Genomic DNA, 48,378 nt, shown 5'->3' on the forward strand with positions numbered 1-48,378 from the left:
GGGCGCTGCTGACGCCCTCGAGGTTGCCGATGGCGGTCTGCAGCACTTGGGCCCAGCCGTTCTTGAACAGCCCTGCGGCATACCCCAGCTGCAACTGCACGCTGACCTGCCCGCCCTGGATATCGATGGCGCGCACGCAACCGGCGCTGACCGGGTCCTGGTTCAGGTAGGGGTCGGTGTACTGGCGAAGCACGCCTTCGACGGCGGCACGGGTGACGGCACTCATGGAGACTCCCATTGGCAAACTGAATGTAAAACAGGCATCTATCCTAACCCGTCAATCGTCAGCAGATGCGCATGTGGGGTGAAATATCTTCGCCAGCCCTTTATAGTGGCCGATCACCCTCATTTTTACCCCGTAGCCAGATAAGTAGCCGAGCCACCATGTCCGAGCCACGTCAGATTCTCGTCACCAGCGCCCTGCCCTATGCCAATGGATCGATCCATCTTGGCCATATGCTGGAATACATCCAGACGGACATGTGGGTGCGCTTCCAGAAGCTGCGCGGCAACCAGTGCATCTACGTCTGCGCCGACGACGCCCACGGCTCGGCCATCATGCTGCGCGCCGAGAAGGAAGGCATCACCCCGGAACAACTGATCGCCAACGTCCAGGCCGAGCACAGCAGCGACTTCGCCGACTTCCTGGTGGACTTCGACAACTTCCACTCCACCCACAGCGAAGAGAACCGCGAGCTGTCGGGCCTGATCTACACGCGCCTGCGTGAAGCCGGGCACATCGCCACCCGTTCGGTGACCCAGTACTTCGACCCGGAAAAGGGCATGTTCCTGGCCGACCGCTTTATCAAGGGCACCTGCCCCAAGTGCGCGGCCGAAGACCAGTACGGCGACAACTGCGAAAAGTGCGGCGCCACCTACGCGCCCACCGAGCTGAAGAACCCCAAGTCGGCCATCTCCGGCGCCACCCCGGTCCTGCGTGATTCCCAGCACTTCTTCTTCAAGCTGCCGGACTTCCAGGCCATGCTGCAGCAGTGGACCCGCAGCGGCACCCTGCAAGACGCGGTGGCCAACAAGCTGGCCGAATGGCTGGACTCCGGCCTGCAGGAGTGGGACATCTCCCGCGACGCACCGTACTTCGGCTTTGAAATCCCGGGCGAGCCGGGCAAGTACTTCTACGTGTGGCTGGATGCTCCGATCGGCTACATGGCCAGCTTCAAGAACCTCTGCGCCCGCCGCCCGGAGCTGGACTTCGACGCGTTCTGGAACGAAGGCTCCAAGGCCGAGCTGTATCACTTCATCGGCAAGGACATCGTCAACTTCCACGCCCTGTTCTGGCCCGCCATGCTCGAAGGCGCCGGCTTCCGCAAGCCGACCGCGGTCAACGTGCACGGCTACCTGACCGTCAACGGCGCCAAGATGTCCAAGTCGCGCGGCACCTTCATCAAGGCCCGCACCTACCTCGATCATCTGCAACCGGAATACCTGCGCTACTACTACGCAGCCAAGCTGGGCCGTGGCGTCGATGACCTGGACCTGAACCTGGAAGACTTCGTGCAGAAGGTCAACTCCGACCTGGTTGGCAAGGTGGTCAACATCGCCAGCCGCTGCGCCGGGTTCATTCACAAAGGCAACGAAGGTGTGATGGTGACTGGCGATGCCGCACCCGAGCTGACCGAGGCCTTCCTGACTGCCGCGCCGTCGATCGCCGAAGCCTACGAAGGCCGCGATTTCGGCCGCGCCATGCGCGAAATCATGGCGCTGGCCGACCGCGCCAACGCCTGGATCGCCGACAAGGCACCGTGGTCGCTGGCCAAGCAGGAAGGCAAGCAGGATGAAGTTCAGGCCATCTGCGCCCAGGGCATCAACCTGTTCCGCCAGCTGGTGATCTTCCTCAAGCCGGTGCTGCCGGTGCTGGCCGCCGACGCCGAGGCCTTCCTCAACGTTGCCCCGCTGACCTGGAACGACCACCTGTCGCGCCTGGAAAACCATCAGTTGAACCCATTCAAGGCACTGATGAGCCGCATCGAGCCAGCCAAGGTCGAGGCCATGGTCGCCGCCAGCAAGGAAGACCTGCTGGCCGCCGAAGCCAAGGCCCCGGCGGGCAACGGCGAGCTGGCCAAGGACCCGCTGTCGGCAGAAATCGAGTTCGACACCTTCGCTGCCGTCGACCTGCGCGTGGCGCTGATCGTCAAGGCCGAAGCCGTGCCGGGTGCCGACAAGCTGCTGCAACTGACCCTGGACATCGGTGACGAACGCCGCAACGTGTTCTCCGGCATCAAGTCGGCCTACCCCGACCCGTCCAAGCTGGAAGGCCGCCTGACCATGATGGTGGCCAACCTCAAGCCACGGAAGATGCGCTTTGGCGTGTCCGAAGGCATGGTCATGGCGGCGGGCCCTGGCGGTGAAGAAATCTACCTGCTCAGCCCGGACAGCGGCGCCAAGCCAGGCCAGCGCATCAAGTAACTCGTCTACTGGGGCCGCATTGCGGCCCCAGTGCCGTCACGCCAAACACCGGACAATCACCCCGATTCCCGGCTATCGTCATCTCATGAGCGACTACATCCTGGTCCTGATCAGCGCCGCGCTGGTCAATCACCTGTGCCTGCAACGACAGCCAATCCGCAGGCTGCACCTGCATGCGCTCGGCCTGGCCTGCGCACTGTGCATTACCCTGGGCGTGATTGGCGCGCAGATGTTGATGCGCGGGGTGCTTAGCCCTTTGCAGGCTCAGGACCTTGGCCTGTTCCTGTTGTTGCCCTGGTTTGCGCTGCTCGCCTGGGGCGTGCCGTGGCTACTGGCCAAGTGGCGCCCTGCCTGGCCCGTGGCGGAGCTGCCAGCACTACTGTTGAGCAATGCGACGGCGCTGGGGCTGGCCCTGCAACAGGCTAGCGACGACAGCACATGGCTTGCTGTGCTGCGGCAAGCCATGCTGGCCGGCGGCGGTTTCTGGCTGGCGCTGGTGTTGTTCGCTGACCTGCGCCAGCGCAGTGCCCATGCCGACATCCCCAACGTACTGCGTGGCCTGCCCATCGAGTTGCTCGGCGCCGGAGTGATGGCCATGGCATTCTCCGGTTTCAACGGGTTGTTCACACAATGAACGACAAGCCAGACCCCCGGCTACGCACCAGCATGGGCCTGGTACTGCTGGCCTGCGTGCCTGGCCTCTTGGTACTGTTTTGGCTGCACGGCTGGGGCTTGCTGCTGAACCTGCTGCTGTGCGCCAGTGCTGCATTGCTATGCGAGGCGCTGCTGTTGGCGCTGCGCGCGCAACCAGTGAGCTCGGCGCTAAACGACGGCAGCGCGCTGGTTACCGCCGTGCTGCTGGCCGCCGCCCTGCCCGCCTTGGCCCCGTGGTGGCTGCCGGTGGTCGCCGCAAGCGTTGCCATCGGCATCGGCAAGCAGGCTTTTGGCGGTGTCGGGCGCAACCTGTTCAACCCGGCAATGGTCGGCTATGCCTTCGTGCTGCTGAGTTTTCCACTGCATATGAACCATTGGCCAGGGCCGGCACCTGGCCTGCTCGACAGCTTGCAGCAAGTGTTCGCTGGTGGCGGGCAGATCGATGCCTGGGCCCGGCCGACATTGCTCGACGGCCTGCGCCACAACCGTAGCCTGACCATCGAAGAGCTGTTCGCCAGCCATCCAGGCTTTGGCAGTATCGGCGGGCGGGGTAGCGAATGGGCTAATCTGGCATTCCTGGTGGGCGGGCTGTTCCTGCTGCAGCGCAAGGTGATCAGCTGGCATGCGCCGCTTGGCTTGCTGGCAGGCTTGTCGCTGTTCAGCCTGCTGGGATGGAATGGCTCGGGTTCGGACTCCAACGGCTCACCGCTGCTGCACCTGTTCTCCGGCTCGACCATGATGGCTGCGTTCTTCATTGCCACCGAACCGGTATCCGGCCCCCGGCATGAGTGGGCCAGGTTGCTGTTCGGCCTGGGCGCGGGCCTGCTGATCTATCTGATCCGTACCTGGGGCAGCTACCCGGACGGCACGGCCTTCGCCATCCTGCTGATGAACCTCATGGCGCCGAGCCTCGAGCGCCTGGCCGTGCAGCGCCAGCAGGCCAGCAAATGAACCGCCTGATGCGTGATACAGGCCTGCTGCTGCTGATCGGGGTACTCGCGTTGTCGACCACCCTGGCATGGCGGCAATGGACCAGCACTGCCATCACCGACGCCGAAAAACAGCTGCAAAGCCGCCAGCGGCTGGCTGTACTACCCGAAGGCAGTTACGACAACCAGCCACTGGATAGCCCCTTGGCAAAGCCCGCGCCACAGCGGCCAAACAGCCGTATCCTGGCGGTTTACCGTGCCACGCTGGCCGGCAAACCGGCAGCCATCATTCTGCTCACCCAGGCTCAGGGCTATGCCGGGCCGATCGTGCTGAGCGTCGCCATCGCTCCAGACGGCCGCCTGATCGGCAGCCAGGTGGTCGAGCAACAGGAAAGCCCCGGGCTGGGCGCGCGCCTGGGTGACCCACAGCTGAACTGGCTAGGGCAGTTTGCCAACCGCCAGTTGGGTGACCATTGGGCTCTGAAACGGGACCAGGGTGACTTTGACCAATTGGCAGGCGCCACCGTGACCTCACGAGCAGTGATCGAAGCATTGCAGGACGCCCTGAGCTATTTCGATGAGCAGCGCAGCGTGCTGCTGGAGGGTGCCACACATGAATAGGTTCTACCTACTGGCCGCCAGCCTTGTGCCTCTGCTGGGCGCCACCCGGACACTCAGCGAAGGCGCCGCCATCGGCGTGTGCGCAGTGCTGATGTGCGCCCTTCACCAACTGTCGATGGCAGCACTGCGCCAGCGGTTGGCTACCTGGGCATACATGCTGGCCAGCATCCTGCTGCTGGCGGCCCTGAGCAGCTGCCTGCAACTGGCCCTGCGTGCCTGGCTACTGCCACTGGCGCTTGCCCTCGGCCACTATCCCGCGCTGCTGTGTCTGCAATGCCTGGCCACTGACCACCTGCTACCCAACCAAGGGCGCTGGCGCCTGCTCGCCAGGCACCTTTGCGCCCTGCTTGCCACCTGCCTGCTGCTCGGCGCCTGCCGCCAATGGCTGGCCGACGTTGCCAGCCTGCATCTGGCCAGCCTGGCCCCCGGCGCCCTGCTACTGCTCGGACTGCTGTTGGCCTTGTACAATCGCCTGCGTCCGGGCTCCACCCACCCACGTCGTCAAGGAACACACTGAGTTCATGAATGCCGCCAAACGCCTGGAAATCTTTCGCAGACTGCACGAAGACAACCCCGACCCGAAAACCGAACTGGCCTACACTACCCCGTTCGAGCTGCTGGTCGCCGTGACCCTGTCCGCGCAAGCCACCGACGTCGGCGTCAACAAGGCCACCGCCCGCCTGTTCCCCGTCGCCAATACCCCCGAGGCCATCTATGCCCTGGGCGTCGAAGGCCTGAGCGAATACATCAAGACTATCGGGCTATACAACAGCAAGGCCAAGAACGTCATCGAGGCCTGCCGACTGCTGATCGAGCGCCACGGCAGCCAGGTGCCGCAAACCCGCGAAGCCTTGGAGGCACTGCCAGGTGTCGGCCGCAAGACCGCCAACGTGGTACTCAACACAGCGTTCCGCCAGCCAACCATGGCAGTGGATACCCATATCTTCCGGGTCAGTAACCGTACGGGCATCGCCCCGGGCAAAACGGTGCTGGAAGTGGAGAAAAAACTGCTCAAGTTCGTGCCCAAGGATTACCTGCTCGACGCCCATCACTGGCTTATCCTGCACGGGCGCTATGTATGCCAGGCGCGCAAGCCCAGGTGTGGCAGCTGCCGGATCGAGGATTTGTGCGAGTACAAGCACAAGACCTCTGACGATTGAGTCCATAGGCAAAAATTACCCGCCGCGATTGAAAAAATCTTTTTTACCAGCGTCTGCTTTCTAGTTATAAGGACGGCCAATGGCCCCTTGGCTTGGAGCGACTCATGAGTACCGATAAAGACGACCTGTCGATCGAAGATGATTTTGTTGCCGCGGATGATGAAGCGGAGCCCCCGGTGGAAATCGCAAAGACCAACCTGAGCAAACGCCGCACCATCGACAACATGCTGGAAGAACGGCGCCTGCAAAAGCAACTGGCCGATTTCGACTACGACCTGTAGCCCTGGCAAAGCCTCCCGGGTGGAGGCTTTACGACCTTACGGTCAGGTCAACCCTTGGCGTTGCGCCAGCTCGATCAGGTCGACCAGCGACCGCGCATTGAGCTTGAGCAACAAGCGCGACTTGTAGGTACTGACCGTCTTGTTGCTGAGGAACATGCTGTCGGCAATTTCCTTGTTCGAACGCCCTCGCGCCAGCTGCTGCAACACTGTCATCTCGCGCGCCGAAAGGCGGTTGACCATATCCGTCTCGCTCCCCCCTCCCCGGCCACGTGACGCATGCAGGGCCTGGTTGGGGAAATAGCTGTAACCCGACAACACGGCCTTGATCGCGCTGAGCAGCTCGGTAAGCTCCTGTTGCTTGCACACGTAGCCCGCCGCCCCTGCCTGCATGCAGCGCATCGAGAAATTGCCCGGTGCCTGCGATGTCAGCACCAGCACCTTGCTGGCCGGGCTGAAGGTCGTCATACGGGCGATTACCTCCAGGCCATCCAGCTTGGGGATACCGATATCGAGCACCACGATATCCGGCATGTGTTTGCGCGTCAGTTGCAACGCAGCCACGCCATTGTCGGTTTCCGCCACGACCTCATACCCATGCCGCTCCATCAGCATGCGTACGGCCAGGCGTATGACCGGATGATCATCCACGATAAGCACTTTATTCATGCGATATCCATTCATTCATTGTTTTGCTTGGCGTGCCAAGATAACCGACAGAATGCCTGTTGGCGCGGCGTTTTGCCGACGAAATAGATGAACAGATTAACCCTACAATACTTACAGAAATTTCCTACACACAAACCCCGTAGTTGTAACAATGAGATACCCGTGCAGAAGGAAAACGCTATCACCCACGACCAAAGACATACCAGATGAAAACTGGCTATCACATGAGGAAATATTCAATACACAGCCATTGAAAAAACAAGGCAGCGACAACTTTTGGCGATAATTCCCCAACCGGGAAACCGTGCAGTCTTTAGTTGAGTACGGTTGCTGAGGTAATGATGGGCAAAACCGCTGGAGACGACCCTCATGCCCCAAGCACAACCTGTCGCCCCGCTGACGATCATTGCTATCTTCGCAGGGATCATCGAAGCCTCCGCCCTCGCGACATTGCCGTTTCTCAGCGAATCCAGCCAAAGTCTCTATACGTGGTTTCTGGTGGGTTTCCCGTTCTTTCTGACGGCACTGTTCTTCTTGACGCTCAACTTCAACTACAAGTCGTTCTATGGCCCGTCGCCAAACAAAGTGGCAGAACACGACTCACCGACACGGAACGCCGTGGCAACGCCTGCCATGGCCAGCGAAGCGTCGCATGGCGAGCCGATCACACTGGTGTTTTCCGGGCCCGACGCCTATCGCATGATGGAGCAACAACTCCTGCTTGCACTTGTACAACCGCCGCAGCCGGCGCGCACGTGGCGCTTTTGCAATCTGGATAAACGCCTATGTGCACAGCTGTCTATCAGTGCACTTGAGGATGATGTTGCGAACTAATTTTCTGCGCGCACAAAAAACCTCGGCCTGAGCCTAATGTCGGTCAGTTAAGCCATTTGGGGCCGCTGTGCGGCCCATCGCAGCGGTTCGTCGCCACGACAAGCCAGCTCCCACAGGTACCGCGCAGATCTCAAGCTTTGCGCAGTCCCTGTGGGAGCTGGCTTGCCTGCGATGGGCTGCAAAGCAGCCCCAATGGCTGCTACTAAGGCTTAACTGACTGGCATTACGCCTGAACCGAGGTTTTTGCTACACACGCCAATAATCAGAGCAGCGAACGGCCCTTGTTGGCAGCAATGCGCATGCGCAGGGCGTTGAGCTTGATGAAGCCGGCAGCGTCCTCCTGGTTGTAGGCGCCGCCATCTTCCTCGAAGGTCGCGATGTTGGCGTCGAACAGCGAGTCGTCCGACTTGCGGCCGACTACCGTGACATTGCCCTTGTACAGCTTCAGGCGCACCACGCCGTTCACGTTGACCTGCGAAGCGTCGATCATCTGCTGCAGCATCAGACGCTCCGGGCTCCACCAGTAGCCGGTGTAGATCAGGCTGGCGTACTTCGGCATCAGCTCATCTTTCAGGTGAGCGACTTCGCGGTCCAGGGTGATCGACTCGATGGCACGGTGAGCCTTGAGCATGATGGTGCCGCCAGGGGTCTCGTAGCAGCCACGCGACTTCATGCCGACGTAACGGTTCTCGACGATGTCCAGACGGCCGATGCCGTTGGCGCCACCGATACGGTTCAGGTCGGCCAGGACGGTGGCCGGGGTCTTCTCGACGCCGTCGATGGCAACGATGTCACCGTTGCGGTAGGTCAGCTCGATGTAGGTAGCCTGGTCCGGGGCGTTCTCAGGCGAGACGCTCCAGCGCCACATGTCTTCTTCGTGCTCGGTCCAGGTATCTTCCAGGACACCGCCTTCGTAGGAGATGTGCAGCAGGTTGGCGTCCATCGAGTACGGCGACTTCTTCTTGCCGTGGCGCTCGATCGGGATGCCGTGCTTCTCGGCGTAGTCCATCAACTTCTCGCGGGACAGCAGGTCCCACTCACGCCATGGCGCGATGACCTTGACGCCTGGCTTCAAGGCATAGGCACCCAGTTCGAAACGAACCTGGTCGTTGCCTTTGCCGGTGGCGCCGTGGGAAATGGCGTCGGCGCCAGTTTCGTTGGCGATTTCGATCAGGCGCTTGGCGATCAGCGGACGGGCGATGGAGGTACCCAGCAGGTACTCACCTTCGTAGACGGTGTTGGCGCGGAACATCGGGAACACGAAATCACGCACGAACTCTTCGCGCAGGTCGTCGATGTAGATCTCTTTAACGCCCATTGCCTGGGCTTTGGCACGGGCCGGCTCGACCTCTTCGCCCTGACCCAGATCAGCGGTGAAGGTCACCACTTCGCAGTTGTAGGTATCCTGCAGCCACTTGAGAATCACCGAAGTATCAAGGCCGCCGGAATACGCCAGTACGACCTTTTTTACGTCCGCCATGCCATCACTCCACGGGGTTGTACGGAAAGGGATCGATTCTAACGACGTTGCGGACAAATTTACAGTGGGGCGACAGCTTCTGACGACAAAGCGACAGGAACTGTCGGAAGGGCGACGGGCGGCTGATCGAGTGATGTCGGGTGTAGATGCTGGAGGGGTGTCGAGCCGAAGAGTGCATGCCTCAGAGTGGTATCAGAGCGCAAAAGTGCATGCCTTGAGGTGGCATCAGGGCCACAAGATGCATGCCTTAAAGTGGCATCAGGGCCACAAGATGCATGCCGTGAGTTATTCAGCGCCTGTGAGATCGAGCGCCGCCCGCGCGGCGCATCGCCGGCAAGCCGGCTCCCACATCTGTTTCGGGCCAGTCTCTCCTGTGATTTCACCGCTGCCCGCCTTGTTCGCTCCCTTCAATATTGAAGTTATCGCCTGTGCTTTTCTGCTATCTCCAGCCATGCACCCAGGGAGCGAGTGCGGAGGAGGCAGGAGTAACTGGCCCGAAACAGATGTGGGAGCCGGCTTGCCGGCGATGCGCCGCGCGGGCGGCGCTCGATCTCATAGGCGCTGAAAATATTGTGGCGGACACCTGGCAGCCTTGATGCAATCCCCTGACATGCACCAGGCAACCAACCCAACCTCAGGGCACCTTCGCCCCCGGCGCGGCAGCAGTCGAACTGGCTGGAGCCGGAGCCGGCGCCGGAGCAGCAGGCGCCGCCTGCTCAACCGGCTTCTCAACCACCGCCACCCGATCCAGCTCGATATTCACCCGCCGGTTCCGCGCCCGATTCGCCGCACTGTTGTTCTTCGCCAACGGATACCGCTCGCCATGGAAGCGCACGGTGATCTGCTCGTCCGGCACACCATGCGCCTTCAAGTAATCAGCCACCGCCAGTGCCCGACGGCGCGACAGGTCGCGGTTGGCCAGGCGGTTGCCACTGTTGTCGGAGTGGCCGTTGAGCTCGATGTGGTTCACCGTCGGGTCGGCCTTCAGGTAGTCGAGGATCACGTCCAGCCGCGCCCGGGCCGCGGGGTCCAGCTCGATACCGCCACCCGGGAAGCCCACCTGGGTCTGGCGTACCTGGTCGTAGTTCATCGGCAGCAGCTTGCCGGCACAGGCCAGGTAGTCGCTGTAGGCCTTGGCGAAACTGACCGGCAGCACGCGCACCTCTATCGGCCTGCTGGCCTCGCCGGCGTAATTGCGTACCACCGTGCTACGCCCGTCGAGCAGGCCGTTGATCAGGCGGCTGGCCTGGCCCTGGGAAGAGCTGAACAACACGCCGGTGCGGGCCATGCGTACGCTGCCCAGGTTGATATCAGCACGCCCAGGTTGCCACGGCGCCGCTGCTGCCAGCAGGCTGGCGGTACCCGCACCCAGTACGCTGCTGTCCGAACGCAGTTGGAAGACCGGCTGCTCGCCCGCCCGGCGCACGAACTCACCGCTACCGAAACCATCGATCGGCTGGATCAGGCGGCATTCGAACTGGTCGCCCTCGACCTTCCAGGCGATGTTCTCCATACGCGTCTGGAAAGTCAGCGCGCCTGCCGGCAGGCTGGCGAACAGGGTCAACAGGGCTAGGTAACGCTGGCGCACGGGCGGCTCCACAAATTCTGACGGCTTACCTGCAGGCTATCGGACGCCTGCCGGAAAACTTGATAGCCGTGCTCGCCCGGGGGTTTTCCGGTAGCATTGGGGCTTGAGTTCGACCCGCCTGGAATCCCCAATGTCCGATCGCCTGACCCTCCTGCGCCCCGACGACTGGCACATCCATCTGCGCGATGGTGCCGTCCTGCCCCACACCGTTGGCGACGTGGCGCGTACTTTCGCCCGTGCCATCATCATGCCCAACCTGGTTCCGCCGGTGCGCAATGCCGCCGAGGCCGGCGCCTACCGTGAGCGCATCCTGGCCGCCCGCCCGGCTGGCAGCCGCTTCGAGCCGCTGATGGTGCTGTACCTCACCGACCGCACCAGCCCCGAGGACATCCGCGCGGCCAAGGCCAGCGGCTTCGTGTATGCCGCCAAGCTGTACCCGGCCGGTGCCACCACCAACTCCGACTCGGGCGTGACCAGCATCGACAACATCTTCCCGGCCATCGAGGCGCTGGCAGAAGTCGGCATGCCATTGCTGGTGCACGGCGAAGTGACCCGCAGCGAGATCGACGTGTTCGACCGTGAAAAGCGCTTCATCGACGAGCACATGCGCCGTGTGGTCGAGCGTTTCCCGACGTTGAAAGTGGTGTTCGAGCACATCACCACCAGCGATGCCGCGCAGTTCGTCACCGAGGCCCCGGCCAACGTCGGCGCGACCATCACCGCGCAGCACCTGCTGTACAACCGCAACCACATGCTGGTTGGCGGCATTCGCCCGCACTTCTACTGCCTGCCGATCCTCAAGCGCAACACCCACCAGGTGGCCCTGCTGGATGCAGCCACCAGCGGCAACCCGAAGTTCTTCCTCGGCACCGACTCGGCCCCGCACGCCCGTCACGCCAAGGAAGCCGCCTGCGGTTGCGCCGGTTGCTACACCGCCTATGCGGCCATCGAGATGTACGCCGAAGCGTTCGAACAGCGTAACGCACTGGACAAGCTGGAAGGCTTTGCCAGCCTGCACGGCCCGGCCTTCTACGGCCTGCCGGCGAACACCGACAGCATCACCCTGGTCCGCGAAGAATGGACCGCACCGGACAGCCTGCCGTTTGGCGAGCAGACCGTGGTCCCGCTGCGCGCCGGCGAAAAACTGCGCTGGCGCCTGCTGGAGGAAAACGCGTGAGCGAAGACCTCTACGAAGACGAGCTGGAAACCCAAGGCAGCAGCGGTTCGCGCCACCCGATGGCCGAACGCTTCCGCGGCTACCTGCCGGTGGTGGTGGATGTGGAGACCGGCGGCTTCAACAGCGCCACCGATGCACTGCTGGAAATTGCCGCAGTCACCATCGGCATGGACGAAAAGGGTTTCCTGTTCCCCGAGCACACCTACTTCCACCGGGTGGAGCCGTTCGAGGGGGCCAACATCGAGCCGGCCGCGCTGGAGTTCACCGGCATCAAGCTGGACCACCCCCTGCGCATGGCTGTCAGCGAGGAAAGCGCGCTGACCGATATCTTCCGTGGCATACGCAAGGCACTCAAGGCCAATGGCTGCAAGCGGGCGATCCTGGTCGGCCACAACAGCAGCTTCGACCTGGGCTTCCTCAATGCGGCGGTGGCGCGCAACGACCTCAAGCGCAACCCATTCCACCCGTTCTCCAGCTTCGACACCGCCACCCTGGCAGGCCTGGCGTATGGCCAGACCGTGCTGGCGCGGGCCTGCCAGAGCGCCGACATCGACTTCGACGGGCGCGAGGCGCACTCGGCGCGTTACGACACCGAGAAAACGGCCGAGCTGTTCTGCGGCATCGTCAACCGCTGGAAAGAGATGGGCGGCTGGCGCGATTTCAACGATTGAGCTGAGATCGCATTCGCGGGCATGCCCGCTCCCACAGGTACTGCAGTGGCCTCGCCCATTGTGCGATTCCTGTGGGAGCGGGCAAGCCCGCGAAGAGGCCGGCACAGGACGGCACAAAAAAACCGGCCACAAGGGCCGGTTTTTTTGTGCCTGCAGCAATTACAGCTTGCCAGCGTTCTCGCTCAGGTAGGCAGCAACGCCTTCTGGCGAAGCGCTCATGCCTTTGTCGCCTTTTTTCCAGTTGGCAGGGCAGACTTCGCCATGCTCTTCGTGGAACTGCAGGGCGTCGACCAGGCGCAGCAGCTCGTCCATGTTACGGCCCAGTGGCAGGTCATTGACGATCTGCGAGCGGACAACACCATTGGTGTCGATCAGGAAGGCGCCACGGAAGGCCACGCCGCCTTCGGACTCGACGTCGTAGGCCTTGCAGATTTCGTGGGTCATGTCGGCAGCCAGGGTGTACTTGACCTGGCCGATGCCGCCGTTGTTGACCGGGGTGTTACGCCAGGCGTTGTGGGTGAAGTGCGAGTCGATCGACACGCCGATCACTTCCACATTGCGCGCCTGGAAGTCAGGAATGCGGTTGTCCAGGGCAATCAGCTCGGACGGGCAGACGAAGGTGAAGTCCAGCGGGTAGAAGAACACCAGGCCGTACTTGCCCTTGATGGCCGAAGCCAGGTTGAAGCTGTCGACGATCTCGCCATTGCCCAGCACGGCTGGAACGGTGAAGTCGGGGGCTTTCTTACCAACGAGTACGCTCATTGTCATCTCCTGATGAGGGTGAAAAAACGGTTTGTCGGGCGCAGACGGGAGTGCCCGACTTCCAGCAAAGGCCGACCATCATACACGGCTTCTGATGACAGGCCGACTCCAGCGACGAAGCAACCGCCGGTCGCTCAAGCATGCCCCTTTCAGAAAGTGCTTTGACAAGCATTCTCATTAACATTAAGCTCCAACCCATCGACTCAACCAGCGATGGTCAGCCTTTATGTATGTGTGTCTTTGTGTCGGCGTTACCGACGGACAGATCCGCGATGCGATCTATGAAGGATGCTGCAGTTACAAGGAAGTGCGAGCCGCAACCAGTGTTGCCAGCCAGTGTGGCAAATGCGCTTGCGTAGCCAAGCAGGTCGTCCGCGAGACCCTGACCGAGCTGCAAGTGAGCCAGGCATCCCTGCCCTACCCTGTAGAATTTACCGCAGCCTGAAAACCCAGAATTCGAAGAACCGGACCCTGCGTCCGGTTTTTTTATGCCCGAAATTCAATAAGTTAGCGCTCCAACGCGGTTCACAAACATTCTTATTCCTATTAATTTTCACTTATTATTCAACAACTTAGGTTTGACACACCTAAGTATCGGGCTCAAACTTCCCTGTATCGGCACACTTCTACAGGGCAGGAACCCAACATGAAAGGCGACGTAAGCGTCATCCAGCATCTCAACAAGATCCTCGGAAACGAGCTGGTCGCGATCAACCAGTATTTCCTGCACGCTCGCATGTACGAAGATTGGGGCCTGAACAAACTCGGCAAGCACGAGTACAAGGAATCCATCGATGAGATGAAGCACGCTGACAAACTGATCAAGCGTATTCTCTTCCTCGAAGGCATCCCCAACGTCCAGGATCTGGGCAAGCTGCTGATCGGCGAGCACACCAAGGAAATGCTCGAGTGCGACCTGAAGATCGAACAGAAAGGCCTGGTCGACCTCAAGGCAGCCATCGCCCACTGCGAAACCACTGGCGACTTCGGCTCGCGTGACATCCTCGAAGATATCCTCGAGTCCGAGGAAGAGCACATCGACTGGCTGGAAACCCAACTGGGGCTTATCGACAAGATCGGTATCGAAAACTACCTGCAGTCGCAGATGGGCGAAGAGTAAATATTCGCCACATAAAAAAACCCGCGATCCGCGGGTTTTTTTATGCTTGCCGGAAGATCAGGCTTCAGAAGCCTTGGCCTTGGCAGCCGCGTCCTTGATCAAGGTTTGCAGCTCTCCCTTCTCGAACATCTCCAGCATGATGTCGCTACCGCCAACCAGTTCACCGGCTACCCACAACTGCGGGAAGGTCGGCCAGTTGGCGTATTTGGGCAGGTTGGCACGAATTTCCGGGTTCTGCAGGATGTCGACGTAGGCGAACTTTTCGCCACAACCCATCACGGCCTGCGAAGCACGCGCAGAGAAGCCGCACTGCGGGGCATTCGGCGAGCCTTTCATGTAAAGCAGAATGGTGTTGTTGGCAATCTGCTCTTTGATCGTTTCGATGATATCCATGTAGCACCTCGGCTGAACTTTCCGACGCGGTCGTCGGCACGGTGACGCATTGTAACGGAAAGCCGAGCAGCGTGCTCGGCCTTGCCGCTCCCTACGCGGCCTCTACCTGCACCGGCACGCCATTGAGCGCGGCATTGCCGGACACCTGGTCACGCAGGCGCTCATCGGTGAGGTCGTTGGCACTCACGCCCGGTTGCGCCTGCGCGATCTGCAGGTGCACGCCCTGGCGAGTATGGCCAAAGCCATGGGGCAGGCTGACCACACCCGGCATCATGTCCTCGCAGGCCTGCACTTCGACCTCCAGGGTGCCGGTACGCGAACGGATGCGCACCCGCTGGCCGTCCTGCAGTTGCCGTTGCTGCAGGTCTTGCGGATGCATCAACAACTGATGGCGCGGCTTGCCTTTGACCAAGCGCTGGTAGTTGTGCATCCACGAGTTGTTGCTGCGCACATGGCGGCGGCCGATCAGCAGCAGTTCGCCGGATGCGGGTGGCGCTTGTCGCGCCAACCGCTGCAAGTCGTCCAGCAGTACCTGGGGCGCCGCTTCGACAGCCTTGCTGGCAGTTCCCAAGCGCGCAGCGAGGTTGCTGCGCAACGGCCCGAGGTCGAGGCCATGCGGGTGATCGTCCAGTGCCGCCAGCGAAAGCTGCCACGGCGTCGCGTCGCCATAGCGCCCCTTGCGCAGGGCCAGGTCGATCATCTGTTCTGGCGCCAAGGTCGCTTTCAATTCGAGCTGGGCGCGCTTGGCAAACGCCTGCGCCAGGCCGACGAAGATTTCCCAGTCATGCAGTGCCCCCTCCGGCTTGGCCAGGATCGCCCGGTTGAAGCGGGTGACGTTGCGCACGGCCAGCAGGTTGAACGTACTGTCGTAATGATCGTTCTCCAGCGCCGAGGTGGAGGGCAGGATCAGGTCGGCATGGCGGGTGGTTTCGTTGATGTAGAGGTCGATGCTGAGCATGAACTCAAGGCCTTGCAGCGCCGCATCCAGCTGGCGGCCGTTGGGCGTGGACAATACCGGGTTGCCGGCCACGGTCACCAGGGCACGCACCTGCCCTTCGCCAGGCGTCAGCATTTCCTCGGCCAGGGCGGCCACCGGCAGCTCGCCACCGTACTCAGGCAAACCCGACACCCGGCTCTGCCAGGCATTGAAGTGCCCGCCCGAGGTGGTCGCCACCAGGTCGACGGCAGGCTCGCTGCACAACGCGCCGCCTTCACGGTCGAGGTTGCCGGTCACCAGGTTGATCAACTGCACCAGCCAATGGCACAGGGTGCCGAAGGCTTGGGTCGAGACCCCCATGCGGCCATAGCACACCGCCTTGTCGGCCGCGGCGAAGTCGCGTGCCAGCTGGCGAATATCGGTCGCGGCAATGCCACAGTGCACGCCCATGGCCTCGGCACTGAACGGCGCGATGGCCTCACGCACCTGCTGTAGGCCGTTGACTGGCAAGTGCGAGCCACGTGCCAGGCCTTCTTCGAACAGGGTATGGAGCAGGCCGCACAAAAGGGCCGCATCGCCACCAGGACGTATGAACAGGTGGCTGTCGGCCATGGCTGCCGTTTCGCTGCGCCGCGGGTCCACTACCACCAGGCGCCCGCCTCGGGCCCGCAGGGCCTTCAAGCGTTTTTCCACATCCGGCACGGTCATGATGCTGCCATTGGAGGCCAGCGGGTTGCCACCCAGAATCAGCATGAAGTCGGTCTGGTCGATGTCCGGGATCGGCAGCAACAGGCCATGGCCATACATCAGGTGGCTGACCAGGTGTTGTGGCAGTTGGTCCACCGAAGTGGCAGAGAAGCGGTTGCGGGTTTTCAGCAGCCCCAGGAAGTAGTTGCTGTGGGTCATCAAGCCGTAGTTGTGCACACTCGGGTTGCCCTGGTAGACCGCCACGGCATTGCGCCCATGGGCCTGCTGGACCGCCCACAGTTTGTCAGCAGCCAGGGCAAAGGCCTCGTCCCAGCCGATGGCCTGCCAGCGCTCGCCCACCCGCTTGTACGGCTGGCGCAAGCGATCGGGGTCGTTCTGGATATCCTGCAGGGCCACCGCCTTGGGGCAGACATGGCCGCGGCTGAAGGGGTCCTGGGGGTCGCCTTTGATCGAGCTGATCAGCGCCCGCCCGTCGTCTTCATGGCTGACTTCGATGTTCAACCCGCAGATCGCTTCGCACAGGTGACAGGCACGGTGATGCAGGGTCTTGGTCATGGCCGCCTCTGCCTTGCTGTTGGGGAAAGTAGTCGCACATCGACTATGCGCCCAGCCCCCCTGCCCCGGCCAGCGCGCTTCGCTGCGTGAATCCAGCGACATCAGGCACACGATTTGCGACTGCCATTTGCCAAATTGCCAGCAAGCCGTGTACAACCCTCTGTAGCAAATAAAAAACAGCACTGCCCCGCGGGTAAAGACACCCTTTGCAACATCCTTTGCAACGGACCGCTGTTCCCCCTCTTGGTTTCAGGCGACATTTAATTATAGTATTGCGCCTTTCCCTATTTCGTCCGCCCCGTGCGGCTTACGCCGCAGGTCACTCCCGTTGTCAAAAAAACCATACGGTCGACCTGCATACCGTTGCAGATAAGGTAGTCAATCATGAGCGCTAGGCACTTTCTCTCCCTGCTGGATTTCACCACCGACGAATTGCTCGGTGTGATCCGCCGAGGCATCGAGCTGAAGGACCTGCGCAAGCGCGGCGTGCTGTTCGAGCCACTGAAGAGCCGCGTGCTGGGCATGATCTTCGAAAAATCCTCGACGCGTACCCGCGTGTCGTTCGAAGCCGGCATGATCCAGCTCGGCGGCCAGGCTATCTTCCTGTCCCCGCGCGACACCCAGCTGGGCCGTGGCGAACCGATCGGCGACAGCGCCATCGTGCTGTCGAGCATGCTCGACGTGGTGATGATCCGTACCCACGCCCACAGCACCCTGACCGAGTTCGCCGCCAAATCCCGCGTACCGGTGATCAATGCCCTGTCCGACGAATCGCACCCGTGCCAGTTGCTGGCCGACATGCAAACCTTCCTCGAACACCGCGGCTCGATTCAGGGCAAGACCGTGGCCTGGATCGGCGACGGCTTCAACATGTGCAACTCGTATATCGAGGCGGCCAAGCAGTTCGACTTCCAGCTGCGCATCGCCTGCCCGGAAGGTTACGAACCGGAACCGCGCTTCATGGCCATTGGCGGCGACCGCGTGCAGATCGTCCGCGACCCGAAGGAAGCCGTGCGTGGCGCCCACCTGGTGACCACGGATGTCTGGACTTCCATGGGCCAGGAAGAGGAAACTGCACGGCGCCTGGCGCATTTCGCGCCTTACCAGGTCACCCGCGAACTGCTCGACCTGGCGGCACCCGACGCCCTGTTCATGCACTGCCTGCCCGCCCATCGCGGCGAGGAAATCAGCCATGACCTGCTCGACGACCCACGTTCGGTCGCCTGGGACCAGGCTGAAAACCGCCTGCATGCACAGAAGGCCCTTCTCGAATTCCTTGTAGAACCGGCTTACCACCACGCATGAGTCAACCCCTACTGCTCAACCTGCGCAACCTCGCCTGCGGCTATGGCGACCAGCGCATCGTCCAAAACCTCAACCTGCACCTGAACGCAGGCGACATTGGTTGCCTGCTGGGTTCATCCGGTTGCGGCAAGACCACCACCCTGCGCGCCATCGCCGGTTTCGAGCCGGTACACGAAGGCGAGATCCAACTGGCCGGCGAGGTCATTTCCCGGGCCGGCTTCACCCTGGCCCCGGAAAAGCGCCGCATCGGCATGGTGTTCCAGGACTACGCCCTGTTCCCGCACCTGACCGTGGCGCAGAACATTGCCTTCGGCATCGCCAAGCACCCACGCCAGGCCGCAGTGATCGAAGAAATGCTGGAGCTGGTCAAGCTCGGTGGCCTGGGCGGGCGTTACCCGCACGAACTCTCTGGTGGCCAGCAGCAGCGGGTCGCCCTGGCCCGGGCGCTGGCGCCCGAGCCGCAGTTGCTGCTGCTCGACGAGCCGTTCTCCAACCTCGACGTGGAACTGCGCCGGCGCCTGAGCCATGAGGTTCGCGACATCCTCAAGAGCCGTGGCACCAGCGCCATCCTGGTGACCCATGACCAGGAAGAAGCCTTTGCCGTCAGCGACCAGGTCGGTGTGTTCAAGGAAGGCCGCCTGGAGCAGTGGGATACCCCCTACAACCTTTACCACGAACCGCAGACGCCGTTCGTGGCCAGCTTCATTGGCCAAGGGTATTTTATCCGTGGGCAAATGAGCAGCCATGAGGCGGTCAACACCGAGCTGGGTGAACTGCGCGGCAACCGCGCCTACATCATGGCGCCGGGCAGTTCGGTGGATGTGCTGCTGCGCCCCGACGATATCGTGCATGCGCCGGATAGCACGCTGCAGGCGAACGTCATCGGCAAGAGTTTCCTCGGGGCATCGACGCTCTACCGTTTGCAACTGCCCACCGGCAGCCAGCTGGAAGCGATCTTCCCTAGCCATAACGACCATCAGGTGGGTGAGGATGTGGGGATTGCAGTGAAGGCCGATCACCTGGTGCTGTTCCCGGTGCCGGGCAGTGTTGCGGCGCAGTTGCCGCGACCTGAAAACGGCGTTCGGCGGTACAGTTCAGCGACCTGATTTGAAATCCCGGGGGCCGCTTTGCGGCCCTTTCGCCGGCAAGCCAGCTCCCACAGGATCACCACAGGACAGGAAGATCGCGCTGTACCTGTGGGAGCAACTGTCTTGTATTGCCTGGACTGGCCTCATCGCCGGCAAGCCACATACAGACACTGCACAGGCCTTGAGGCTGATGCGGTCCATGTGGGAGCTGGCTTGCCGGCGAAAGGGCTGCAAAGCAGCCCCAACAATCTCAGCCCCTGCCGATCCCGGCAAATTTGCCCTGGGTATGTTCGGCCAGCACCACTGCGGCCAACTCCACTTCCAGCCCACGCCGCCCGGCGCTGACATGAATGGTTGCAAAACCCTGCGCCGAGTCGTCGATAAAGGTCCGCAGGCGTTTCTTCTGCCCCAGCGGGCTGATCCCGCCCACCAAGTAACCCGTAGCCCGCTGCGCCACCGCTGGGTCGGCCATCTCGCACTTCTTCACCCCGGCAGCTTGGGCCAGGGCCTTGAGGTCCAGCGTGCCTACCACAGGTACCACCGCCACCAGCAACTCCCCTTTCTCACTGCTCGCCAGCAAGGTCTTGAACACTTGCTGCGGGTCGAGCCCAAGCTTTTCCGCCGCTTCCAGGCCGTATGAGGCCGACTTGGGGTCATGTTCGTAACTGTGCACACGGTGCTCGGCGCGATGCTTCTTCAACAGGTCTAGGGCGGGGGTCATGCAAAGGCTCCGGTCTGGGACGGCTCGGCGGCTACTTTAGGACAATTCCCACATCCCAGCCAGCGCATCGCAAATGCGCCCCTCTAGGACACGGATCTGCGCCTGAAATTAGCGCCCATATCGTGACTGACCGTTCACTTTCGACCTTTGACATCAGCGTTTCTTGTCTATATTTTTTCGTTTCTGAATAAGTGATGCACTTTTAAGGTGCATTTCCTACATCTGCCCGGGGTCAATGGGGATAGACACCGGGCCTTGCTGTCGAGCGCCACGCGCCTCACAACAAAAAAAACGAGGTCATACATGACGACTGCTCTACGCCAACCCACACTGTCCAGCCAATGCCTGGCCGAGTTCCTCGGCACTGCCCTGCTCATTTTCTTCGGGACCGGCTGCGTCGCCGCGCTCAAGGTCGCGGGCGCCAGTTTCGGCCTGTGGGAAATCAGTATCATCTGGGGCGTGGGCGTCAGCATGGCGATCTACCTCACCGCCGGCATTTCCGGCGCGCACCTGAACCCGGCCGTGAGCATCGCCCTCACCCTGTTCGCCGGTTTCGACAAGCGCAAGCTGCCCTTCTACATGCTGGCCCAGGTATGCGGCGCATTCTGTGGCGCGGCACTGGTCTACACCCTATACAGCAACCTGTTCTTCGATTTCGAACAAACCCACGCCATGCTGCGCGGTAGCGAAACCAGCCTCGAGCTGGCTTCGGTGTTTTCCACCTACCCGCACCCGTCGCTGTCCACCGGCCAGGCATTCCTGGTCGAAGTGGTGATCACCGCCATCCTGATGGCCGTGATCATGGCCCTGACCGATGACAACAACGGCCTGCCACGTGGTGCCATGGCACCGCTGCTGATCGGCCTGCTGATCGCCGTGATCGGCAGCGCCATGGGCCCGCTGACCGGCTTTGCCATGAACCCGGCCCGTGATTTCGGGCCAAAACTCATGACCTTCCTGGCCGGTTGGGGCGAAATCGCTTTCACTGGTGGCCGGGACATTCCTTATTTCCTGGTTCCGGTGTTCGCACCGATCCTTGGCGCCTGCCTGGGGGCCGCGACCTATCGCGGCCTTATCGCCCGCAACCTGCCAATGGCGCCCGCCGCGAACCCTGAGACAAATGACAATCGCCAGGGCGATACTCAAGTCAATTGATGCCGGCATCATGCCCAGCCCTGACCCCCTATTCTTGCAAGGCCTACGACCATGACAGACACCCAGGATAAGAACTACATCATCGCCCTGGACCAGGGCACCACCAGTTCGCGGGCCATCATTTTCGACCGCGACGCCAACGTGGTTGGCACCTCCCAGCGCGAGTTCGCCCAGCATTACCCGCAGGCTGGCTGGGTCGAGCACGACCCGATGGAAATCTTCGCCACGCAGAGCGCGACCATGGTCGAGGCCTTGGCCCAGGCGGGCATCAGCCACGCCCAGGTCGCCGCACTGGGCATCACCAACCAGCGCGAAACCACCGTGGTGTGGGACAAGGAAAGCGGCCGACCGGTGTACAACGCCATCGTCTGGCAGTGCCGCCGCAGCACCGAGATCTGCGCCCAGCTCAAGCGCGACGGCCATGAAGACTACATTCGCGAAACCACCGGCCTGGTCACCGACCCCTATTTCTCCGGCACCAAGCTGAAGTGGATCCTTGACAACGTCGAAGGTGCCCGCGAACGCGCCGAGCGTGGCGAACTGCTCTTCGGCACCATCGATACCTGGCTGATCTGGAAATTCTCCGGTGGCAAGGTGCATGTCACCGACTACACCAACGCCTCGCGCACACTGATGTTCAACATCCACAGCCTGCAGTGGGACGACAAGCTGCTGGAAATCCTTGGCATCCCACGGCAGATGCTGCCCGAGGTGCGGCCCTCCTCCGAGGTGTACGGCCACACCAAGAGCGGCATTGCCATTGCTGGCATCGCAGGGGACCAGCAGTCGGCGCTGTTCGGCCAGATGTGCGTGGAACCGGGCCAGGCCAAGAATACCTATGGCACCGGTTGCTTCCTGCTGATGAACACCGGCGACCAGGCGGTGAAGTCGTCCCATGGCCTGCTTACCACCATCGCCTGCGGCCCGCGTGGCGAAGTGGCCTATGCGCTGGAAGGCGCGGTGTTCAACGGTGGCTCCACCGTGCAGTGGCTGCGTGACGAGCTGAAGATCGTCAACGACGCACTGGATACCGAATACTTCGCCAGCAAGGTCAAGGACAGCAATGGCGTGTACCTGGTACCGGCCTTCACCGGCCTGGGGGCCCCGTACTGGGATCCGTATGCCCGTGGCGCGTTGTTCGGCCTGACCCGTGGGGTGAAGGTGGACCACATCATCCGTGCCGCGCTGGAGTCGATCGCCTACCAGACCCGCGACGTGCTCGACGCCATGCAGCAGGACTGCGGCCAGCGCCTGTCCGAGCTGCGCGTGGACGGTGGTGCGGTGGCCAACAACTTCCTCATGCAGTTCCAGGCAGACATCCTCGGCACCTGCGTGGAGCGGCCGAAGATGCGCGAAACCACGGCCCTGGGTGCGGCCTACCTGGCGGGCCTGGCCTGTGGCTTCTGGAGCGGCCTGGACGAGCTGCGCGACAAGGCGATCATCGAGCGTGAGTTCAGCCCGCAGCTGGATGAAACGCAGAAAGAGAAGTTGTATGCCGGCTGGAAAAAGGCGGTCGACCGTACCCGTGACTGGGAAGATCACGAGGCCTGATTTTTCCTGACCTGCGGCACGCTTGTGGGAGCAACTGTCTTGTATTGCCTGGACTGGCCTCATCGCCGGCAAGCCGGCTCCCACAGGTACTGTGCAGGTTTCGGGCTCCCGCCATACCTGTGGGAGCGGGCATGCCCGCGAACACCGGCAGAGCCGGTGCCATGTACCGCGCTGGACTCTTCGCCGGCACAGGCCAGGAAACAGAGGTAAGACCGTCACTCCGCGCAGTGCCCCCGATAGTCCACTGGCCGTCATCCGCGTCCTACGGCATCATTGCAGAATTTGTCCGGCTGCCCCAAAGGACCGCCCATGAATCTGCCCCCCCGCCAACAACAAATCCTCGAACTGGTGCGCGAACGCGGCTACGTCAGTATCGAAGAAATGGCGCAGCTGTTCGTCGTCACCCCGCAAACCATCCGGCGCGACATCAACCAGCTCGCCGAGCTCAACCTGCTGCGCCGTTACCACGGTGGCGCGGCCTACGATTCGAGCGTCGAGAACACTGCCTACGCGATGCGCGCCGACCAGATGCGCGACGAAAAGCAACGCATCGCCGAAGCCGTGGCCCGGCAGATTCCCGACCATGCCTCGCTGTTCATCAACATAGGCACCACTACCGAATCCATCGCCCGGGCGTTGCTCAACCACAATCACCTGAAAGTCATCACCAACAACCTGCATGTGGCCGCGATTCTCGCTGCCAAGGATGATTTCGAGGTGCTGGTGGCAGGCGGCACGGTACGTCGCGATGGCGGCGTGGTCGGCCAGGCCAGCGTCGATTTCATCAACCAGTTCAAGGTCGATTTCGCCCTGGTGGGTATCAGCGGCATTGATGAAGACGGCAGCCTGCTCGACTTCGACTACCAGGAAGTGCGGGTATCCCAGGCCATCATCGCCAATGCCCGGCAAGTGGTCCTCGCCGCCGACTCCAGCAAGTTCGGGCGCAATGCCATGGTGCGCCTGGGCTCGATCAGCCTGGTCGACTGCCTGGTGACCGACCAGGCGCCTGCCCCTGCCCTTACCCAGTTGTTGAATCAGTACAAGATCCGGCTTGAGGTGGTGTGAGGGGCTGACAGGTGCTTGCCGCAACATTTTCAGCGCCAGTGAGATCGAGCGCCGCCCGCGCGGCGCATCGCCGGCAAGCCAGCTCCTACATCTGTTTCGGGCCAGTTACTCCTGCTTCCTCCGCACTCGCGCCGTTGTCGCATGGCTGGAGATTGATGGGGTAACGGTGGCGATACATTCGATATCGAAGGGGATGAACCAGGCGGGCAGCGGTGACCGCACAGGAGTGATTGGCCCGAAACAGATGTGGGAGCCGGCTTGCCGGCGATGCGCCGCGCGGGCGGCGCTCGATCTCCCAGGCGCCACACCTCTCAAACAGATCACCAAAAATTTTCGTAATTGTTCATTTCATTGTCATCCGATCAGTTTTTTCTATAAAGACTGACTAGCGACTGGCTTTCTGTTGCGCTAGTATTTTCGAAAACGAACACAAATGTTCATATTCGATCTGAGCAGCACCAGGAGGCCTTGCCCGTGTCCCAGCCCGTTTCGTCCCAGCCATCGCTCGCCGACTGCTATGATCTCGCCGTGATCGGCGGTGGCATCAATGGTGTGGGCATCGCTGCCGACGCCGCTGGGCGCGGCCTCAAGGTCTTGCTCTGCGAAAAGGACGACCTGGCCCAGCACACCTCGTCAGCCAGCAGCAAACTGATCCACGGCGGCCTGCGCTACCTGGAGCACTACGAATTCCGCCTGGTGCGCGAAGCGCTGGCCGAACGTGAGGTGCTGCTGGCCAAGGCGCCGCACATCGTCAAGCCGATGCGCTTCGTACTGCCGCACCGCCCGCACCTGCGCCCGGCCTGGATGATCCGCGCCGGCCTGTTCCTGTATGACCACCTGGGCAAGCGCAAGCGCCTGGGCGCCTCGCGCAGCCTGCGCTTCGGCCCGGGCTACCCGCTCAAGCCGCAGATCACCCGTGGTTTCGAATACGCCGACTGCGCCGTCGACGATGCGCGCCTGGTGGTGCTGAATGCCATGGCCGCTCGTGAACACGGCGCGCGTATCCTTACCCGCACCCGCTGCCTGCGCGCCGAGCGCGTGGATGGCCTGTGGCAAGTGGAACTGCTGCACGCCGACGGCAGCCTGCAAAGCATTCGCGCACGCGCCTTGGTCAACGCTGCCGGCCCGTGGGTCGCCAGCTTCATCAAGGACGACCTCAAGCTCGACGCCCCTTATGGCATCCGCCTGATCCAGGGCAGCCACCTCATCGTGCCGCGCCTGTACGAGGGCGAGCACGCCTATATCCTGCAGAACGAAGACCAGCGCATCGTCTTCTGCATTCCCTACCTTGACCGCTTCACCCTGATCGGCACCACCGACCGCGAATACAGTGGCGACCCGGCCCAGGTGCCGATTACCGAGGGCGAGACCGAATACCTGCTCAAGGTGGTCAACGAGCACTTCAACCATCAACTCGACCGTGCTGACATCCTGCACACCTACTCTGGCGTGCGACCACTGTGCAACGACGAGTCGGATAACCCATCGGCAGTCACCCGCGACTACACCCTGGCCCTGTCTGCCGGCGAAGGCCAGCCGCCACTGCTGTCGGTGTTCGGCGGCAAGCTCACCACTTATCGCAAGCTGGCCGAGTCGGCGATGGCCGAACTGAAGCCATTCTTCACCCAGATGCGCGGCAGTTGGACCGCCACGGCGCCACTGCCAGGCGGCGAAAACATGACAACCGTGCAAGCGCTGGTCGACGCGCTGCTGGCCCGTTGTGGCTGGTTGCCGGTGGATATCGCCAAACGCTGGGTACTGACCTATGGCAGCCGTGTGTGGCGCTTGCTCGATGGCGTGCATGGCCCGGAAGACCTTGGGCAAGCCATCGGTGGCGGGTTGTTCACCCGCGAGGTGGACTACCTGTGCAATGAAGAATGGGCAATCGGTGCCGACGATATCTTGTGGCGCCGCACCAAGCTTGGCCTGTTCACCAGCGCAACCGAGCAACAAGCCTTGCGCGACTATCTGCAGCAGGCCTCCTGCAACCGGGCTCCGGTACAAGCCGCCTGATAACCCCCTGGCCCGGCGCCCCGGGCCAGCCACCCACAGCCTCAACTGGTTCAAGCCTTCCTACTGGCCTACCGCCACAATACGCATTCGGATTTCCGAACATCAGCGCGCAATCCGTTCGGCAAACCGTCCGAAATACAGCGTCATATCTCGTACAAGAAAGATTAATCCCCAGCAATTTCGCAGCGTTATGATCAATATCAGGGCTTGGCACGACTCATGCTCTACACTTGGAAGTCGAATGCACTCCGCTTCTTGCTGTATTCGTTGAACGAAAGAGTCCGCCAACGGCTCCATAAAAAAAACAAACATGTCGAGGAAAATTTGATGCGCATCGTTCGTCATCTGTTGGGCGCCACCATCGCGGCCGCGATCATCGCTTCGCCAGCCATGGCAGAAGAACTGACCGGCACCCTGAAGAAGATCAAGGACTCGGGCACCATCACCCTGGGGCACCGCGACTCCTCCATTCCGTTTTCCTACCTGGCCGGCAAACCCGAGCCCGTGGGCTACTCGCATGACATCCAGCTGGCTGTCGTCGACGCCCTGAAGAAGCAACTGGGTACGGACATCAAGGTCCGCTACAACCTGGTCACCTCCCAGACCCGCATCCCGCTGGTGCAGAACGGCACCGTCGACCTGGAGTGCGGCTCCACCACCAACAACGTCGAGCGCCAGCAGCAAGTCGGCTTCTCGGTCGGCATCTTCGAAGTCGGTACCCGCCTGCTGACCAAGGTCAAGGACGGTCAACCTGCATACAAGGACTTCCCGGACCTGGCCGGCAAGAACGTGGTGACCACCGCCGGTACCACCTCCGAGCGTATCCTCAAGGCGATGAACGCCGACAAGCAGATGAAGATGAACGTGATTTCCGCCAAGGACCACGGTGAAGCCTTCAACATGCTCGAAAGCGGCCGCGCCGTGGCCTTCATGATGGACGACGCCCTGCTCGCCGGCGAAATGGCCAAGGCCCGCAAGCCGGCGGACTGGGTCATCACCGGCACCCCGCAATCGTACGAAATCTACGGCTGCATGGTGCGCAAGGGTGACGATGCCTTCAAGAAAGCGGTCGATGACGCCATCGTCGGCTACTTCAAGTCGGGCGAAGTCAACAAGAGCTACGACAAGTGGTTCCAGCAACCGATCCCACCAAAAGGCCTCAACCTGAACTTCCCGATGAGCGACGAGCTGAAGAAGCTGATCGCCGAGCCGACCGACAAGGCCGCGGACGAGAAGAAGTCCTGATCCCCAGATAGTGGCCTGGTGCTCAACAGCACGAATCAATTCTGCAGGCCACTCATTAGTGTCTAACCTTTCATCCGAGGGCGCCCAGCGCCCCCGGATGTTCGAAGGTGCCCGTGAAACAACCGTCTGAGGGGAAATCCCGATGAATTACAACTGGGACTGGGGCGTGTTCTTCAAGTCCACCGGCGTGGGCAGCGAGACCTATCTGGACTGGTACATCACCGGTCTGGGCTGGACCATCGCCATCGCCATCATTGCCTGGATCATCGCCTTGCTGCTGGGGTCGGTCCTCGGCGTCATGCGTACCGTGCCGAACCGCCTGGTGTCGGGCATCGCCACTGCCTACGTGGAGCTGTTCCGCAACGTGCCGCTGCTGGTGCAGCTGTTCATCTGGTACTTCCTGGTGCCAGACCTGCTGCCCGAAGGCCTGCAGGAATGGTTCAAGCAGGACCTCAACCCGACCACCTCGGCACTGATCAGCGTGGTCATCTGCCTGGGCCTGTTCACCGCCGCTCGCGTCTGCGAGCAAGTGCGCACCGGCATTCAGGCGCTGCCCCGCGGCCAGGAAGCCGCCGCCCGCGCCATGGGCTTCAGCCTGCCGCAGATCTACACCAACGTGCTGCTGCCACAGGCCTACCGGATCATCATTCCGCCGCTCACCTCCGAATTCCTCAACGTGTTCAAGAACTCTTCGGTGGCGTCGCTGATCGGCCTGATGGAGTTGCTGGCCCAGACCAAGCAGACCGCCGAGTTCTCCGCCAACCTGTTCGAGGCATTCACCCTGGCCACGCTGATCTACTTCACCCTGAACATGGGCCTGATGCTGCTGATGCGCATGGTCGAGAAGAAAGTCGCCGTGCCTGGCCTGATTTCCGTGGGAGGCAAGTAAATGGACATGGATTTCAGCGAAATCATCCCCGCCCTGCCCGCCCTCTGGGAAGGCATGCTGATGACCCTCAAGCTAATGGTCATGGGCGTGTTCGGCGGTATCGTGCTGGGCACCATCCTGGCGCTGATGCGCCTGTCTTCGAGCAAGCTGCTGTCGAATATCGCCGGTGCCTACGTCAACTACTTCCGCTCGATCCCGCTGCTGCTGGTGATCACCTGGTTCTACCTGGCGGTGCCGTTCGTGCTGCGCTGGATCACCGGCGAAGACACCCCGGTCGGGGCGTTCACCTCCTGCGTAGTGGCGTTCATGATGTTCGAGGCCGCGTACTTCTGCGAAATCGTACGTGCCGGCGTGCAGTCGATCTCCAAGGGCCAGATGGGTGCCGCCCAGGCCCTGGGCATGAACTACGGGCAGACCATGCGCCTGATCATCCTGCCCCAGGCCTTCCGCAAGATGACCCCGCTGCTGCTGCAGCAGAGCATCATCCTGTTCCAGGACACCTCGCTGGTGTACACCGTCGGCCTGGTGGACTTCCTCAACTCGGCACGTTCCAACGGCGACATCATCGGCCGCTCCCATGAGTTCCTGATCTTCGCCGGGGTCGTCTACTTCCTCATCAGCTTCTCCGCTTCGTGGCTGGTCAAGCGCCTGCAAAAAAGGATCACCGTATGATTTCCATCAAGAACGTCAACAAGTGGTACGGCGACTTCCAGGTACTGACCGACTGCAACACCGAGGTCAAGAAGGGTGAAGTGGTGGTGGTGTGCGGCCCTTCGGGCTCGGGCAAGTCCACCCTGATCAAGTGCGTCAACGCCCTGGAGCCGTTCCAGAAAGGCGACATCGTGGTCGACGGCACCTCGATTGCCGACCCGAAGACCAACCTGCCCAAGCTGCGCTCGCGGGTCGGCATGGTGTTCCAGCACTTCGAGCTGTTCCCGCACCTGAGCATCACCGAGAACCTGACCATCGCCCAGCGCAAGGTGCTTGGCCGCAGCGAAGCGGAAGCCACCAAGAAGGGCCTGGCCCTGCTCGAACGCGTCGGCCTCAGCGCCCATGCCAAGAAGCACCCCGGCCAGCTCTCCGGCGGCCAGCAGCAGCGCGTGGCGATCGCCCGCGCCCTGGCGATGGACCCGATCGTCATGCTGTTCGACGAACCCACCTCGGCACTGGACCCGGAAATGGTCAGCGAAGTGCTGGACGTGATGGTGCAACTGGCCCACGAAGGCATGACCATGATGTGCGTGACCCACGAGATGGGCTTTGCCCGCAAGGTCGCCAACCGGGTCATCTTCATGGACAAGGGCAGCATCATCGAAGACTGCACCAAGGACGAGTTCTTCGGTGACCAGAGTGCCCGCGACCAACGCACCCAGCACTTCCTCAGCAAGATCCTGCAACACTGATTCGGCAACAACGGCGCCGCTGCCCGGGCAAGCCCGGCAGCAGGTGCTGGCCGTGACAAGGCCACTGTGATGAAATGCGATCCCTCGCTACTTCTCCCTGCCAAACCTGCCGTGAAATCCCGCCTGATCCGCCAATTGCTGCTGCCGCCCCTGATCATTCTGCTGATGGTTGGCCTGGGCCTGGCTGGCTACCTGGTCAGCGAAAGCAACGGCATCCGCACCCTCAGCGAAAATGGCGAGCGCCAGCTGGAGCTGCACGCGCGTACGGTCGAGAGCGAAATCAGCAAGTACACCTACCTGCCGAGCCTGCTGGAACTGGAAGACAGCGTCTCGCACCTGCTCACCGACCCTGACGGCGGTTCACGCCAGATCGTCAACGAATACCTCGAAGGCCTCAACCGGCGCAGCCGCAGCCGGGCCATCTTCGTCCTCGATACCAATGGCCGGGTACAGGCCACCAGCAACTGGCGCGATGCCGACTCGTTCCTCGGTGAAGACCTGTCGTTCCGTGCCTATTTCCAGACTGCCGTGCGCGGTGAGCCTGGGCGCTTCTACGGCATCGGCAGCACCACCGGCGAGGCCGGCTACTACCTGGCCCACGGCCTGGAAGAACACGGCAAGATCATTGGCGTGGCGGTGATCAAGGTGCGCCTGGACACCCTCGAGGAGCGTTGGCAGCGCGCCCGCCTGGAAGCGTTCGTCAGTGACGAGAACGGCATCATCATTCTCTCCAGTGACCCGGCCCGGCGCTTGAAGTCGGTACGCCCGCTTACCCCGCAAATCAAGGAACGCCTGGCGCGCAGCCTGCAGTACTACTGGTGGCCATTGAACGAGTTGCAGCCACTGGCCCGGGAAACCCTGGCCGATGGCGTGGAAAAGCTGACCTTCCCGGCCAACAGCGAAACCGCCCAGGGCAAGCCCCACGAAGTGGCCTACCTGGCCCAGACCCGGCGCCTGGCCGACACGCCCTGGCATTTCACCCTGTTGACCCCGCTGCAGGACCTGCGTCGCGAATCCATGGTGCAAGGTATCCTGGTAGGCGTGGCTTTCGCCTTGCTGGCGATCCTCGGCATCGCCTGGAACGAGCGGCGCAAAGTCATCGCCACCCGCCTGGCCGCCCGCGAGGCCTTGGAAGAAGCCAACAGCCAGTTGGAGCGGCGTATTGCCGAGCGCACGGCCGACCTGCGCGCCAGCAACGAACGCCTGAAGGGCCAGATCCGTGAGCGCCGGCATGCCGAGCAGACCCTGCGCCACGCCCAGGATGAGCTGGTCCAGGCCGGCAAGCTGGCCGCCATCGGGCAGATGTCTACCAGCATCGCCCACGAGCTGAACCAGCCGCTGGCCGCGTTGCGTACCCTATCTGGCAACACTGTGCGCTTCCTCGAACGCGGGGCGCTGGAAACCGCTAGCACCAACCTGCGTACCATGAACGACCTGATCGACCGCATGGGCCGTATCACCGCCAGCCTGCGCTCGTTCGCCCGGCGCGCTGACGACAGCGGCCAGGCCTCGCTGGCCAAGGCGGTGGAAGCCACCTTGCAAGTGCTGGCCAACCGCATCAGCGCATGCCACTTGCAATTGCACAACCAGTTCGAGGACCAGCGGCTGGCCATCGACCAGACCCGCCTAGAGCAGATCCTGGTCAACCTGATCGGCAACGCCCTCGATGCCATGGCCGCGCAACCGCTGCCCGAACTGTGGCTGGAAGGCGAACAGCAGGGCGACAAGTACCGCTTGCGGGTGCGCGACAACGGCCACGGTATCGACGCCGAGGCGCGCAAGCACCTGTTCGAACCCTTCTTCACCACCAAACCGGGCGAACATGGCCTGGGCCTTGGCCTGACCCTGTCGGCGAGCCTTGCCGCCGCCGCCAAGGGCAGCCTCAACGTCGAACATCCCGCCACTGGCGGCACGGCCTTCGTCTTGGCCCTGCCTTTGGCTTCCCCCCCTCGCGAATCGGCAGAGCACCCATGAACCAAGCGCCTCTTACCGTCCTGATCGTCGAAGACGACCCGCATGTGCTGCTCGGCTGCCAGCAGGCGCTGGCCCTGGAGGACATTGCCTGCGAAGGCGTGGGCAGCGCCGAGCAGGCACTGGAACGCATCGGCGACGATTTCGCCGGCATCGTCGTCAGCGATATCCGCCTGCCGGGCATCGATGGCCTGGAGCTGCTCAACCGCCTCAAGGCCCGCGACCGCAGCCTACCGGTGGTGCTGATCACCGGCCACGGCGATATCGACATGGCGGTCGGCGCCATGCGCAACGGCGCCTACGACTTCATGGAAAAGCCGTTCTCCCCGGAGCGCCTGGTCGACGTGGTACGCCGCGCCCTGGAACAGCGTGGGTTGTCGCGCGAGGTGGTGGCCCTGCGCCGGCAACTGGCCGAACAGAGCAGCCTGGAGGGGCGCATCATCGGCCGCTCGCCGGCCATGGAGCAGTTGCGCGAACTGATCGCCAATGTCGCTGACACCTCGGCCAACGTGCTGATCGAAGGCGAGACCGGCACCGGCAAGGAACTGGTCGCCCGCTGCCTGCACGACTTCAGCCGCCGCCAGGGCCAACCGTTCGTGGCGCTGAACTGTGGTGGCCTGCCGGAAAACCTGTTCGAAAGCGAGATCTTTGGCCACGAGGCCAACGCCTTCACCGGGGCAGGCAAACGCCGCATCGGCAAGATCGAACATGCCAACGGCGGCACGCTGTTCCTCGACGAAGTCGAGAGCATGCCGATCAACCTGCAGATCAAGCTGCTGCGCGTGCTGCAGGAGCGCACCCTGGAGCGGCTGGGCTCGAACCAGAGCATCCCGGTGGATTGCCGGGTGATCGCCGCGACCAAGGCCGACCTCGACGCCATGGGCCAGAATGGCCAGTTCCGCAGCGACCTGTACTACCGGCTGAACGTGGTGACACTGGAGCTGCCACCACTGCGGGAGCGCCGCGAAGACATCCTGCAGTTGTTCGAACACTTCCTGCAGCAGTCGGCCCTGCGCTTCGACCGTGAAGCACCAACGCTGGACAGCCAGACCCTGTCGCGCCTGATGGCCCACGACTGGCCGGGCAACGTGCGTGAGTTGCGCAACGTTGCCGAACGTTTTGCCCTGGGCCTGCCGGCCTTCAAGAAAGGCCCCAGCGGCGGCGCCAGCCAGGGCCTGGGCTTTGCCGAGGCCGTGGAAGCATTCGAGCGCAACCTGCTCAGCGACGCCCTGCAACGCACCGGTGGCAACCTCAGCCAGGCCAGCCAGGAGCTGGGCATGGCCAAGACCACGCTGTTCGACAAAGTGAAGAAATACGGCCTCGGCTGACCTCGACCTCAACCTGGAAAGACAACGTGGACCTGGTATTCAAAGCGGCCCTGGGCGCTGGTGTGGTGGTACTGCTGGCGGTGCTGTCGAAGACACGCAATTACTACATCGCCGGGCTGGTGCCGCTGTTCCCCACCTTCGCCCTGATTGCCCACTACATCGTCGGCAAGGGCCGCAGCATTGCCGACCTGAAGACCACCATCCTGTTCGGCATGTGGTCGATCATTCCGTACTTCGTGTACCTGGCGACCTTGTATGTGCTGGTCGACCGCATGCGCCTGGAGGCATCGCTGGCATTGGCCACGGTGGCCTGGCTGATGGCCGCGACCGTGCTGGTGAGCTTGTGGGTGCGGATGCATTGAGATCGAAAGGCTTTCGCAGCCCTTTGTGGGAGCGGCCTTGCGTCGCGAAAGGGCCGCAAAGCGGCCCCGGCATTTTGTAGGGTGGCCGAAACTCTGGGGGCGCTTCGCGCCCCTTTCGCGACGCAAGGCCGCTCCCACAATGGACCGCGCCAGTCTCTAGATCACAGCCCGGCGATATGCGTGACATCCTGCCGATGCGCCTGCAGGTAGGGCAACACCGCCCCCAGCAACGGCGCCTTGAACGGCTCCTGAAAGCGATGCGCCAGCCCTGGTATCAAACGCAGCTGGCTGCCCTGGATATGCGCCGCCAGATGCACGCCATGCATCACCGGCAGCAACGGGTCGGCCGTGCCGTGCACCACCAGGGTCGGCACCCGCAGCTGGTTCAATAGCTCGACCCGGCTGGGCTCGGCCAGTATCGCCATGATCTGGCGCTTGGCGCCGTCAGGGTTGAACGCTCGGTCGTAAGCCACCGCCGCCTGATGCAGCAGCACAGCACGGTCGTCCCGCACCTCGGGACTGCCCAGAGCCGCCAGCAGGTCGGCCTGCTGTTCGATGGCAACCTCGCGGTTCGGTGCGCTACGCCGGGCCAGTAACTGCACCAGCGCCGGATCCGGCGCCGGCAGCCCCGCCGCCCCTGAACTGGACATGATCAACGTCAGGCTGCGCACCCGCTCGGGCGCCATGGCCGCAAGATGCTGGGCAATCATGCCGCCCATGCTCACACCCAAAACATGAAACTGACGCACACCCAAGGCATCCATCAGGCGCAAGCCATCGTCTGCCATGTCGGTCAGCGTGTAAGGCGCCGCCACCGGCAGGCCCAACTTGTAGCGCAGCAGTTCGACCGTCAGGTTGGCCGACGGTGGCATCTGGTTCCAGCGCGACAGGCCGACATCGCGGTTGTCATAACGGATCACCCGATAGCCCTGACGGCACAAGGCCTCGACCACGTCGTCCGGCCAATGGATCAGTTGCCCACCCAGGCCCATGACCAGCAGCAAAACCGGATCACGCGGCACGCCGACGCTCTGGTACACCAGGCTGACCGCGCCCAGTTCGGCGCGCTGCACCGGCACGTGGGCGTCACAACGCTGCTCGGCGAAACTCGCAGGTACGCTGAATACAAGGAAAAGAAAAAGCCAAAAAGCCCGCATGAAAGAAACACCAGAATGCAGATCCCCAGTAGAGCGCGAGTCTGATGAATTCTGTTCGGGCGCGCTGCCACAGTTCGATGACAGTTTCATGACTCCCGCCAGGCGGTGCAGCCGAACGCCCAGTCGACAGCCGCTGCAACATGAGAGAAACTCAACTAATCCCCTGTTTCCTCAAGACCACACCCCGGAGTCAGCTGTGCTGGAGATCCGTCACCTGAAAACCCTTCATGCCCTGCGCGAGGCCGATAGCCTGGTGGAGGCTGCCGAGCGCCTGCACCTGACCCAGTCGGCGCTGTCGCACCAGTTCAAGGAGCTGGAAGAGCGCCTGGGCCTGCCGCTGTTCGTGCGCAAGACCAAGCCGATCCGCTTCACCAGCGCCGGCCTGCGCCTGCTGCAATTGGCCGACGCCACCCTGCCGTTGCTGCGCGGCGCCGAACGTGACATCGCGCGCCTGGCCGGCGGTACCGCCGGGCGCCTGCATATGGCCATCGAATGCCACAGTTGCTTCCAGTGGCTGATGCCGACCATCGACCAGTTCCGCGATGCCTGGCCGGAAGTCGAGCTGGACCTCGCCTCCGGCTTCGCCTTCGCCCCGCTGCCGGCCCTGGCCCGCGGCGACCTCGACCTGGTGGTGACCTCCGACCCGGTGGACCTGGCGGGTATCACCTACGTGCCGCTGTTCACTTACGAGGCGATGCTGGCCGTGGCCAACCAGCACCCCTTGGCCAGCAAGCCCTATATCGTCCCGCAGGACCTGCTCGAGCAGACCCTGATCACCTACCCGGTGGAGCGCGACCGTCTGGATATCTTCACCCGCTTCCTGGAGCCGGCCGATGTCGAACCGGCCGCCGTGCGAACCTCGGAGCTGACGGTGATGATGATGCAACTGGTGGCCAGCGGCCGTGGCGTGTGCGGCATGCCGCACTGGGCACTGCACGAGTACAGCTCGCGCGGGTATGTGAAGGGCAAGCGTCTGGGCGAGAAAGGCCTGTTCGCCACGCTTTATGCGGCAGTGCGCACCGACATGCTCGATGCGCCGTACATGCGCGACTTTTTGCTGACGGCCAAGGACACCTCGTTCGCCACCCTCGATGGTGTCAGCGCGGTGCGTTGAACGCCTGGCGATACAGCGGCAGGATCAGGTCGCGGGTCAAGGGTGCCAAGTGCATGGCGGGCGCCTGGTCAGCGGCCAGCCATGCCACTTCCTCGATTTCCGCAGCCGGCACCACGGCTGCCGCGCTGTCGACCCGGAACAGTTCGGCTTGCACCTGGAAGCCCGGTTCGTTGGCGGCCGGGGCGCTGAACTGGCCTAGGTGCACGGCCTGTGCCGGGTCGATATGCAGGCCCAGTTCCTCGTGCAGCTCGCGCACCAGTGCCTGCACGGGAGATTCGCCGGCATCGATCTTGCCGCCTGGTTGCATGAAGGCCAGGGTGCCGCGCTTGCGCACCAGCAGAGTGCGGCCCTGGGGGTCGATCAGCAGGGCGGCGGCGATGCGGATGGTGTTGGGCATGAGGGGCTCGCTGGAAACAATGGCCAGGGAGGATCCCATGGGCTCATTGGCCTGACAAGGCCAGTGTTTCCTGTACCGGCCCATTCGCGGGCAAGCCCGCTCCTACAACGGTTTGCGCAAATTTGTAGGAGCGGGCTTGCCCGCGAATGGGCCGGCACAGGTTGTAGCTGGCCTGCCAGACGAACGGCCCCTTGCCAAAGGGTCCACTGCCCTCCATAACCATCACATGAACCTGCCCGCCAAACACCACCCGGTGCTCGAGCTGTTCCACCCCGCCGTACGCACCTGGTTCCGCCGCCATTTCGCCACGGTCACCGAGGCCCAGGCCCAGGCCTGGCCGTTGATCCACACAGGCCAGTCGATGCTGCTGGCCGCACCTACTGGCTCGGGCAAGACCCTCAGCGCATTCCTCGCCGTGCTCGACGAACTGTTCCGCCAAGGCCTCGAACATCAAGGCGAGCTACCAGCACAAACCCTGGTGATCTATGTTTCGCCGCTCAAGGCCTTGTCCAACGACATCCGTCTGAACCTGCAAGCCCCGCTCGAAGGCATCAGCCAGTCCCTCGCGGACCAAGGCCTGAATGCCCCATGTATCACCACGGCCGTACGCACCGGTGACACGCCGCAAAAAGAACGCGCCGCCATGCGCAAGCTGGCCCCGCACATTCTAGTGACCACCCCCGAATCGCTGTACGTGCTGCTGGGCTCGGCTTCCGGCCGTGACGGCCTGGCCAGTGTGCACACGGTGATCGTCGACGAAATCCACGCCCTGGCCGGGAACAAGCGCGGCGCGCACCTGGCGCTGACCCTCGAACGCCTGCAGGCCCTGTGCAAGCGGCCATTGCGGCGTATCGGCCTGTCCGCCACGCAGCGCCCGGTCGAGCGGGTGGCGCAGTTTCTGGTCGGCAACCAACGCCCCTGCGCCATCGTCGATGTCGGCCATGCGCGCCAGCGCGACCTGGCCATCGAAGTACCACCCGTACCGCTGGGTGCGGTGATGGCCACCGATGTCTGGGGCCTGGTCTACGACCGTTTGGCCAGCCTGGCCCGCGAACACCGCACCACCCTGGTGTTCGTCAACACCCGGCGCCTGGCCGAACGCATCACCCGCCACCTCAGCGACCGCCTGGGCAAGGAGGCGGTCGCCGCGCACCACGGCAGCCTGGCCAAGGAACTGCGCCTGGATGCCGAACAACGCCTGAAGAATGGCCAGTTGCAGGTGCTGGTGGCGACCGCATCGCTGGAGCTGGGCATCGACATCGGCGATATCGACCTGGTCTGCCAGATCGCCTCGCCGGGCTCTATCGCGGCCTTGCTGCAGCGCGTTGGCCGCGCCGGCCATCAGGTCGATGGCGTCCCCAAGGGGCGCTTGTTCCCGACCTCGCGCGACGATCTGATCGAATGCGTGGCCCTGCTCGACTGCGTACGCCGGGGCGAGTTGGACGAACTGCACATCCCCCGCGCACCGCTGGACGTGCTGGCCCAGCAGATCGTCGCTGAAGCCAGTAACCAGGCCTGGCACGAACAGGCGCTGTTCGACTGCCTGCGCCAGGCCACGCCTTACGCCGAACTCGACCAGGAACACTACCAGGCGCTGCTGCGCATGCTCGCCGAGGGCTACAACGGCCGCCAGGGCGTGCGCAGTGCCTACTTGCACCGTGACGCGGTAAGCGGCACCTTGCGTGGCCGACGCGGCAGCCAGCTGACGGCACTGACCAGCGGCGGCACCATCCCCGACAATGCCGACTACACCGTGCTGCTGGAGCCACAGGCGCTGAACATTGGCAGCGTCAACGAAGACTTCGCGGTGGAAAGCATCGCCGGCGATATCTTCCAGCTGGGCAATGCCTCCTACCGCATCCTGCGGGTCGAGCCGGGCCGGGTTCGGGTGGAGGATGCCCACGGCCTGCCACCGACCATTCCGTTCTGGCTGGGGGAAGCGCCAGGGCGCAGTGACGAGCTGTCTGCCGCCGTGGCCCGCTTGCAGGCGCAGATCGACCAGCAACTGGCGCTGGCTGGCGGCAACCTGGCGCAGGTGCTGGCGTGGTTGCAGGATGCCTTCGAACTGAACGAAGACAGCGCCAGCCAGTTGCTCGACTACCTGGCCCGCACCCGCGAAGCGCTTGGCGCCCTGCCCTCGCAAGAAACCTTGGTCATGGAGCGTTTTTTCGATGAGTCTGGCGGTACCCAGCTGATCATCCATTCGCCCTACGGCAGCCGCATCAACCGCGCCTGGGGCCTGGCCCTGCGCAAGCGCTTCTGCCGCACCTTCAACTTCGAGTTGCAGGCGGCAGCCAGTGAAGACGCCATCGTGCTGTCGCTATCGACCAGCCATAGCTTCGAGCTCGATGAAGTGTGGCGCTACCTGAATAGCCGCAGCGCCGAGCAGATCCTCATCCAGGCCCTGCTCGATGCGCCGTTGTTCGGCGTGCGCTGGCGCTGGAACGCCAGCGTGGCCATGGCCCTGCCGCGCTTCGTGGGCGGGCGCAAGGTGGCGCCACAGATCCAACGGATGAAGAGCGAGGACCTGATTGCCGCAGTGTTTCCCGAACAGATCGCCTGCCTGGAGAACATCGTCGGCGAGCGGCAGATTCCCGACCACCCGCTGGTCGAACAAACCTTGGACGACTGCCTGCACGAGGCGATGGACAGCGAAGGCTGGCTGGCCCTGCTGCGGCGCATGGAAGGCGGCACTGTACGCCTGCTGTGCCGTGACCTGCCCGCCCCTTCGCCACTGGCTTCGGCCATTCTCAATGCCAGGCCTTATGCTTTCCTGGATGACGCGCCGCTGGAAGAACGGCGCACCCAGGCGGTACTCAATCGGCGCTGGAACGAGGTGCACAGCGGCGACGACCTGGGCGCGCTGGACGCCGATGCCATTGCCGCAGTCGAGGCCGAAGCCTGGCCACAACCTGGCAATGCCGATGAAATGCACGAGGCGTTGATGGGGCTTGGCAGCATCAGCCAGGACGAAGTACAGGGCAATGCCAGCTGGGACCTGCTGCTCAGGCAGTTGGCCAAGGCTGGGCGGGCCTTGCGTCTGGTCGATGAAAAGCAGTGGCTGGCGCGGGAGCGGTTGAACCTACTGCAGGTGCTGTACCCCGGCGCCCGTTTGCAACCTGCCCTGCAGGTGCTGCCGGGCTTCGATCAGGCCATCGACCCGGACCTTGCGCTGAGCGAGCTGTTGCGTGCCCGCCTGAGCGGCCATGGCCCACGGACGACGGCACAGATTGCAGCACCGCTTGGCAAGCCGCAGCAGGCCATCGAACAAGCCCTGGCCCGCCTGGAAGCCGAAGGTTATGTGCTGCGCGGGCGGTTCAGCCCCGGCGCGATCGACATGCAATGGTGCGAGCGGCATTTGCTGGCACGCATCCACCGCTACACGGTCAAACGCCTGCGCCGGGAGATCGAACCGGTCAGCCTCCAGGACTTCATGCGCTTTCTGTTCGACTGGCAGCACCTGGCCGAAGAGCAGCGCCTGCGCGGCCCCCAAGCCGTGGCCGAAGTGCTGGGCCAGTTGCAAGGTTTCCCGGGTGCCGCCGGGGCCTGGGAGGCCGAACTGCTGCCAGCGCGGATCAAAGACTACAGCCCGCAGTGGCTCGACGATGCCTGCCGCAGCGGGCAGTTCGCCTGGAGCCGGCTGGCAGCGACGGTGTCGAGCAATACCTTGTCGAGTACACCGCTGGTGCTACTGCCGCGCGAGCACCTGAGCCTGTGGCGTAGCCTCGCCCCCGTGCCAGCCCTGGACAGCCTTGGTGCGCGGGCGCAACGCGTGCATGAGGTGCTGCAGGCGCAGGGCGCGCTGTTTTTTGACGAACTGACAGAGGATGCCCACCTGCTGCCCAGCGAACTGGAAACGGCATTGCAGGAACTGGTAGGTGCCAGCCTTGTGGGTGCCGACAGCTTCACCGGCCTGCGCAGCCTGATCACCCCTGCGGCCAAGCGCACATCACGCAACAGCCGACGCGGCCACCCGCCACGGTCCAGCAGCATGTCCCATGCCGGGCGCTGGGCATTGCTGCGCCGGGGCAGCGTGGATGAGGGGCAGCGCCTGGAGCACATCGCCCGGGCCTTGCTACGGCGCTATGGCGTGGTTTGCTGGCGGATGCTGGAGCGCGAGAGTGACGTGCTGCCACCCTGGCGGGAACTGTTGCGCTGCTATCACCGCCTGGAGGCCCGCGGCGAGATCCGTGGCGGTCGCTTCATTGCCGGGCTGGCCGGTGAACAGTTCGCCTTGCCGGAGGCGGTGGGCCTGCTACGACAGGTAAGACGACGTGAACCGGACGGGGCGCTGCTGGTGGTGAGTGCCAGTGACCCGCTGAACCTGATCGGGTCGTTGTTGCCAGGGGCGAAAGTACCGGCGGTCACTGGCAACCGCCTGCTGTATCGCGATGGGGTGCCGGTGGCGGTGCGGATTGCCGGTCGTTATTCGTACCTGGTCGAGGCGCCAGCGCAAGAGCAGGAGAGCTGGCGGCAGAAGCTGCTGCGCGACACCCTGTAGGAGCGGGTTTACCCGCGAATGCGATGGTGAGGCTACCGACGCATTCGCGGGTAAACCCGCTCCTACGGGGTATGCGTCCCGCCCAAGTAATTCGGCTCGATTCGAGAATGATTTTCGCTACCCCGATTTTCATTTTCAGCACTGCCCAAAGCGGGCTATGGTCGGGGTTTGCCCCAGGCCCTGAGCCTGACCGCGCCATCGCAAGGACCCTGTATGAGCCTGTCACTTCTCAGTCGCTATGCCTTCTTCGCCGCCTGCGTGCTGTTCACCCTGGCGAGCCTGCCCTTCAGCCACCACGAATGGTTGTGGCCGTTCACCCTGACCACCGCCATCCTCAGCCTGATCGGCCTGTTCGACCTGCTGCAGCAACGCCATGCGGTACGCCGCAACTACCCGATCCTGGGCAACATCCGCTACCTGGTCGAGGCCATTCGCCCGGAAATCCGCCAGTACCTGCTGGAGGCCGACAGCGACGCCCTGCCCTTCTCCCGCGCCCAGCGCTCGCTGGTTTATGCACGGGCGAAGAACGAAGCCTCGGACAAACCTTTCGGCACCTTGATCGACGTGTATGAGTCCGGCTTCGAGTTCATCGGCCACTCCATGCGCCCGGCGCCGCTGGCCGACCCGGCCAGCTTCCGGGTCATCGTCGGCGGGCCGCAGTGCAGCCAGCCGTATTCGGCGTCGATCTTCAACATTTCGGCGATGAGCTTCGGTTCACTCAGCGCCAATGCCATCCGCGCCCTCAACCAGGGCGCCAAGCTGGGCAATTTCCACCATGACACGGGGGAAGGCAGCATCAGCCCCTATCACCGCGAGCACGGTGGCGACCTGGTCTGGGAACTGGGCAGTGGCTACTTCGGTTGCCGCACGCCGGACGGGCGCTTCGACCCCGAACGCTTCGCCGCCCAGGCGCGCAGCCCGCAGGTGCGAATGATCGAAATCAAGATGAGCCAGGGCGCCAAGCCCGGTCATGGCGGCATCCTGCCCAAGCACAAGGTCACCCAGGAGATCGCCGAGACCCGCGGCGTGCTGATGGGCGAGGACTGCATCTCGCCGTCCCGCCACAGCGCCTTCTCCACGCCGATCGAGATGATGCAGTTCATCGCCCAGTTGCGTGAGCTGTCTGGCGGCAAACCGGTGGGCTTCAAGTTCTGCCTGGGCCACCCGTGGGAGTTCATGGGCATCGCCAAGGCCATGCTGGAAACCGGCATCCTGCCTGACTTCATCGTCGTCGACGGCAAGGAAGGCGGCACCGGCGCGGCGCCAGTGGAATTCACCGACCACATTGGCGTGCCGTTGCGCGAAGGGCTGCTGTTCGTGCACAACACCCTGGTCGGCCTGAACCTGCGCGACAAGATCAAGCTGGGTGCCAGCGGCAAGATCGTCAGCGCCTTCGACATCGCCAGCGTGCTGGCCATTGGGGCCGACTGGGCCAACTCGGCGCGCGGCTTCATGTTCGCCATCGGCTGCATCCAGTCGCAGAGTTGCCACACCAACAAGTGCCCGACCGGCGTGGCCACGCAAGACCCGCTGCGCCAGCGTGCCCTGGTGGTGCCGGACAAGGCACAACGGGTGTTGAACTTCCACCACAACACCTTGCGTGCCCTGGCTGAAATGCTCGCGGCAGCAGGCCTGGAGCACCCGGCGCAGCTGGAAGCCAAGCATTTGGTGCGGCGCATCTCGGCCACCGAGATCAAGCTGTTCTCGCAGATGCATGTGTTCTTGAAGCCGGGTGAGTTGCTGACCGGCGAGGTGAATGGCCAGTTCTATTCGCGCATGTGGCAGCTGGCCAGGGCGGACAGCTTCGAGCCGCACAGCGAGGTGGCGGCCTGATAGAGCCCCGGGGCCGCTCTGCGGCCCATCGCCGGCAAGCCAGCTCCCACAGGTACAGCGCAAATGCGGTCGGGGTGGGAGCTGGCTTGCCGGCGATGGGCTGCGCAGCAGCCCCGGCTATCTCAAGTCAGGAGGCGGTACTGGCCACACCCTGCTCCGCTTTCGGCGCCAGGCGCAACGCGTAGTACAGCACCGTCAACAACACCAGGAACGCAGGGCCGATGTACAGCGCCACACGGGTATCCTCGAAGTACGCCATCAAACCGACCACCAGCACCAGGAAGGCCAGCGCCAGGTACGAGCTCAGCGGCCACAGCCACATGCGGTACTTCAACCCCTGGCGCTCGGCAGTGCTAAGCCCGGCACGGAACTTGAGCTGCGCCAGCAGGATCATCACCCAAGTCCAGATCGCGCCAAAGGTGGCGATCGAGGTCACCCAGACGAAGACCTTTTCCGGTACCAGGTAGTTGGCCAGCACGCCCAGCAGCAGCGCACCGATCGACAGCAACAGCGCATTGCGCGGCACGCCGTTCTTCGAGGTACGGGCGAAGGCCGCCGGGGCCTGGCCATTCTGCGCCAGGCTGTAGAGCATGCGCCCGGTGCTGAAGATGCCACCATTGCATGACGACAGCGCCGCGGTGATGACCACGAAGTTGATGATGCCAGCGGCAGTCTTGATACCGAGGCGCTCGAAGGTCATGACGAACGGGCTGCCCTGGCTGCCGATTTCGTTCCACGGGTAGATCGACAGGATCACGAACAGCGCACCGACGTAGAACAGCAGGATGCGCCAGAACACCGAGCCAATGGCCTGCGGAATGGTCTTCTGCGGGTTGCGTGCTTCGCCGGCGGTCAGGCCGATCATTTCCACGCCCAGGTAGGCGAACATCACCATCTGCAGCGACATCAGCACGCCGGTCACGCCGTTGGGCATGAAGCCGCCGTTGCTCCACAGGTTGGAAATACCCACTGCCACACCGTCATTGCCGAAACCAAAGGCGATGACGCCGATGCCGCCAAGGACCATGGCGATGATGGTGACGATCTTGATCAGAGCGAACCAGAATTCGAATTCACCGAAGGCCTTCACCGCCACCAGGTTGACTGCGCCCATGCTGGCCAGTGCCGCCAGGGCCCAGATCCAGCGGGGGACGTCGGGGAACCAGATGCCCATGTAGATGGCCACCGCGGTGATTTCGGCAACGCAGGTCACCAGCCACAGGAACCAGTAGTTCCAACCGGTGAGGAAGCCCGCCAAGGGGCCGAGGTAGTCCTGGGCATACCGGCTGAAGGAGCCGGCGACAGGGTTGTGCACGGCCATTTCGCCAAGAGCGCGCATGATCACCAGGATGGCCAGGCCGCCGATGATGTAGGACAGCATGATGGCGGGGCCGGCCATTTCGATGGCCTTGGCCGAACCCAGGAAAAGACCGACACCGATACAGGCGCCCAGCGCCATCAGGCGGATGTGCCGTTCGCCCAGTTCACGCTTGAGCGGGCCGTCTTGAACGGCCTGGCCGTGGGCAGAGTGGTTGCCGACTGGCATAGCAATACAACCTCATTTTGTTATTGGATTTAACCTTCGTGCAGCACCGGCCATGCCGATAGGCATGGCGTTGGCTTGCCGGGCTGGCCTTGTGGGCCGGCCCGTATGCCGGGGTAGAGCGCCCGGCAGGGCGAAGGGGGCGAGCAGTATAGGAAGACCGTTGTAGGGTTTTTCGCTGTATAAATAGGAAAATTCAGCAAGATCTCTGGGGCCGCTGCGCAGCCCTTTCGCGACACAAGGCCGCTCCCACAAGGCTATGTGCATTCCTGTGGGAGCGGCCTTGTGTCGCGAAAGGGCTGCGCAGCGGCCCCAAAATCTCCCGGCCACCATAGCAATCTGGTCGAATGAAGAAACCCACACCAAAGCCGCATAGCCCTAAACCACCTTTTTCCACTTCCTACAAATTTTTCACCTCATCCGCCCACCGTCTAAGCTTCAGACAAGCAAGACGAAAATACCTGGCCGGATAGAAGATTATGGGCGCACTGTGGCAATCGGAACCAAGCAGAACGGAAGCACCCGAGATACCTCCGGCCGAGACGCCACAACCCAAGTCACCCCGTCAGCGTCGGCTATGGTGGCGGCTGATCATCCTCATCCTCCTGGTAGGGCTGGTGGCCATCGGCTTCGCCGCCTACGACGAATTCCGCAGCTCCAACCTGCAGTCGCGTGAATTCAGCAAGCTGGCCGCCACCCTCACCTATTCGCTGCAGCCGGGCCCCAGCGATGCCATCGTCTACCCCGGTGACGGGCCATTCGACAAACGCCTGGGCTACAGCGCGCTGGGCGAATTCCTGCCGCGCCTGCTCAAGCGCGACTACCTGATCAGCGAGCAGGTGAAATTCTCGCCGGCGTTGATGAACTACGTCGATCATGGGCTGTTCGCCCCCTATATCGAGAAGATCCAGGCCGGCCTGTCGATCACCGACTGCCGCGGCGACACGCTGTACCAGTACAACTACCCGCAGCACCTGTACCCGGACTTTGCGGCGATCCCCCCCGTGATCGTCAATAGCCTGCTGTTCATCGAGAACCGCGACCTGCTCGACACCACGGACCCGCGCAACAACCCGGCGGTGGACTGGCCGCGCTTCGCCAAGGCCGCCTACAGCCAGGTGGCCAAGTACCTGGCCTTGCCCGGCCAGTCGGCTGGCGGCAGCACCCTGGCCACCCAACTGGAAAAATACCGCCATTCACCAGACGGCCTGACGGTCTCCGGCGCCGAGAAGATCCGCCAGATGATTTCCGCCAGCGTGCGCGCCTACCAGGGCGGCCCCGACACCACCGAGGCGCGCCAACGCATCGTGCGCGACTACCTCAACAGCGTGCCGCTGTCGGCGGTGCCAGGGCATGGCGAGGTGCATGGCATGGCCGAAGGCCTGCGGGTGTGGTACGGCGCCGATTTCGACCAGGTCAACCAGGCCCTGACCTCTACCGCTACTGACCCCGAGAGCATGGCCACACGCGGCCTGGCCCTGCGCCAGGTGTTGTCGCTGATGATTGCCCAGCGCCGGCCCTCGCATTACCTGTCCAAGGGCCGGGTCGAACTGGCCGAACTGACCGATGCGCACATCCGTGTGCTCGCCGCCAACAATGTCATCGAGCAGCCGCTGGCCGATGCCGCGCTGGCCAGCAAAGCGCTGTACCGCGACTGGGTGGCGCAACCGACCATGGTGCCGATCGTCACCAACAAGGGCATCAGCCTGGCGCGCAACCGCCTGGCGGCCATGCTCAACCGCCCACTGTACGACCTCGACCGCCTTGACCTGTCGGCCACCAGCACCCTGCAGGCCGACCTGCAGCTACAAGTCAGCCAATACCTGAAAAACCTTGCCGACCCCGCGTTCGCTGCGCAGATCGGCCTGATCGGCGAACGCCTGCTGACCAGCAAGACCACCGACCAAGTGAGCTATAGCTTCACCTTGTTCGAGCGCACCGCCGACGGCTCGCGCGTGCGGGTACAGACCGACAGCACCAACCAGCCCTTCGACATCAACGAAGGCAGCAAGCTGGAGCTGGGCTCGACAGCCAAGCTGCGGGTGCTCACCACTTATCTGGAGATCATCGCCGAACTGCACGACAAGTATGCCGGCAAGCCCGCCGCCGAATTGAAGAAAGTCGAAGTCGCCGAACTCGACCGCATCACCCAGTGGTCGCTGGAATGGCTGGCGCAGAACAGCAAGAACCAGAGCCTGGATGCCATGCTCGACGCCGCGCTGGAGCGCAAGTATTCGGCCAACACGGGCGAAGCCTTCTTCACCGGCGGCGGCATGCACGTGTTCAACAACTTCCGCAAGGAAGACAACAACCGCAACCCTACGCTCAAGGATGCCCTGCGAGAATCGATCAACCTGCCGTTCATCCGCCTGATGCGCGACCTGGTGCGCTATGTGACTTATCAGCAGCCGTACAACCGCGTGCCGTTGCTCAAGGACGATTCCGACCCGCGCCGCCAGGAATACCTGGCCCGGTTCGCCGACAAGGAAGGCACCAGCTACCTGATGCGGTTCTGGAGGAAATACCAGCGCAAAACTTCGCAGCAGCGCCTGGATACCTTCCTCGACAGCATGCGCGTGACCCCGCAACGGCTGGCGGCGGTACACCGCTACCTGTTCCCCGAAGCCGGCCAGGAAACCTTCAATGCCTTCGTCCGCGCCCACATGAAGGGAGACAAGATCGCCTTGGGCAAGCTGAGCGATGGCCGCCTGTCCGAGATGTACGACGCCTACGGCCCAGGCAAGTACAACCTGCCTGACCAGGGCTACATCGCCAAGGTCCACCCGCTGGACCTGTGGCTGCTTGGCTACCTGCTGAAGAACCCGAGTTCGACCTTGACCGAAATGGTCAACGCCAGCCGCTTCGAGCGCCAGGAGGTATATGGCTGGCTGTTCAAAAGCCGCCACCAGGGCGCTCGCGACAGCCGCATCCGCACCATGGTCGAGATCGAAGCCTTCCTCGACATCCACCAGCGCTGGAAGCGCGTTGGCTATCCGTTCGACCACCTGGTGCCCTCGCTGGCCACCGCCATCGGCAGCTCGGGCGACCGCCCCGCCGCCCTTTCCGAGCTGGTCGGCATCATCCAGAACGACGGCGTGCGCCTGCCGACCTTGCGTATCGACACCTTGCATTTTGCGGCCAACACACCTTACGAGACCAAGCTGATCAGCGACCCGGACCGGGGCGTGCGAATTCTGCCGGTCGAGGTGGCGCGCGCGCTCAAAGGCGCCATGTCGCAAGTGGTAGACGCGGGTACCGCGCGGCGTATTTCCGGCAGTTTCAAGCTGCAGGACGGCACGCCACTGGTGATGGGCGGCAAAACCGGTACGGGTGACAACCGCATTGAAAGCTTCGGTGCCGGCGGCCGGCTGATCGGCTCGCGTTCGCTCAACCGTACCGCCACCTTCGTGTTCTTCCTGGGCGACAACCACTTCGGCACCTTGACCGCCTTCGTGCCAGGGCGCTCGGCAGAGGCATTCAAGTTCACCTCGGCGCTGCCGGTGCAGGTGCTCAAGGGTATGGCGCCGATACTCATGCCATACCTGCAACCGGGCAATCCGAATGAATGCAAAGCGCCGCAGGTGACACTCAACACTGCCGCGCGCCCCTTGTAGGAGCGACCCTTGCGCGAGACAAGGCCGCTCCAAGTATCTCACCGCTGTCGAAGACGGCGCCGTCCCCAGGGGGCAGGTTCATCTGCGAAGAGGCCCGCCTCAATACAGTTGCGTGCGCTACATACAATCAGATAGACGCTCAGGATCACTGACGCGAGTATCATTGGATTTTCTACACCGCAGTGAACCATTCCCGCCTGCTGCTACCCGTCAATCAATATAGAAGAGCCGAACTCTATATTCTGGCAGCCTAAAAGACTCTGTGATACCTTCGCCACCGCCCTGACCCTTGCTGGACCCGGAGATCATTATGCCTAACGCTCTCGACAATTTTCATGTTCCCGAAAAGCATCGTCATAAGACTGCTATGGGATTTGTCGTGGAGTCACTGCGCGAAGCTATATTGTCGGGAGCGATAGCTGAAGGGACGCCGCTGCGTCAAGAAGAGCTAGCATTAAAATTCGGCTTAAGCCGTATGCCGATCAGAGATGCCATCAGACAACTTGAAGCTGAAGGGCTCGTAACCTATGAAGTGCATAAGGGCGCTTCTGTTGCAGTCATGACAATTGCAGATATTGCCGAAATCTATGACATGCGAATCATGGCCGAGTGCACAGCACTCGACTTTAGCTTTGACAATATCGTTGAAAGCGATTTTACTTCGCTGCATGAAATCATCAGTGAAATGGAGATTATTACTGAACCACACCTGCTCAGCGAGCTGAATGAGAAATTCCATTACATGCTGTACTCGAAGGCAGAGCGACCTCGATTGCTGGCACTGATCAAATCACTACACGACTCAGTGGACCGTCATCTCCGATTCTTATTGACCAATCTCGATTATCACAGGCAATCGCAGCTTGATCACCGAAATATCTTGAGCGCATGCGAGCGGGGCGACCGCGTCGCGGCCCAACAGTACCTAGCCAGGCACCTTTCAGAGGGCCGGGATTCGATCGTTTCATTTCTTGAAGCCCGGCGCAATCGCGGTCTTCTATAGTCGATCGCACGCATTCCCTACAACCGCATAATCGACTATCTCGCCTACCAGGTTAGGCAAGGAAAAACCGGAACACTCAAGCATTTTCGGATACATGCTAGTGTGGTGTTTCACAAATACCGCTGAAAATCATTTGCCCAGCGCTCGCGCCGCGCGAGCG

At 62.7% G+C, this 48,378-nt stretch carries 41 protein-coding genes (1 of these 41 cut by a window edge); 30 read left to right on the forward strand and 11 right to left on the reverse strand.

Annotated elements, in window-relative coordinates; genetic code table 11:
* Positions 1-226, reverse strand: the start of a protein-coding gene (gene apbC / locus TZ03_RS21640; RefSeq protein WP_051100318.1) for an iron-sulfur cluster carrier protein ApbC. 869 nt of this gene lie to the left of the window's left edge; the window shows 226 of its 1,095 coding nt (coding positions 1-226); the start codon lies at positions 224-226; its stop codon lies off the left edge, out of view.
* Positions 227-384: 158 nt separating this feature from the next.
* Here apbC and metG point away from each other — a divergent pair, with 158 nt between their 5' ends.
* From metG to TZ03_RS31290, 7 genes are all read left to right on the forward strand, one after another.
* Positions 385-2,424: a methionine--tRNA ligase gene (gene metG, locus TZ03_RS21645; protein ID WP_051100319.1), complete on the forward strand. Its 2,040-nt coding sequence runs from the start codon at positions 385-387 to the stop codon at positions 2,422-2,424.
* A gap of 85 nt (positions 2,425-2,509) precedes the next feature.
* Entirely contained in the window at positions 2,510-3,058 is a 549-nt protein-coding gene (locus tag TZ03_RS21650) for an Rnf-Nqr domain containing protein (RefSeq protein ID WP_051100320.1), read from the forward strand.
* Entirely contained in the window at positions 3,055-4,029 is a 975-nt protein-coding gene (locus TZ03_RS21655) for an RnfABCDGE type electron transport complex subunit D (RefSeq protein WP_051100321.1), read from the forward strand. Before TZ03_RS21650 ends, TZ03_RS21655 begins: the two co-directional genes overlap by 4 nt.
* A complete protein-coding gene (locus TZ03_RS21660) occupies positions 4,026-4,628 on the forward strand; it encodes an RnfABCDGE type electron transport complex subunit G (protein ID WP_051100322.1) in 603 nt (200 codons plus the stop codon). The genes TZ03_RS21655 and TZ03_RS21660 overlap by 4 nt, the downstream gene beginning before the upstream one ends.
* Positions 4,621-5,145, forward strand: a complete 525-nt coding sequence (locus TZ03_RS21665; RefSeq protein WP_051100323.1) for an Rnf-Nqr domain containing protein — start codon at positions 4,621-4,623, stop codon at positions 5,143-5,145. The genes TZ03_RS21660 and TZ03_RS21665 overlap by 8 nt, the downstream gene beginning before the upstream one ends.
* 4 nt (positions 5,146-5,149) lie before the next feature.
* Positions 5,150-5,788 (forward strand): endonuclease III, encoded by a 639-nt coding sequence (gene nth, locus TZ03_RS21670; protein WP_051100324.1) that lies wholly within the window; start codon positions 5,150-5,152, stop codon positions 5,786-5,788.
* Between the two features lie 104 nt (positions 5,789-5,892).
* Positions 5,893-6,069, forward strand: coding sequence for a PA3496 family putative envelope integrity protein (locus tag TZ03_RS31290; protein ID WP_051100325.1), 177 nt, complete (start codon positions 5,893-5,895; stop codon positions 6,067-6,069).
* A gap of 42 nt (positions 6,070-6,111) precedes the next feature.
* Here the strand turns inward: TZ03_RS31290 and TZ03_RS21680 are convergent, their stop codons facing one another.
* Positions 6,112-6,735: a response regulator transcription factor gene (locus TZ03_RS21680; RefSeq protein ID WP_051100326.1), complete on the reverse strand. Its 624-nt coding sequence runs from the start codon at positions 6,733-6,735 to the stop codon at positions 6,112-6,114.
* Positions 6,736-7,104: 369 nt separating this feature from the next.
* Here TZ03_RS21680 and TZ03_RS21685 point away from each other — a divergent pair, with 369 nt between their 5' ends.
* The gene (locus tag TZ03_RS21685) at positions 7,105-7,569 is read left to right on the forward strand and encodes a hypothetical protein (RefSeq protein WP_051100327.1); all 465 of its coding nucleotides are present in this window, start codon (positions 7,105-7,107) and stop codon (positions 7,567-7,569) included.
* Positions 7,570-7,831: 262 nt separating this feature from the next.
* Here TZ03_RS21685 and TZ03_RS21690 read toward each other — a convergent pair whose 3' ends face one another.
* Together TZ03_RS21690 and TZ03_RS21695 are read right to left on the reverse strand one after the other, a co-directional pair.
* Positions 7,832-9,049: an argininosuccinate synthase gene (locus tag TZ03_RS21690; RefSeq protein ID WP_051100328.1), complete on the reverse strand. Its 1,218-nt coding sequence runs from the start codon at positions 9,047-9,049 to the stop codon at positions 7,832-7,834.
* Between the two features lie 634 nt (positions 9,050-9,683).
* Entirely contained in the window at positions 9,684-10,637 is a 954-nt protein-coding gene (locus tag TZ03_RS21695) for a flagellar protein MotY (protein WP_051100329.1), read from the reverse strand.
* A 130-nt stretch (positions 10,638-10,767) separates the two neighbouring features.
* On the opposite strand from TZ03_RS21695, the gene pyrC reads away from it, so the two are divergent.
* Positions 10,768-11,814 carry a dihydroorotase gene (pyrC, locus tag TZ03_RS21700; RefSeq protein WP_051100330.1) on the forward strand — a complete coding sequence of 349 codons (1,047 nt, stop codon included), beginning with the start codon at positions 10,768-10,770 and terminating at the stop codon, positions 11,812-11,814.
* Complete coding sequence (gene rnt / locus TZ03_RS21705) at positions 11,811-12,485, forward strand: ribonuclease T (RefSeq protein WP_051100331.1); 675 nt, start codon at positions 11,811-11,813, stop codon at positions 12,483-12,485. Before pyrC ends, rnt begins: the two co-directional genes overlap by 4 nt.
* 159 nt (positions 12,486-12,644) lie before the next feature.
* Here rnt and TZ03_RS21710 read toward each other — a convergent pair whose 3' ends face one another.
* Positions 12,645-13,247, reverse strand: a complete 603-nt coding sequence (locus TZ03_RS21710) for a peroxiredoxin (protein WP_051100332.1) — start codon at positions 13,245-13,247, stop codon at positions 12,645-12,647.
* A gap of 226 nt (positions 13,248-13,473) precedes the next feature.
* On the opposite strand from TZ03_RS21710, the gene TZ03_RS29120 reads away from it, so the two are divergent.
* Both TZ03_RS29120 and bfr read left to right on the forward strand, forming a co-directional pair.
* Positions 13,474-13,692 carry a bacterioferritin-associated ferredoxin gene (locus tag TZ03_RS29120; RefSeq protein WP_082056683.1) on the forward strand — a complete coding sequence of 73 codons (219 nt, stop codon included), beginning with the start codon at positions 13,474-13,476 and terminating at the stop codon, positions 13,690-13,692.
* Positions 13,693-13,893: 201 nt separating this feature from the next.
* Positions 13,894-14,367 (forward strand): bacterioferritin, encoded by a 474-nt coding sequence (gene bfr / locus TZ03_RS21715; protein WP_051100333.1) that lies wholly within the window; start codon positions 13,894-13,896, stop codon positions 14,365-14,367.
* A 57-nt stretch (positions 14,368-14,424) separates the two neighbouring features.
* Here bfr and grxD read toward each other — a convergent pair whose 3' ends face one another.
* On the reverse strand, positions 14,425-14,760 hold the full coding sequence (gene grxD, locus TZ03_RS21720) for a Grx4 family monothiol glutaredoxin (protein WP_010952251.1): 336 nt from the start codon (positions 14,758-14,760) through the stop codon (positions 14,425-14,427).
* 91 nt (positions 14,761-14,851) lie between these two features.
* Complete coding sequence (locus TZ03_RS21725; protein ID WP_051100334.1) at positions 14,852-16,960, reverse strand: molybdopterin-dependent oxidoreductase; 2,109 nt, start codon at positions 16,958-16,960, stop codon at positions 14,852-14,854.
* Between the two features lie 384 nt (positions 16,961-17,344).
* Here TZ03_RS21725 and argF point away from each other — a divergent pair, with 384 nt between their 5' ends.
* Both argF and TZ03_RS21735 read left to right on the forward strand, forming a co-directional pair.
* Positions 17,345-18,265 (forward strand): ornithine carbamoyltransferase, encoded by a 921-nt coding sequence (gene argF, locus TZ03_RS21730; RefSeq protein ID WP_051100335.1) that lies wholly within the window; start codon positions 17,345-17,347, stop codon positions 18,263-18,265.
* Positions 18,262-19,371: an ABC transporter ATP-binding protein gene (locus TZ03_RS21735; protein ID WP_051100336.1), complete on the forward strand. Its 1,110-nt coding sequence runs from the start codon at positions 18,262-18,264 to the stop codon at positions 19,369-19,371. Before argF ends, TZ03_RS21735 begins: the two co-directional genes overlap by 4 nt.
* A 232-nt stretch (positions 19,372-19,603) precedes the next feature.
* Here the strand turns inward: TZ03_RS21735 and ybaK are convergent, their stop codons facing one another.
* Positions 19,604-20,074, reverse strand: coding sequence for a Cys-tRNA(Pro) deacylase (gene ybaK, locus TZ03_RS21740; RefSeq protein ID WP_051100337.1), 471 nt, complete (start codon positions 20,072-20,074; stop codon positions 19,604-19,606).
* Positions 20,075-20,377: 303 nt separating this feature from the next.
* Between ybaK and TZ03_RS21745 the strand changes: the two genes are divergently transcribed.
* From TZ03_RS21745 to TZ03_RS21795, 11 genes are all read left to right on the forward strand, one after another.
* Positions 20,378-21,229 carry an MIP/aquaporin family protein gene (locus TZ03_RS21745; protein ID WP_051100338.1) on the forward strand — a complete coding sequence of 284 codons (852 nt, stop codon included), beginning with the start codon at positions 20,378-20,380 and terminating at the stop codon, positions 21,227-21,229.
* A 51-nt stretch (positions 21,230-21,280) separates the two neighbouring features.
* The gene (glpK, locus tag TZ03_RS21750; protein ID WP_051100339.1) at positions 21,281-22,780 is read left to right on the forward strand and encodes a glycerol kinase GlpK; all 1,500 of its coding nucleotides are present in this window, start codon (positions 21,281-21,283) and stop codon (positions 22,778-22,780) included.
* Between the two features lie 309 nt (positions 22,781-23,089).
* Positions 23,090-23,845 (forward strand): DNA-binding transcriptional repressor GlpR, encoded by a 756-nt coding sequence (glpR, locus tag TZ03_RS21755; protein ID WP_051100340.1) that lies wholly within the window; start codon positions 23,090-23,092, stop codon positions 23,843-23,845.
* A 474-nt stretch (positions 23,846-24,319) separates the two neighbouring features.
* Positions 24,320-25,858, forward strand: coding sequence for a glycerol-3-phosphate dehydrogenase (gene glpD, locus TZ03_RS21760; RefSeq protein WP_051100341.1), 1,539 nt, complete (start codon positions 24,320-24,322; stop codon positions 25,856-25,858).
* A gap of 327 nt (positions 25,859-26,185) precedes the next feature.
* On the forward strand, positions 26,186-27,103 hold the full coding sequence (locus TZ03_RS21765) for a glutamate/aspartate ABC transporter substrate-binding protein (RefSeq protein WP_051100342.1): 918 nt from the start codon (positions 26,186-26,188) through the stop codon (positions 27,101-27,103).
* Positions 27,104-27,245: 142 nt separating this feature from the next.
* On the forward strand, positions 27,246-27,992 hold the full coding sequence (locus tag TZ03_RS21770; protein ID WP_051100343.1) for an amino acid ABC transporter permease: 747 nt from the start codon (positions 27,246-27,248) through the stop codon (positions 27,990-27,992).
* Positions 27,993-28,664 carry an amino acid ABC transporter permease gene (locus tag TZ03_RS21775; protein ID WP_051100344.1) on the forward strand — a complete coding sequence of 224 codons (672 nt, stop codon included), beginning with the start codon at positions 27,993-27,995 and terminating at the stop codon, positions 28,662-28,664. It begins immediately after the preceding gene.
* Complete coding sequence (locus TZ03_RS21780) at positions 28,661-29,395, forward strand: amino acid ABC transporter ATP-binding protein (protein WP_051100345.1); 735 nt, start codon at positions 28,661-28,663, stop codon at positions 29,393-29,395. The genes TZ03_RS21775 and TZ03_RS21780 overlap by 4 nt, the downstream gene beginning before the upstream one ends.
* Positions 29,396-29,464: 69 nt before the next feature.
* Positions 29,465-31,369: a sensor histidine kinase gene (locus TZ03_RS21785; RefSeq protein ID WP_051100346.1), complete on the forward strand. Its 1,905-nt coding sequence runs from the start codon at positions 29,465-29,467 to the stop codon at positions 31,367-31,369.
* Entirely contained in the window at positions 31,366-32,694 is a 1,329-nt protein-coding gene (locus TZ03_RS21790) for a sigma-54-dependent transcriptional regulator (protein WP_051100347.1), read from the forward strand. Before TZ03_RS21785 ends, TZ03_RS21790 begins: the two co-directional genes overlap by 4 nt.
* 26 nt (positions 32,695-32,720) lie before the next feature.
* A complete protein-coding gene (locus tag TZ03_RS21795) occupies positions 32,721-33,056 on the forward strand; it encodes a GlpM family protein (protein ID WP_051100348.1) in 336 nt (111 codons plus the stop codon).
* A gap of 161 nt (positions 33,057-33,217) precedes the next feature.
* On the opposite strand, the gene TZ03_RS21800 is transcribed toward TZ03_RS21795, so the two are convergent.
* A complete protein-coding gene (locus TZ03_RS21800; protein WP_051100349.1) occupies positions 33,218-34,213 on the reverse strand; it encodes an alpha/beta fold hydrolase in 996 nt (331 codons plus the stop codon).
* A 196-nt stretch (positions 34,214-34,409) separates the two neighbouring features.
* Between TZ03_RS21800 and metR the strand changes: the two genes are divergently transcribed.
* Positions 34,410-35,327: a transcriptional regulator MetR gene (metR, locus tag TZ03_RS21805; RefSeq protein ID WP_051100350.1), complete on the forward strand. Its 918-nt coding sequence runs from the start codon at positions 34,410-34,412 to the stop codon at positions 35,325-35,327.
* Here the strand turns inward: metR and TZ03_RS21810 are convergent.
* Positions 35,311-35,724: an NUDIX hydrolase gene (locus TZ03_RS21810; RefSeq protein ID WP_051100359.1), complete on the reverse strand. Its 414-nt coding sequence runs from the start codon at positions 35,722-35,724 to the stop codon at positions 35,311-35,313. The genes metR and TZ03_RS21810 overlap by 17 nt on opposite strands.
* 226 nt (positions 35,725-35,950) lie before the next feature.
* Here TZ03_RS21810 and TZ03_RS21815 point away from each other — a divergent pair, with 226 nt between their 5' ends.
* On the forward strand, positions 35,951-40,225 hold the full coding sequence (locus TZ03_RS21815) for a DEAD/DEAH box helicase (RefSeq protein ID WP_051100351.1): 4,275 nt from the start codon (positions 35,951-35,953) through the stop codon (positions 40,223-40,225).
* Between the two features lie 213 nt (positions 40,226-40,438).
* Positions 40,439-42,058 carry an FMN-binding glutamate synthase family protein gene (locus TZ03_RS21820; RefSeq protein ID WP_051100352.1) on the forward strand — a complete coding sequence of 540 codons (1,620 nt, stop codon included), beginning with the start codon at positions 40,439-40,441 and terminating at the stop codon, positions 42,056-42,058.
* A 127-nt stretch (positions 42,059-42,185) separates the two neighbouring features.
* Here TZ03_RS21820 and TZ03_RS21825 read toward each other — a convergent pair whose 3' ends face one another.
* A complete protein-coding gene (locus TZ03_RS21825; RefSeq protein ID WP_051100353.1) occupies positions 42,186-43,604 on the reverse strand; it encodes an amino acid permease in 1,419 nt (472 codons plus the stop codon).
* Positions 43,605-44,080: 476 nt separating this feature from the next.
* Between TZ03_RS21825 and TZ03_RS21830 the strand changes: the two genes are divergently transcribed.
* Both TZ03_RS21830 and TZ03_RS21835 read left to right on the forward strand, forming a co-directional pair.
* Positions 44,081-47,215 (forward strand): transglycosylase domain-containing protein, encoded by a 3,135-nt coding sequence (locus TZ03_RS21830; RefSeq protein WP_051100354.1) that lies wholly within the window; start codon positions 44,081-44,083, stop codon positions 47,213-47,215.
* A 310-nt stretch (positions 47,216-47,525) separates the two neighbouring features.
* Positions 47,526-48,218, forward strand: a complete 693-nt coding sequence (locus TZ03_RS21835) for a GntR family transcriptional regulator (protein WP_051100355.1) — start codon at positions 47,526-47,528, stop codon at positions 48,216-48,218.
* The last annotated feature ends 160 nt before the right edge of the window (positions 48,219-48,378 follow it).

It is taken from the genome of Pseudomonas sp. 10-1B (assembly GCF_000935045.1).
GTDB lineage: Bacteria > Pseudomonadota > Gammaproteobacteria > Pseudomonadales > Pseudomonadaceae > Aquipseudomonas.

What these genes read in the sequence shown, in the direction of transcription:
- metG (WP_051100319.1), top strand. Translation starts at nt 385, where the DNA reads ATGTCCGAGCCACGTCAGATTCTCGTCACCAGCGCCCTGCCCTATGCC.
- TZ03_RS21650 (WP_051100320.1), top strand. Translation starts at nt 2,510, where the DNA reads ATGAGCGACTACATCCTGGTCCTGATCAGCGCCGCGCTGGTCAATCAC.
- TZ03_RS21655 (WP_051100321.1), top strand. Translation starts at nt 3,055, where the DNA reads ATGAACGACAAGCCAGACCCCCGGCTACGCACCAGCATGGGCCTGGTA.
- TZ03_RS21660 (WP_051100322.1), top strand. Translation starts at nt 4,026, where the DNA reads ATGAACCGCCTGATGCGTGATACAGGCCTGCTGCTGCTGATCGGGGTA.
- TZ03_RS21665 (WP_051100323.1), top strand. Translation starts at nt 4,621, where the DNA reads ATGAATAGGTTCTACCTACTGGCCGCCAGCCTTGTGCCTCTGCTGGGC.
- nth (WP_051100324.1), top strand. Translation starts at nt 5,150, where the DNA reads ATGAATGCCGCCAAACGCCTGGAAATCTTTCGCAGACTGCACGAAGAC.
- TZ03_RS31290 (WP_051100325.1), top strand. Translation starts at nt 5,893, where the DNA reads ATGAGTACCGATAAAGACGACCTGTCGATCGAAGATGATTTTGTTGCC.
- TZ03_RS21680 (WP_051100326.1), bottom strand. Translation starts at nt 6,735, where the DNA reads ATGAATAAAGTGCTTATCGTGGATGATCATCCGGTCATACGCCTGGCC.
- TZ03_RS21685 (WP_051100327.1), top strand. Translation starts at nt 7,105, where the DNA reads ATGCCCCAAGCACAACCTGTCGCCCCGCTGACGATCATTGCTATCTTC.
- TZ03_RS21690 (WP_051100328.1), bottom strand. Translation starts at nt 9,049, where the DNA reads ATGGCGGACGTAAAAAAGGTCGTACTGGCGTATTCCGGCGGCCTTGAT.
- pyrC (WP_051100330.1), top strand. Translation starts at nt 10,768, where the DNA reads ATGTCCGATCGCCTGACCCTCCTGCGCCCCGACGACTGGCACATCCAT.
- TZ03_RS21710 (WP_051100332.1), bottom strand. Translation starts at nt 13,247, where the DNA reads ATGAGCGTACTCGTTGGTAAGAAAGCCCCCGACTTCACCGTTCCAGCC.
- TZ03_RS29120 (WP_082056683.1), top strand. Translation starts at nt 13,474, where the DNA reads ATGTATGTGTGTCTTTGTGTCGGCGTTACCGACGGACAGATCCGCGAT.
- bfr (WP_051100333.1), top strand. Translation starts at nt 13,894, where the DNA reads ATGAAAGGCGACGTAAGCGTCATCCAGCATCTCAACAAGATCCTCGGA.
- grxD (WP_010952251.1), bottom strand. Translation starts at nt 14,760, where the DNA reads ATGGATATCATCGAAACGATCAAAGAGCAGATTGCCAACAACACCATT.
- TZ03_RS21725 (WP_051100334.1), bottom strand. Translation starts at nt 16,960, where the DNA reads ATGACCAAGACCCTGCATCACCGTGCCTGTCACCTGTGCGAAGCGATC.
- argF (WP_051100335.1), top strand. Translation starts at nt 17,345, where the DNA reads ATGAGCGCTAGGCACTTTCTCTCCCTGCTGGATTTCACCACCGACGAA.
- TZ03_RS21735 (WP_051100336.1), top strand. Translation starts at nt 18,262, where the DNA reads ATGAGTCAACCCCTACTGCTCAACCTGCGCAACCTCGCCTGCGGCTAT.
- ybaK (WP_051100337.1), bottom strand. Translation starts at nt 20,074, where the DNA reads ATGACCCCCGCCCTAGACCTGTTGAAGAAGCATCGCGCCGAGCACCGT.
- TZ03_RS21745 (WP_051100338.1), top strand. Translation starts at nt 20,378, where the DNA reads ATGACGACTGCTCTACGCCAACCCACACTGTCCAGCCAATGCCTGGCC.
- glpK (WP_051100339.1), top strand. Translation starts at nt 21,281, where the DNA reads ATGACAGACACCCAGGATAAGAACTACATCATCGCCCTGGACCAGGGC.
- glpR (WP_051100340.1), top strand. Translation starts at nt 23,090, where the DNA reads ATGAATCTGCCCCCCCGCCAACAACAAATCCTCGAACTGGTGCGCGAA.
- TZ03_RS21765 (WP_051100342.1), top strand. Translation starts at nt 26,186, where the DNA reads ATGCGCATCGTTCGTCATCTGTTGGGCGCCACCATCGCGGCCGCGATC.
- TZ03_RS21770 (WP_051100343.1), top strand. Translation starts at nt 27,246, where the DNA reads ATGAATTACAACTGGGACTGGGGCGTGTTCTTCAAGTCCACCGGCGTG.
- TZ03_RS21775 (WP_051100344.1), top strand. Translation starts at nt 27,993, where the DNA reads ATGGACATGGATTTCAGCGAAATCATCCCCGCCCTGCCCGCCCTCTGG.
- TZ03_RS21780 (WP_051100345.1), top strand. Translation starts at nt 28,661, where the DNA reads ATGATTTCCATCAAGAACGTCAACAAGTGGTACGGCGACTTCCAGGTA.
- TZ03_RS21785 (WP_051100346.1), top strand. Translation starts at nt 29,465, where the DNA reads ATGAAATGCGATCCCTCGCTACTTCTCCCTGCCAAACCTGCCGTGAAA.
- TZ03_RS21790 (WP_051100347.1), top strand. Translation starts at nt 31,366, where the DNA reads ATGAACCAAGCGCCTCTTACCGTCCTGATCGTCGAAGACGACCCGCAT.
- TZ03_RS21800 (WP_051100349.1), bottom strand. Translation starts at nt 34,213, where the DNA reads ATGCGGGCTTTTTGGCTTTTTCTTTTCCTTGTATTCAGCGTACCTGCG.
- TZ03_RS21810 (WP_051100359.1), bottom strand. Translation starts at nt 35,724, where the DNA reads ATGCCCAACACCATCCGCATCGCCGCCGCCCTGCTGATCGACCCCCAG.
- TZ03_RS21815 (WP_051100351.1), top strand. Translation starts at nt 35,951, where the DNA reads ATGAACCTGCCCGCCAAACACCACCCGGTGCTCGAGCTGTTCCACCCC.
- TZ03_RS21820 (WP_051100352.1), top strand. Translation starts at nt 40,439, where the DNA reads ATGAGCCTGTCACTTCTCAGTCGCTATGCCTTCTTCGCCGCCTGCGTG.
- TZ03_RS21825 (WP_051100353.1), bottom strand. Translation starts at nt 43,604, where the DNA reads ATGCCAGTCGGCAACCACTCTGCCCACGGCCAGGCCGTTCAAGACGGC.
- TZ03_RS21830 (WP_051100354.1), top strand. Translation starts at nt 44,081, where the DNA reads ATGGGCGCACTGTGGCAATCGGAACCAAGCAGAACGGAAGCACCCGAG.
- TZ03_RS21835 (WP_051100355.1), top strand. Translation starts at nt 47,526, where the DNA reads ATGCCTAACGCTCTCGACAATTTTCATGTTCCCGAAAAGCATCGTCAT.